This is a genomic window from Protofrankia sp. BMG5.30 (assembly GCF_001983005.1).
Classification (GTDB): domain Bacteria; phylum Actinomycetota; class Actinomycetes; order Frankiales; family Frankiaceae; genus Protofrankia; species Protofrankia coriariae.
The window spans coordinates 57,672-115,342 of sequence record NZ_MOME01000010.1 but is presented as its reverse complement, the minus strand read 5'-3'; the positions used below and the strand labels follow the sequence as shown (position 1 = coordinate 115,342).

Below are 57,671 nucleotides of genomic sequence, written 5' to 3'. Positions count from 1 at the left end.
CGGCCCCTTCGCGCCGGCCTGCCGGTAGCGCTCGGGGTCGCGCAGGAAGTCGATGATCTCCCTGACCTCCTGTTTCGCGCCCTCGTAGCCGGCCACGTCGGCGAACCGGGTGGTCGGGCGCTCCGCATCGATGATCTTCGTGCGGGACCGGCCGATGCCGCCGAGCCCGCCGGCCAGCGAACGCTGGGCCTGCCGGCCCGTCCACAGGAAGAACCCGACCAGCAGGAGCAGCGGCAGGAAGCTCAGCAGGACCGACAGGAAGGACGTCCCGGTCCGGGTGGCCTTCACCTCGACACCCTTCGCCTCCATGCGTTCGAGGACGCCCTGGGTGTCCAGCGCGGTCGGCAGCTGCGAGGTGAAGCTGGCGCCGTCCTTGAGCGTCCCGGTGACGYCGCCCTTGTCGTTGATGGTGACGGCCTGCACCGTGCCGGCGTCCACCTGCTGGGTGAACTGGGTGAAGCTGTACGAGGTGGTCTGCTTCGGGAACAGGCTGGGCGCGAACAGCAGGGCCGCTGTGATCACGAAGCCGATGGGCAGCAGCCAGCGACGCCACTTCGGCGGGGGTGTGGGCGCGGGCTTGGGCGGGGTCTCCCGGGGCGGCCCGGAGCGCGCCGAGGTCGACGGATGCCACCGGGCACCCTGGTGGAGGCCGGCTGTTGCGATCATCTATGGTTCTCCTGCCTGTGCTGACATCCGGGCGGGCACCAGCGAAGCCGGGCGCGTCCGATCGCGTGCGTCCGATCGCCGTGCCCGTGGTCGCGTCCGGCGCGGTGCTGTGTACCCCTTTTCAACGCATGAACGAGCCGCCAGGCTTCACAGGCGGCCGCGGCCGGCTCGTCCGGTCCCAGTCGGCCGCGGGGAGTTGCTGAAAGTTGCCGTGTGTTGCCGAACATGGCTGTAAGTGGCCGGGTAGCCGGGAATTGTTCCGTCGGGCGGTCGGCAGGCATGCTTGTACGGGCGGTGCGGCCTGGTGTGGCGCACACTGGGCTGGCATCCGGGGCTTGTCCCGACGACGGGAAGTGGACCAGTGCGGATCAGGCGGAAGAGCGACGCTGTTCTGATCACACGTGCGGTGCTGTCCCGCCCGGAGGAGATCCGGCGACGCCAGCGCCGATACGTGATCTCGATGATGTTCCGTACCGTCTGCCTGGTGCTCGCCGTGGTCGCGCTGCACGGCTGGCTGCGCTTCGGCGCCATCGTCATCGCCGTGGTCATGCCGTGGCTGGCGGTGGTCGTCGCCAACGGCGGCCCGCCGCTCAAGCGGGAGCACCCGTCCCTGTACGTCTCACCGGGCCGGTCCGCGGACGAGCCGCCACCGGCCCTCCAACCGGCCCACCACGAGGTCGTCGACGGTGAGGGCCAGGCCGTCGGTGAGGGCCAGCGCACCGATGACGAAGGCGGGGATGGCCGGGAGGCCGACGCCGCCGGGCACGTCGGGTCCGCGGCCCGGTCGCGAGGGTGACACAGGACCTCTGCGCGGATGGTGTGGATCATGCGGGTGGTGGGGGCCGCGTGGGTTGTGTGAGCTTCCTGACCGACTACGGGCTCGGTGACGGGTTCGTGGCGGCCTGCCACGGGGTGCTGCTGCGGCACGCGCCCGATGTGCGGATCATCGACATCAGCCATCTGGTGCCCGCCGGTGACGTGCGGCGGGGGTCGGTCGTGCTTGCCCAGACGGTCGGTCATCTGCCGCCCGCGGTGCATCTCGCGGTCGTCGACCCGGGGGTCGGCACCTCCCGGCGGGCGCTGGTCGTCTCCGCCCCGCGGGGTGTGCTCGTCGGCCCGGACAACGGGTTGCTGCCGCCCGCGGCCGACGTGCTCGGGGGAGTGCGCGCCGCGGTGGCGCTGGCCGTCCCGGACGGGGTGCCGGCGACCTTCCACGGGCGGGACGTGTTCGCCCCCGCCGCCGCCGCGGTCGCGGCCGGCCGGGATCCGGCCGCACTGGGTGAGCAGGTGGATCCAGGCGGGCTGGTGCGGCTCCCGCCGCCGGTCGCCCGCCTGGTCGTCGATGCCGATCCGGCCGCCGCGGCCGCCGCGGAAGCCGGTGTGAACGCCGCGGCGGCGGCGGTGGCGGTGGAGGCCGAGGCCGAGGTGGTCACCGTCGACACCTATGGCAACGTGCAGGTGGCCGCGGACGCGGCCCTGCTGGCCTCGGCCGGGATGCGCCCCGGCCACCTGCTCCGCGTCGCCGTGGGCGCCTCGGTGACCACGGCCGTGTTCGGGGTCACGTTCGCCTCGGTGGCTCCCGATGAGCTCGTCGTCTACGTCGATTCCGCGGGCCTGGTGGCGCTCGCGGTCAACCGGGGCAGTGCCGCGCGGCGCCTGGCGGTCACGGCCGGGGATCTCCTCCGACTGTCGGCAGGACGCCCCGCGCCGTCCTGAGCCCTCCCACGCTCGCCTCGCGGCGCCGCGCGGTTCCGTGCTGTCGACTGGTCAGCCGTCGCCGGGAAACGTGGACCARGCTGATTCCGCCGCGGGCACGTCGTCCCGCAGGACAGTTCCCTCGATTTTGCCGTACGGCCKGTCGGCCACCTGGAAGACGACGTTGGGGTTGTCCAGTCCGAAGGGCGTCAGGTCGACCGGGAAATGGTGCCTGTTCGGCATGGACAGTCGGATTTCGGCCACGTCGGCGTGGGCGGTGAGGACCTCCCGTCCCATGGTGTACAGGGTTTGCTGCAACGCGCTGCTGGGGACCTGGGCAAACGTCTCGAGCAGCGTCGCCCGGATACTCGGGAACAGCGTGTCGAATTCGACGGCGGTGCTCGTGTAGCGCCAGCGGGCGGTGATTTCGGTCGCCAGGACGCGGTCGTCCGTGTCGGCCAGCGTGGTGTAGTCGTCCCGGATGAATCCCCGGAATGCCGAACCGGTCGACTTCAGTACGATCAGGCCGGCTGTCCCGGAAACAACATGCGCGGTGTCCCGGTCGACGGTGACCGTCGTCGTCCGGTGTTCGCCGCCGCTGCGGAAGAACGCGTGGTCGTGCCCGGAGCCGTTCACCTCGATCCGCTGCCAGCCGTATTCCTCGATCTCCAGCCGCGCGCCGGTGACCCACGGGGTGGCGGTGGTGAAGTGCCGGGCGAGCCGCAGGCCGAACTGTTCGATCTCACCGACACCGCCCGTGCGGGCGAACGCGTGGACGGTGTTCTTCTGGGTGTCGGTCGCCAGGATGTGGCTGTTGTCCCCGTCGACGTGCGCGCTGGTGAAGTCGCCCCACAGCGCCGACGTGACGCTGATGTCCCGGATCCGGTGCACCGGCGTCGAGCGCTCGACGTGGACGAGCCTGATCTCCGCTTTTCCGTACCTGTTGGGACCGAGAACGACTGCCATCGCGCCTCCGTGGTCGGGGGCCGGACCCTTTTTCGGGCCGGGGTCTCTGCCGTGCCGAACTGATGCGGGCCGGACCGTTCCGTGTCGAGCTGTTCCGGGCCGGGCCGGGCCGCTGTGGGCCGGTCCGTCGGTCGGCCCGGCCGGTGCGCCTGCCCTGGGCGACGTTACCCGCGCCCCGTTCGGGTTACTGGTTGTGACTTCCTGGTACGGACGGGGCGCGTCCGTCCCGTTCCGCCAAATTGGTCGTCGAGCGGGCGCAACCTCTGAAAGCACTCAGGCGTCGGACGGGATGATGAGGGAGGGGATATGAAGCACTCGCGGAGAAGGCTACTCTCCGCATTCGCATGTTGTACCAATGGTTATCGTCGTCCGTTTGACACCGGCCATTTCAATGATCAATGCGTTGCCGGTCCGGCCGCTGGGTACGGTCCGGCTGTGAATGAGTGGGAGGCACTCAGGACGGGCCGGTCAATGGAGCGGGTTCGTATCCCGGTCTGCCACACCCCGGCTCGTCGTTCCGCGGCGACCTGTCGTTCCGCGGCCGGTGGGGTGGGGCCCGGTCCAGCAGGCGCCCGAACCCACGACAAGAGCTGTGGCCACACCTTCTTCGGGTGGGTGAACCGTTCGAGGCCTTACGGCGTGAGGAGGCCGCTCGGGGTGGGGGGAGCGCACGGCGCAAGGGGAGCGCGCCCGCGCGGCATATCCCCCTCGCAACGGTCACTCATATCGACTGTCGGTGCGGCGCTGCTCGCCTGTATCGCTCTGACCTCGTGCTCACCCCGGCCGGAGGGAGGAGGCTCGGCGTCCGCTCCCGGCAGCCTGACCGCGCCGACCGCGACGGCGCCGCAGATCACCATCACGCCCACGGACCGCTCCCAGGGCGTGGCGCTCACCAGCGCCGTGGTGGTACACAGCAACACCCCGCTACAGTCGGTGAAGGTGCTGCGGGGCGCGAGCAAGTCCCAGGACACCTCCGCCGGCGAACTGGCCGGCCAGCTCTCCGAGGACGGCAGGACCTGGACGTCCACCGGCGGGCTCTTCGCGGACACGCAGTACCAGGTGTCGGCGGCGACGTCCCCGGTGAACGGCATAGCGGGCACCACGACCATGGCGGCCACTTTCACCACGATTAATCCGGCCAAACCCTTCAAGGTGTCGTGGGGACCGGTCGCCGGGCAGACCGTCGGTATCGGTACACCCGTCACGCTGACCTTCAACGGGCCGGTTCCCGACCGGGCGGCCGTCCAGAAGCGTCTGGTGGTCACCACCGATCCGCCGGTCACCGGCGCCTGGAACTGGTCGTCGGACCGGACCGTGCGCTGGCGCCCGCAGCAGTACTGGAAGTCGGGGACCAAGGTGCACGTCGAGGCGAACCTCGCCGGTCTGGACCTCGGTGGCAACCGCTTCGGGGTGAAGGACCGGGCGATGGATTTCGTCATCGGCCCGGCGCAGATCAGTTATGTCGACGCCGCCACCCACACGATGAAGGTGTATCGCAACGGCGTCCTGCAAAAAACCATGGCGGTCAGCCTCGGCAAGCCCTCGTCACCGACCATGGACGGCCCGCACAACGTCCTTGGCACCGCCCAGACGGTGATTATGGACTCCGCGACCGTCGGTATTCCCAAGGGCGATCCGGACTACTACTACGAGACCGTCCAGTGGAACGTGCAGTTCACCAGTGGCGGTGAGTACGTCCACTCGGCGCCGTGGTCGGTCGGCGCTCAGGGGCAGAACAATGTCTCGCACGGCTGCGTGAACGCGTCGCCGGCGGACGCCGAATGGTTCTACCGGTTCAGCCGGTTGGGCGACATCATCGATGTGCGCAACACCGGTCGGCCGCCGGACACCTCCCAGCTCGGCAACGAGTGGTCGATCTCCTGGCAGCGGTGGGTTGCCGGCAGCGCCCTGCCGCTGACGGCCGCGACCACTGCGCCGCCGCCGGCGGACGCGGGCATCGTCGGCGCGGCGGCCAGTCCGCCACCGACGATCCGTTCCTGACAGCCGATCCGCTTCTGCCAGCCGCCGCCGGCCGCACCCACCGGCCGGCCGGCGGCGCGCAACACCGGCCGGCCGGTGGGTGCGGCCGGGAAGCGACGATCTCCCAGGATGGTTGGGCTGAAGGTTGCCCCGACCCGACCAGCCATCCCGGGAGATTCGCGCGAACAGCAACCCGTCCGACCACCACGGTGGCCCCGTGACGCCGGGCTCGACCGGCCAGTCGACCGGGCCGGCCCAGCCGACACCACCGACACCACCGGCCTGGCTGGTCCAGCCGGCACGGTCCGCGTCCGGACCGGGCTGGTTGCGTCGACTGGGCGGGTGCATCCTGCGCTACCGGCGCAACGCGGCCGTGGCCTCCGGCGCGGCGGTGCTGGCCACCGTGCTCGCCGTGATCACCCCGCTGATCGAGCGCGGGGTGGTCGACAACGTCGTGGTCGACCACCGGCATCCGCTCGCTCCCTACGTGATTGCGCTGCTCGTGGCCGGGGTGCTGCGTTTCGCCGCGAGCTACGTCCGCCGCACCACCGGCGGGCGTCTCTCCCTCGACGTCCAGTACGACCTGYGGGACGCGGTGTTCGCCGCGCTCGCGCGGTTCGACGGCGTCCGCCAGGACGGGATGCGCACCGGCCAGATCGTCAGCCGGGCCATCTCGGACGTCACCGCCATCCAGGGGCTGCTGTCGTACCTGCCGTGGCTGGGCGGCAACCTGCTGCTGCTCGTGCTCACCATTGCGATCATGGCGGTGCTCTCGCCGCTGCTGACCCTGCTCGCCCTCGCGGTCGGGCCACTGTTGCTGCTGATCGGGCTGCGGGCGCGGCGGACCGTCTTCCCGGCGACCTGGGCGGCCCAGCAGCAGGCCGGCGAGGTCGCCGGGGTGGTGGACGAGGCGGTCGCCGGCGTGCGGGTGGTCAAGGGCTTCGGGCAGGAGGAGCGGGAGCTGGCCGGGCTCACCGCGTCCGCCCGCGTTCTGTTCGCGCTGCGCATGCGTGCGGTGACCATCACCAGCCGGTATATGCCGGCACTGGCCGCGGTGCCGGCCGTCGGGCAGGTCGGGGTGCTGGCGCTGGGCGGCTGGCTGGCGTTGCGCGGCCACATCAGCCTGGGCACCTTCCTCGCCTTCAGCACCTACCTCGGTGAGCTCGTCGCGCCGACCCGTATGCTCGCGAACCTGCTGACGGTCGGGCAGCAGGCCCGGGCCAGCGMCATCCGGGTCTTCGAGCTCATCGACACCGCCCCGGTCGTGACCGAACGGGCCGGGGCGGTCAGCCTCGGGCGCGCCCGGGGGACGATCGAGTTCGACGACGTCACCTTCGGTTACACCCGGGACCGTCCGGTGCTCGACGGATTCCGGCTGCGGGTCGAGGCCGGTGAGACCCTCGCCCTGGTCGGGGCGTCCGGGTCGGGCAAGTCGACGGTGGCCGCGCTGCTCTCCCGCATCTACGACGTAGACGCCGGTTCTGGCGCCAGCCCTGGTACTGGCCCCGATTCTGGCCCTGGCGCCGGTGCTGGTGCCGTCCGGATCGACGGCCACGACGTCCGGGAGCTGGCCCTGGCGTCGTTGCGGGCCCAGATCGGGATGGTCTTCGAGGACAGTTTCCTGTTCTCCGACACGGTCCGCGCCAACATCGCCTACGGCCGGCCGGACGCCGGCGACGCCGAGATCGTCGCCGCGGCGCGGGCCGCCCGGGCGGACGGTTTCATCCGGGAGCTTCCCGRCGGCTACGACACGGTCGTGGGCGAACAGGGGCTGACGCTCTCGGGCGGCCAGCGCCAGCGGATCGCGCTGGCCCGTGCCCTGCTCGTCGACCCACCCGTCCTGGTCATGGACGACGCGACGTCCGCGGTCGACGTCCGGGTCGAGGCCGAGATCCACACCGCCCTGCGGCAGATCATGCGCGGGCGGACCACCCTGCTGATCGCGCACCGCCGCTCCACCCTGCACCTGGCCGACCGGATCGCGGTGCTCGACGCCGGCCGGGTGGTCGACGTCGGCACCCACGAGGAGCTGACCGTCCGCTGTCCGCTGTACACGATGCTGCTGTCCGGACCGAGTCTCGACCGGGCGGGCGCTGGCTCCGATCAGACGGGCAACGGCAGTCACCCGGCGAACCAGGCGAATCAGGTAAACAAGGTAAATCAGATAAATAAGGATGATGCAGGCAAGGGCCGGGCGAACGGTGGCCGGCCGGCGGCATTCGCAGGTGCGCTCACGCCCCGTATGCGTCCGGTTCCGGATACCTGGGTGGGCGCCGGCCTGGACGGCATGCGGCCGGCCCGCCCCGCGCGCGGCGGCCGGGCAGGCGGGTTCGGCGGCCGGGGGGCGGGGTTCGGTGGCGGCCCCTTCGCCGACACCCCGGCCACCCCCGAACTGCTCACCCAGGTGGCCCGGCTCCCGCCCGCGACCGAGCCGGTCCGGGTAAGCGAAACCGACGCCGCCGCGCCCGACCCGGCGTTCTCGCTGCGCCGCCTGCTGCGCGCGGTGCCCGGGCTGCTCGCCGTCGGCCTGCTGCTGGTCGCCCTGGACGCGGCCGCGAGCCTGGCCATGCCCGCGCTGGTGCGCCACGGGGTCGACGCGGGCGTGTCCACGGGCGCGTCGCCGGTGCTGTTCGCCACCTCCGCGGTGGCGCTGGCCGTGGTCCTGGCGGCCTGGGGCGGGCAGGTCGTCCAGGCCCGGGTGACCGGGCGGATGGGGGAGCGGCTGCTGTTCGTCCTGCGGGTGAAGACCTTCGCCCAGCTCCAACGGCTCGGCCTGGACTACTACGAACGCGAGCTCTCCGGCCGGATCATGACCCGGATGACCACGGACGTGGACGCCCTGTCGACGTTCCTGCAGACGGGCCTGACGACCGCGGTGGTGGCGCTGGCGTCGTTCGTCGGGATCGGGATCGCGCTGGTCGTGCTGAACGCGGAGCTGGCGCTGGTCGTGCTCCCGATGCTGCCGGTCGGGATCGCGGTCACGCTGGTGTTCCGGGCGAAGTCCTCGGCTGCCTACACCGAGTCGCGGGAGCGGGTCAGCGCGGTCAACGCCGCGCTGCAGGAGAACCTGGCTGGCATCCGGGTGGTGCAGGCCTTCCGCCGGCAGGAGCGCAACCAGGACGACTTCCGGGTGCTGGCCGAGCGGTACCGCGCCTCGCGGATGCGGTCGCAGCGGATGATCGCCCTTTACTTCCCGTTCATGGAGTTCTGCTCGGAGCTGGCCGCCGCGCTCGTCCTCGGCGCCGGTGCCGGGCTGGTCGCGTCCGGGTCGCTGACCACCGGCGGGCTGATCGCCTACCTGCTCTACATCAACCTGTTCTTCGCCCCGGTCCAGCAGCTCTCGCAGGTGTTCGACGGCTACCAGCAGGCGAAGGTGGGCCTTCGGCRCATCCGCGACCTGCTGCGCACACCCACCTCCACCCCGTCGGCCGCGGATCCGGTGCCGGTTGGCCGGCTTGCCGGCCGGATCACGCTCGAGGACGTCTCTTTCCGTTACGCCGGCACCAGCCGTCCCGCGTTGGACGGGGTGAGCCTGCGGGTGGCGGCCGGGGAGACCGTCGCCCTGGTGGGGGAGACCGGCGCGGGCAAGTCCACCGTGGTCAAACTGGTCGCGCGTTTCTACGATGCGACCGGCGGTGTGGTGCGGGTTGACGGCACCGACGTGACCCGGTTCGATCTCGCCGGCTACCGGCACCGGCTGGGCGTGGTCCCGCAGGAGGCGTTCCTGTTCTCCGGGACGGTGCGGGACGCCATCGCCTACGCCCGCCCGGAGGCGGAGGACACCGAGGTGGTGGCCGCCGCCAGCGCCGTCGGGGCGCACGAAATGATTATTCGGTTGCCCGGGGGCTACCACCATCCGGTCGGCGAGCGCGGCCGGGGGCTGTCGGCCGGGCAGCGCCAACTGCTGGCACTTGCCCGGGCGGCACTGGCCGACCCTGACATCCTGCTCCTCGACGAGGCCACCGCGTCTCTCGACCTGGCCACGGAGGCGGCGGTCACCGAGGCCACCGAGCACGTCGCGCGCCGGCGGACCACGCTGGTGGTGGCGCATCGGCTCACCACCGCCGCCCGTGCCGACCGGGTCGTGGTGATGGCCGCCGGCCGGGTCGTCGAGCAGGGCTCCCACGCCGAGCTGCTGCGGGCCGGCGGCCGGTACGCGCGGATGTGGGCGGAGTTCAACGGCGCCGACGGCCCGGCGTGCCCTGTCCAGGCCTCGGGCCTGGAGTGTGTACCGGAACGGTGACCCCGGATCAGGGATGGTGGGTGACATCCATGTCTTTGTGCGCGGGAAGACTTCGCGGCCAGACGGTGACACCGCGTCACCCGTCGCCGTCACGCGGACGACGACGCAGGTACCGGGTCTGCCCAGCTACGACCCGGCCCGGCTCCTGAGCGCCTGGTAGGAACCCGGTACCCGGCTCCGCCTCGCCAGAGCCGGGTACCCGCGGCGTCGGACGGGCAGGGCCGGACGGACCGGGGAGCGCCGGTGCGTTCCCGCCGCAGAATCCCGTCGATCGTTTTATGGTGGCCCGCCCACGGGCCTCCACGGCCGCCGGGTGGCGGGCAACAGCGGCCCCGGACCAGGCAGGCACTCTCCGCTACCTGATCCGGGCCACCCGTGTCACCCGGTGCCGTTCGTCGCTGTGTGTAATGTATTACTGTGTGTTGCTGTCGGCCGGGATCACAGGTCGGCGTACAGCGGCTCCTCAGCGATCAGAATCCGCTCCAGTACCCGTGGGAAGTCGCCGTAGTTGCGTACCGCGTAATGGACGGTGGCACGGTTGTCCCAGAACGCGACCGAACCGGGCCGCCAGGAGAACCGGACCTGGTGTTCCGGCTTCCGGTACTGGTCCAGAACGAGGGTCAGCAGCTCCCTGCTCTCCGACCTGTCAAGCCCGAGAATCGAGGGATGCTGGGTGAAGTTGACCCACAGAATCTTTTCGCCGGTTTCGCGGTGTACCCGGACCACGGGGTGGGACACGATCGGGTAGTCGTAACCCACGGCGTTCAGCGCGTCTCGGAAGTCGTGGGTGACGTGGCGGCCGGCGAGACGTTCTTTCACGTCGTCGGACAGCGCGTTGTAGGCGAGCCCGGCGTCCACCCAGATGGTGTCACCGCCGATATCAGGCAGGGTGACCGCGCGCAGCACCRCCCCCCAGGTCGGCACCAGCCGCCAGCTCGTGTCGGTGTGGTAGGCGTCCCAGTTCTCGTCGGCGTCCGCGGTGGCGCGGGCCCGCTCGTAGTCCTTGAAGTCCGCCGCGGCGATCCGGTGGATCGAGGTCGCCCTTCCGGCGCTGTCGTTGAGGGGTGCCTTCGGCCCGCTCGGGTGCGGATAGAGCGGCCCGAACCGCCGGGCGAACGCCTCGTGTTCCTCGCGGGTCAGCTCCTGGTCACGAAAGAAGACGACCTTGTATTTCAGGATTGTCGCCCGGATCTGGTCGCGGACCTCGTCGGTCAGCGGATACCGCAGGTCCACCCCACTGATCTCCGCGCCGATGGTCGGCTGCAGCGGCCGGACAGCCAGATCGCCGGCCAGCCGCGCGTCGAGATGGGTGACAGTGCTCACAGTTCGTCCCTTCACTTGTTCCTGACGTGTTTCTGATGGCCCTGGTTCTGGCTGCCCGTGCTTCTGGTGGTTCGCCCGAAGCGCTCGGTTCGCCCGAAGCGCTGCCCGCAGGACCGGGCGGCCACTGGGCACCGACGGAGGACGGCGTTCCACGGCGGGTACCGGAGTGCACGGAGCACCCGACGCGCGAAACGCATGGAAAAACGACCGGGCATGATTTTCCCGGCTGCTGGACGAACAACTGTCGGATGTTCGGATGCGTGGCCCGGGTGTCGGGAAATACCTCCCGGGTCACGGGTGGGACGGCTGGTCAACAAAAAGGACGCGTCCGGACCGGGTATTGTCGCGGTGGCACCGGCGGACTTCGTGGCACCTGTTCCGCCGACAGCGGAAAAGGACGGCTGATGAATGGTCGTGGACCGTGCCACGGGCCGTCCGGACCGGCCGAAGAATTCTTGACACCGGTGCCGGGAGCGGCACCGGTGTCAGCGACAGTTGGCGCTGGACACGCGCACCAGGTCCACGTAAAGCCGTGCCGTCAGGTCGGCTCCCTGATCCATGAACTGATTACAACATGTAAGGGAAGTCCGTGTCCACGGCTGGCGGAACCGGATTTCCGGAGGGTATCGGGGCCCGCCGGAACACGTCGGAGCGTGTTGGAACATATCGGAACACGCCGGCGAAAGGCGGCGGGCCGGACGGTCGGATCAGTGGCCGCGCACGATCCACTGGTCGTATTCGAGCGCCTCGGTGCCGATGGYGGTGTCGTCGCCGTGGCCGGTGTGCACCACCGTCTCCTGCGGCAGCGTCAGCAGCCGTCTTCTGATCGAGTTCAGCAGGGTCGGGAAGTCGGAGAACGACCGTCCGGTGGCACCCGGCCCACCGCGGAAGAGGGTGTCGCCGCTGAAGAGGACCGGTTCCCCGTTGATCACCCCGTACAGGCACACGCCGCCCGGGGAGTGCCCGGGGGTGTGCAGGACGTGCAGCCAGCCGCCGCCCGCGATCGGGATCTGCTGGCCGTCCGCGAGCTGGAGATCCGGCGGGCGGCCCGGGTAGACCATCTCCCACAGCATGAGATCGGCCTGGCACAGGGCGACCGGGGCCTGCACCCGCTCGGCGAGCTCCACGGCCGCGTTGATGTGGTCGTTGTGGCCGTGCGTCGCCACGATCATCGACACTCGGCGGCCCTCGATCGCGGCCATAATCACGGACGGGTCGTGCGCGGCGTCGATGACCAGTACCTCGCTGGCGTCCCCGACCAGCCAGATGTTGTTGTCGACGGTGAAGCGCTGGCCGTCGATCAGGAACTCGCCACGAGTGATGATCCGATCGACCCGCACTCCGTCGTGTCTGGCCACGCGTTCTCCGTTCCCGTCATCGTTGTCGTCCGGTGCTCCCGTGGTGGTCCACGGTCGTCCGCGTGTGTCGGGCCGGTCAACCCGGCCCATCCGGACCGAGCATGCCCGATCCGCCCAGACTGGTCGTCAGCGGATCCGGCCGGACCGCGGGCGCCGGCGCGGAGCCGACACGCACGGGTCGACCGCACGTGCCGGCGGCGGCCCGCGTGTGCCAGTCGTACCCGCGTATGCCGGTCCGGGCTCGCGATGCGCAGGTCCGCGGGGTGCTGTCCGGGGGGTGCTGTCCGGGGCGTGCCGGTCAGAGCCGGACGACGCTGCGCAGCACGCCGCCCTGCCGCATCCGGGTGAACGCCTCCTCGACGTCGCCGAGGCCCACGGTCTCGGTCACGAACCCGTCGAGGTCGAGCCGGCCCGCCCGGTAGAGGTCGATCAGGACGGGGAAGTCCCTGCTGGGCAGGCAGTCGCCGTACCAGGACGACTTCAGCGAACCGCCGCGGCTGAACACCTCGATCATCGGCAGCTCGAGGGTCATCGACGGGTCGGGGACCCCGACGAGGACGAGCCGCCCGGCGAGGTCCCGGGCGAAGAACGCCTGCCGGTAGGTCTCCGGGTGACCGACCGCCTCGATAACCAGGTCGGCGCCGTTACCGTCGGTGAGCGTCCTGATCGTCTCCACCGGGTCGAGGTCGCGGGCGTCGATGGTGTGGGTGGCGCCGAACCGGCGGGCCCAGATCAGTTTGCGCTGGTCGACGTCGACCGCGATGATCTTCCGGGCGCCCGCGAGGGAAGCCCCTGCGATGGCCGCGTCCCCCACGCCACCGCAGCCGAACACTGCGACCGTCTCACCGCGGGTGACCGCGCCGGTGTTGACCGCCGCGCCGAAACCAGCCATCACCCCGCAGCCGATCAGCCCGGCGGCCTCCGGACGGGCCGCCGGGTCGACCTTCACGCACTGGCCGGCCGCCACCAGGGTCGCCTCGGCGAATGCCCCGATGCCCAGCGCCGGTGACAGCTTCCGGCCGTCGGCCGCCAGCCGCATCGGCTGGCTGGCGTTGCGGGAGTCGAAGCAGTACCACGGCCGGCCGCGCAGGCAGGAACGACAGCTCCCGCAGGGCGCCCGCCAGGCGATCACCACGTAGTCGCCGGGCACCAGTGAGGTGACCCCGTCGCCGACAGCCTCGACGGTCCCGGCGGCCTCGTGGCCGAGGAGGAAGGGGTAGTCGTTGTTGATGGCGCCCTCGCGATAGTGCAGATCGGTGTGGCAGACGCCGCACGCCTGGACCTGTACCCGCGCCTCCCCCGGCCCCGGGGCGGGGACGACTATCTCCGTCAGGGTGACGGGGGCGCCCTTCTCCAGGGAAACCACGCCACGCACAGTCACCGCATCCGTTGTCGCGCCCATTGTCATGCTCCCGTCRTCGTCGACCGTCGGCGGCCCGGACACCCGGCTGCGCACCAAGCATGATCGTGCAGTTCCCGGCCGTCCAGACGGGCTTGCCCCGGCCGTCCGGACAGGTGCAGGCCAGGCTTCARCCAAGCTTCAGCCAGGCTTCAAGCCAAGCACCGTTCAYGGTGGGCCGGCAATTCCCGCCGGTGGAAATACGTCCCGGTATAGTTACCAACTGTTATTGAGAGCTGTCTGCCGCTATCGGTGGAACCCGTCGGGAGCGGACCGGAACAACGGGGACATCGGCTGCGCCGGGCCGCGGCTACCGACCCGGCGGGATGCGTCCGACCATCGGTCGGTACGCTCCTGTCGGTCCGCTTCTGCTCTCCGCGCACCGATCCGCAAGAAGGGAGCAGGTCCCTCGACATGACCGCCGATACTTCGCCGATGGCGGCCCCGGTACGCCCCCCGTACGGGCGGATGACCGTCGGGGAACCAGCGCTGCCCGATGACAGCCAGTTCGACGCCGCCGACATCCCCGCCGCCGATGGTGACGCCGGCGAGATCGGGCCCACCGGACGCCCGTTGCCCGTCTTTCCGGTACCGCCGCCGGTGTCGACACACGGGCCCGCCTGGGTGGTCGCCATGTGCAACCAGAAAGGCGGCGTCGGCAAGACGACGAGCACGATCAATCTCGGTGCCGCGCTCGCCGAATACGGCCGCCGCACCCTGCTGGTCGACTTCGACCCACAGGGTGCGCTCTCGGTCGGCCTCGGCATCAACCCGATGGTGCTCGAGCACACCGTGCACGATCTCCTGATCGGCACCGAGTCCGAGATCGGTGAGGTGCTGGTCCCCACCCAGGTCGACGGGCTGGACCTGCTGCCGAGCAACATCGACCTGTCGGCCGCGGAAATGCTGCTCGTCACGGAGGTCGGGCGGGAGCACACCCTGGCCCGCGCCCTGTCCCGGGTGCGTTCGGTCTACGACGTGATCCTCATCGACTGCCAGCCGTCCCTGGGCCTGCTGACCGTGAACGCGCTGACCGCCGCCGACGCCGTCATCGTCCCGCTGGAGTGCGAGTACTTCGCCCTGCGCGGCGTCGCCCTGCTGCTGGACACCATCGACAAGGTGCGCGACCGGCTGAACTCCAGCCTGGAGCTCGCCGGCATCCTGGCCACCATGTACGACGCACGCACCCTGCACGCCCGGGAGGTGCTGGCCAGGGTGGTGGAACGCTTCCCACACGAGGTCTTCCACACGGTGATCAACCGGACGGTACGCTTCCCGGAGACCACCGTGGCCGGCGAGCCGATCACCACCTACGCGCCCACGTCCGTGGGCGCGGACGGCTACCGGCGGCTGGCCCGCGAGCTGATGGCCCGGCACGCGACCCCGTCCGCGGCGGGGTGAGTGGCCGGGCGGCCGGCTGGTCGGCTGGTTGGTCGGTTGGTCGGCTGGTCGGCTGGTCGGTTGGTCGGCCCGGTGGGCGACGATGGGGATACGTACGTCCAGGAAGCGGGACGGATCCGGGACGGGATAAGGAACCTGTAGAGGCGTGCTGTTCTACCTGGCCGAACCCGCGGCGCTACTGGGGATCGCTCTCGCGCTCCTCATCGGGATCCACGCTCACGACGGCGCGCAGGTCCTCGTCGCGAGGCTGCTGCGGGACCCCAGYCCGCTGCGCAGCGGGCGCCTGACGGCGTCGCTGAAACACCGGGTCARCCCGTTCAGCGGGGTCGCCATGCTCATCTCCGGGGTCGRCTGGACCGAGCCGGTACCCATGAACGACGTGTGGCGCAAACGGCGGTTCCACGTGGCCACGGCGGTGCTGTCCGGTCCGCTGGCCTACCTGCTGCTCGCGTTCGCCGCGATCGTCGGGTTCAAGTTCGTCTCCGAACCGGTCCTGTTCGCCGAGGGTGACCGCGTCCTGGAGATCGACGGCGCGGGTAGCTTTCTCGCCCAACTGCTGCTGTGGATGGCGGGCACGTTCGGGTCGCTGTTCATCCTGAGCCTCATCCCCGTCCCGCCGGCGGACGGCGGGCGGGTGCTGTTCCTGCTCGGCCCGCAGTCGCCGAGCTGGCACCGGGCCAACTACCAGCTCCGCGAGAACAACATCGGCATCGTCATCCTGCTGGTGATCCTGTTGCTGCCGGTGCTGTTCGTGTCGTTTCCCTCGGTCATCGGCCAGCTCATCCTGCCGCTGCTGCGGGGGCTGGGCAGCATCGTCGGCGTCGACGTCGGTTGAGCGCCTGTCGCGGATTCGCCCGCCGGCCCGCACCGCCCGGTCGTCCCGCCGGCCCGGACGACCGGATCCGGCCGTGCCCGCTGGGCGGCCGGCTGCCGCAACCAGCACCGAGGACGGCCGGTTCGGCCTGCTCGCGTCCGGCGGGCGGCCGGCCACGCTCGAACGGACGTGCGGTGGCCCGGGACGGCTCGTGCCGCCGCGGCGGTAGCGTCGTGTCATGGCACGGACCGGGACATCTCCTCGGCCGAGCGTGACCACGCCGGCACTCGGTGCCACCACGCCCAGGAATGCCGCGCCGGGCGCCAGAGCGTCCAGGAAGGCGCCGCGCGACATCACCGCGGCACCGGAGGCCGGCACGGGCCCGGAGGCTGGAGTGCCCGGGACCACGGCACTCGAGGCTGGAGCGCCCGCAGCGGCGGTGCCGACCGGCCGCGGCAGGGCCGGCAGCTCCTTCGTGGTCGAGCTCGCCAACTTCAGCGGGCCGTTCGACCTGCTGCTGTCCCTGATCGCCAAACACAAGCTGGACGTCACCGAGGTCGCGCTCTCCCAGGTCACCGACGAGTTCGTGGCGCACATCCGCCGCCTCGGCCCCGGTTTCGACCTCGGGCAGGCCACCGAGTTCCTGGTGATCGCCGCGACCCTGCTCGACCTCAAGGCGGCCCGCCTGCTGCCGGGGGCGATCTCCGATGACGAGGCGGAGGACCTCGCCCTGCTGGAGGCCCGTGACCTGCTCTTCGCCCGGCTGCTGCAGTACAAGGCCTACAAGGAGGCGTCGCTGCTGTTCGTGGGCCTGATGGCGCTCGAGGCCCGCCACGTCCCCCGGGCCGTGCCGTTGGAACCGCGTTACGCGCAGGCTCTCCCCGAGGTGCAGATCGGTATCGGGCCGGCCGATCTCGCCCGGCTCGCGGCCCGGCTGCGGGAGCCTCCGCTGCCCCCGCAGGTTGCCACCGACCACGTCCACCTGCCGAGGATCAACATCCGCGAGCACATGCTCGCCGTGCTGGAGAAGCTGCGCGAGCTCGGCAGCGCGTCGTTCCAGGCGCTGTGCGCGGACTGCCGGCAGACGATCGAGGTGGTCGCGCGTTTCCTCGCCCTTCTCGAGCTCTTCCGGGAGGGCCGGGTCGCCTTCTCCCAGGAGGTTCCGCTGGGAGAGCTGACAGTACGGTGGATAGCCGACACCGACCCCGCGGACTCCAGGCGGCAACCGCGAGAGGCGACAGACGGCACGGACGGCACGGACGGCACGGACGACGTGGACGGTACGTACGGCGTACGCGGCATCGTCACCAGCGCCGTCGGGGATGCCGACGCTTCCGGGGATGTCGACGACGTCGGGCCGGCCGGGCCCGGCAGAAGCCGGAAACGAGGATCACGACGGCAGTGACGGGGGAACCAGGATGACGGGGGAAGCGGCTCCGCTCACCGGCGGCGAAACCGTGGCGGCCGACAGCCCGGACGAGCACGAACCGGACGAGCACGAACCGGGTCCGGACGAACGGCGCACGGGCGGATCGGGCACGGGCGGATCGGGCGCGGAGGATGACGCGCCGCGGCCGCCGTTGCCGGCCCTCGTCGAGGCGATCCTGATGGTGGCGGAGAACCCGGTGCCGGTCACCGAGATCGCGGTGAGCCTGGGCGTTCCCGCCACCGAGGTCGAGGGCGTCCTCGTCGAACTGGCCCTGGAGTACATCGCCGACGGCCGCGGCTTCAGCCTGCGGGACGTCGGCGGCGGCTGGCGTTTCTACACCAGCGAGGCGTGCGCCCCCTGGGTCGAGCGGTTCGTCCTCGCCGGGCAGAGCCCGAAACTGTCCCAGGCGGCGCTGGAGACCCTCGCGGTCGTCGCCTACCAGCAGCCGGTCAGCCGCGGGCGGATCTCGGCGGTGCGCGGGGTGTCCGCCGACGGGGTGATCCGTACCCTGACCGCCCGCCGGCTGGTCGAGGAGGCCGGGACCGACCCCGACACCGGTGCCATCCTGTACCGGACCACCGACTACTTTCTGGAACGGATGGGCCTGCGGCATCTCGACGAGCTGCCGCCGCTGGCCCCGCTGCTGCCCGGCATCGCCGACGTGGACGACATCGAGGGCCCGTGACCGGACATGAGCGGAGCCCGCGGACGGGCCGAGGCCCGATGACGGATCGAGGGCAGGGCCCATGACGGATCGAAGAGCTGTGACAGGCTCGCGGACAGGACGGAGGCCCATGACGGCCGGTGACGCGAACGCAGAGGGCGTTCGCCTGCAGAAGGTGCTCGCCGCGGCCGGGGTCGGTTCCCGCCGGCACAGCGAGGAGCTGATCGCCGCGGGCCGGGTGCGGGTGGACGGCCGGGTGGTCGAGACGCAGGGCATGCGGGTCGACCCGCAGACCGCGATCATCGAGGTGGACGGCGAACGGGTCGTCACCCGGGCGGGCCTGGTGCACCTGGCGTTGAACAAGCCCGTCGGGGTGCTCTCGGCGATGTCGGACGACCGCGGCCGGCCGACCGTCGCGGACCTGGTGACCGACGCCGGCCCGGGGCTGTTCCACGTCGGGCGGCTGGACGTCGACAGCGAGGGCCTGCTGCTGGTGACCAACGACGGGGAGCTGGCCCACCGGCTGTCGCATCCGTCCTTCGAGGTCGCCAAGACCTATCTGGTCGAGGTCGCGGGGCCGGTCGGCCGGGACGTCCCCCGGCGGTTGCGCGAGGGCGTCGAACTCGCCGACGGCCCGGTGCGCGCGGACGCCGTCCGGATCGTCGGTTCGGCCGGTTCACGGGTCATGCTCGAGATCACCCTGCACGAGGGGCGCAACCGGGTGGTACGCCGCCTGATGGAGGCAGTCGACCATCCGGTGCGCCGGCTGGTGCGGACCAGGATCGGCCCGGTGCACCTCGGCTCGCTGCGGGCGGGCCGGACCAGGCATCTCTCCCGGGGCGAGATCGGCGCCCTCTACCGCGAGGTCGGCCTGTAACGAAGCCGACAGATGGCTGGCAGGTGGCCGAAAGATGGCCGGCAGGTAGGGCGACGGGTGGGAGACGCCCCCGCGGCGCGGGCGGAGGGACGGGACACGGACGGCGGGGCAGGACGGGACAGAACAGGGCACGACAGGGGGAGACGGAAGGAAGGCCCGGAAAGGCACGGGCGGACACGGGGAACACGCCGGGCAACCAGTGGTCGACCCGTGGAAACACCCACGACCCGTCCGCGAACTATGGTGGCGCGGTGAGTGTCACATCCGGCGCATCCCGATCCTCCGGCCACGGGCCGCCGCCGCGGCGGGTGGGGATCGTCGGGTCCGGGCTGATCGGTACCAGCATCGGGCTGGCGCTGACCGGCCGCGGCGTCGACGTCATGCTCGCCGACATCGACACCGAACAGGTGAAGGTCGCCGAGGTCATGGGCGCCGGCCGGCCCTGGCACGGGGAGGCGGTCGAGCACGCGGTGGTCGCGGTCCCCCCGCACGCGGTCGCCGGGGAGCTGCGGCGGCTGCAGCGGGCCGGGATCGCCGAGACCGTCAGCGACGTCGCCAGCGTGAAGGCCAGGCCGATCGTCGAGGCCGTGCAGACGGGCTGCGACCTGTCGACGTGGTGCCCGGCGCATCCGATCGCCGGGCGGGAGCGCGGCGGCGCGGCCTCGGCCCGCGCCGACCTGTTCGCCGAGCGGACGTGGGTGGTCTGCCCGCTGCCGCACACCTCGCCGGCCGCGCTGGCGGCCACCGTCGCGATCGCCCACGCCTGCGGCGCCACGCCGGTGCGCACGACCGCGGACCGGCACGACCAGGCCATGGCCGCCCTGTCCCACCTGCCGCAGGTGGTCGCGAGCCTGCTCGCCGCGGCCACGCCCGATCTTGCCACCGGCGAGCTGGCGCTGGCCGGCCAGGGATTCCGGGACGTCACCCGGCTGGCGGACAGCGATCCCGGCCTGTGGTCGTCGATCCTGGAGGGCAACCGCGGCCCGGTCGCGGCCCGGGCACGCCTGCTGGCCGCGCGGCTCACCCAGCTCGCCGACGTCCTCGACCAGGGCAGCGAGCAGGAGGTCATGCTGGCCGTCCGCACGCTCATGGCCGGCGGCAACGCCGGTCGGGCGCTGCTGCCGCGCAAGGCCGGCGCGGTGTCCCGGCCGTGGGCGTGGGCCTGGGTGGGAGTGGTGCTCGCCGACCGGCCCGGCCAGCTGGGCGCCCTGTTCACCGCGATCGGCGACTGGCAGATCAACGTCGAGGACATTGCCGCGTTCGAGCACAATCTCGACGCCCCTGCCGGCATCGTGGAGCTTGCCGTCGCACCGGACATCGTCGACTCCCTGCTGGACAGGCTGGCCGCGGCCGGCTGGACCGCCTACCGCCGCTCGTGACCGCCGGCCGTCCTGACGAGAAGGCCGTCCTTCCCGGGCGCCTACCCGGGCGCGACGCCATCCTTCCCGGATGGACGGCCCCGGGTAGCCTGAGCCGGGTTGACCGCATCGGCGTCGGCTCGGGTGAGCATCCGGATCGGGCCGGTTTCACCACGTCGGTTGCCGACGGGTTTCTGGTGTAGACGGGTTTGTGGTTGTGGTGCAGATGTCGCGTCCGGACGGAGGAAACGGTGGAACACGACCGCGGTTGGCGTGAGCCGGTGGTTGCGTCGGCTACCGGCGCTCAGGAGGCGTCCGCAGATGGTGAGGGCCGCCGCGCCGAGTCCTGGCGGCCCGACGGGCCCGCGCCGGCCACGGCAGGTGTGACGGGTGTGACGGGTGTGACGTCGCCGCAGCGGCTGGTCCGCGACGGGCTCGTCATCGCGGTGGACGGGCCCGGCGGGTCGGGCAAGAGCACGGCCGCCCGGGAGATCGCCCGTCGGCTCGGCCTGCGGTATCTCGACACGGGCGCGATGTACCGGGCGGTGACCCAGCTCGCCCTGGAGAGCCGGATCGACATCGAGGACCACAATGCGGTCGCCGAGCTCGCGGAGCGGGCGGTGCTCACGATCGGTACCAGCCCGGACAATCCGACGATCGCCGTCAACGGCGAGCCCGTGGACGACCTGATCAGGACCAGGGCGGTGACCAACGCGGTGAGCGCGGTGGCCGCGGTGCCCGCCGTCCGCCGGCGCCTGGTCATCCGCCAGCAGCAGATCATCACCGAGGCGTCGCCGGTGGGCATCGTGGTGGAGGGCCGCGACATCGGCTCGGTCGTCGCCCCGAACGCCCCGGTCAAGGTGTTCCTGACCGCCTCGACCGAGGTCCGGGCGCTGCGCCGGTCGCACCAGCTGGGCGAGCGGGGCGTCGACGACGTGGCCCGCACCCTCGCCGAACTCGACCGCCGGGACGCCCTGGACAGCACCCGCGCCGCGGACCCGCTGGCCGTCCCCGACGACGCGATCGTGCTCGATTCGACCGCTCTGTCCGTCCAGGACGTCGTGGACGAGGTCCTACGGCACTGTGAACAGGCCTCGGCCCGAGCGTCATGACGACGATCGAAGACCCCCGGGACGGCGCGCCGCGAGCCAGCGTGGCCAGTGCGGCCGGCGTTCCCGCGACCAGTACTCCCGCAACCGGCGGCCCACGGGACGACGCTTCGCGGGGTGACGTTTCTGCGACCGGCGGTGTGCGGGGTGACGCTCCGAAGGGCGATGCCCCCGCCGGTGCGCAGGGCGGTGTCGCACCGGGTGGTGCTTCGAACGGCGATGTTTCCGAGACTGATGACGCGCAGGCTGACGTCCCACGGGGCGATGCTCCCGCGGCCGGCGCTGTGCGGGGTGACGCCGCGCGGGGCGTCGGTTCCGTGGCCGGTGTCCCGCGCGGCGGCGGAGGGCCGGGCGGCGGGCGGCCGTCCACGGCGGTGTCCCGGCGGGCCGCGGCGTCCCGGCCGTACAACGACATTCTGCACACGGTGCTCAAACCACCGTTCCGCCTGATCCTGAGCAGAGTCGTCATGCGCCTGACGGCCGAGGGGCTCGACCGGGTCCCGCCCACCGGACCGCTGATCTTCGCGGGTAACCACAGCAGCCTGCTCGACGGGCCCCTGGTCGTGATCGAGGCGCCGCGCACGGTCCGCTGCCTGGTGAAGTCCGAGCTGTACACCGGGATTCTCGGCCGGCTGCTGCTGCTGTCCGGGCAGATCCCCGTCAACCGGGGCCGGCCCGACCGGTTCGCGCTGCACACCGCACTCGACGAGCTCTCCCGCGGCGGCGCGATCGGGGTGTTCCCGGAGGGGACCAGGGGCAGCGGCGAGGTGGAAACCGTCCAGCACGGCATCGCCTACCTGGCTGTTCACGGCCGCTGTCCGATAGTGCCGGTTGCCTGTGTCGACACCGGGCAGGTCCTGCCGAGGGGGGCGTACTGGCCGCGGCGCTCCGTCCACGCCCGGATGGTCTTCGGGCATCCGTTCGAGGTGGAGATCCCGGCCAATCCACGGTCGCGGAAGGCGCTGGCCGAGGTGGCCGAGGGCATCCGGGTCCGGCTCGCCGACCATCTCGCCCAGGCCCGGCTGACACCCGCGTCCCTGCCCGCCCCGGCCGCGCCGCCCACCCGGCGGCCAGGGCCGGGCTGGGCGGCCAGGGCGAGCCGCCGGCCGCGGCGAGGCGGCCCCGGGCCGACCGGATCCGGCAGACGGTAGAGATCCGCAGAGATCCGGATCCGACAGAGCACAGAGAGCACAGAGACGAGGACGTTGTGGGTGTGGCTTCGCAGGCACCGCGGGACTCCGCCGCGGGCCGGTCCGGAATCGACGACCGCCAGCCGGTCCTGGCCGTTGTCGGACGCCCCAACGTCGGCAAGTCGACGCTGGTGAACCGGATACTCGGCCGGCGGGCCGCAGTCGTCGAGGACGTCCCCGGGGTGACCCGGGACCGCGTCGCCTACGACGCGACCTGGAACGGCCGCCGTTTCGTGGTGGTCGACACCGGCGGCTGGGAGCCGGACGCGCGGGGCCTGGCGGCCCGGGTCGCCGAGCAGGCACGCGCCGCCCTCGACACCGCCGACGCGGTGCTGTTCGTGGTCGACACCACCGTCGGGGCCACCGACGCGGACGAGGCCGTCGCCCGTGTGCTGCACCGCAGCGGGCTGCCGGTGGTCCTCGCGGCGAACAAGGTCGACGACTCCCGCGGCGAAGCCGACGCCGCCACGCTGTGGAGCCTCGGACTCGGTGAGCCGTACCCCGTCTCGTCCCTGCACGGCCGGGGCAGCGGGGACCTGCTCGACGCCATCCTCGAAGCCCTCCCACCGGCGCCCCGGGAACGTTTCGAGGAGATCGACGGCCCGCGGCGGGTCGCCCTGCTGGGCAAGCCGAACGTCGGCAAGTCCAGCCTGCTGAACAGGCTGGCCGGCACGCAGCGCTCGCTGGTGCACGACGTCGCCGGCACCACCCGCGACCCGGTCGACGAGCTGGTGACGGTCGGCGGGGAGACCTGGAAGTTCGTCGACACGGCGGGTCTGCGTCGGCGGGTGCGGGAGGCCAGCGGCGCGGAGTACTACTCGTCGTTGCGTACCGCCGCCGCGCTGGAGGCCGCGGAGGTCGCGATCGTCCTGTTGGAYGCCAGCGAGTCGCTCACCGAACAGGACCAGCGGGTGATCACCATGGTGGTCGAGGCGGGACGGGCCCTGGTGCTGGCGTTCAACAAGTGGGACCTGCTTGACGAGGACCGCCGGCTGACGCTGGAACGGGAGATCGTCCGGGATCTGGGTCGGGTGGCCTGGGCGCCGCGGGTGAACGTCTCGGCGGCGACCGGCCGCGCGGTCGACCGGCTGGCCCCGGCGTTGAGGACGTCGCTGGAGTCGTGGGGGACGCGCATCTCCACCGGCCGGCTCAACGCCTGGCTGGGGGAGGTCGTGGCGGCCACTCCGCCGCCGTCGCGCGGCGGCCGGCTGCCCCGGGTGCTGTTCGCGACCCAGGCCGGGGTGCGCCCACCGCGTTTCGTCATCTTCTCGACGGGTTTCCTGGAGCCCGCCTACCGCCGCTTCCTCGAACGCCGCCTGCGCGAGGATTTTGGTTTCGCCGGAACGCCGATCGAGATTTCGGTCCGGGTCCGTGAACGGGGCGAGAAACGCCACTGATCCGCCTGAACGAGACAAAGGAGCACCAACCATGAGATCGGTGACAGATCGATTCTCTTGATTGCCGGTATCCGTCTGGTTGAGCGGTCCGCTGCACAGTGCCATGCTCGGTGGCAATGGGTGCAGGGCCTGATTCGCCGGGATGGCAGGTCGGCAGCTCGGCAGGTCGCGGGCTTCGGCAATGCCGAGACGAGTATGGATGAGCGAAAGAAAGCCTTCACGAGACGGGGCTGACGTTCCCGCGGCAGTGGCCGGTATAGCGATGGCCGCGCTGGACGCTCGAGGCGTGCTCACCGCGTGGACGGCAGGAGCCGGTCGGCTGCTGGGCTATCGTCCGGACGAGGTGGTGGGACGCGCCGCGGCGGACCTTCTTGCCGTGGACCTTCCGGCGTCGGTGCTACCCGGCATCGAGCGGCGGGAGGAGTGCAACGGCCGAGTGATGCTGCGGCGCCGGGACGGCCGCGCCGTCGAGATTGACGTCCACGCGGCCCCGACGCACGGTACGCGGGGAAACAGCGGCTGGGTTGTGGTGGCTCTCGAGCCGGGCGAACCAGGTTCGCGCCATGACACGGCGGCGGCGCTCAGGAACTGGGCACTCGACCAGATGCCGATCGTCCTCGGGATCTACGACCGCGAGAAGCGCATGGTGGGAGGCAACGAGGAAGCGCAGCGCGTCATAGCCGCGCGGGAAGAGGCGGTACTCGGACTCCGTCCGGGGGAGATCTTCCCCAGCCTTATCGCCGACCAGGTCGAACAACTGATGACGCAGGTGATCCGCACGGGGGAACGGTCGACTCTGGAAATGGTCACCCCGCTGCCTGGCGAGAGCCATGCGCACGCCTGGTCGGTCTTCCTCTACCCGGTGAAGGACCCCGCAGGCACGGTGCGGGGGGTGTCGACAGCAGCCCTCGACACCACCACGCAGTACCGGGCCAGGCAGCGGCTGGCCGTCGTGAACGCGGCCAGCGTCCGCATCGGAAGCACGCTGGACACGGTGCGGACCGCCCAGGAGCTGGCAGACGTGGCCACCGAGCAGTTCGCCGACTTCGTCAGCGTCGACCTGCTCGACTCCGCCGTCGGTGACAACGAGGCGGATCCGCGCCGGGCCACCGCAGGCGTGCTCCTCCGCCGTGCCGCACAGCAGTCCGTGCTGGATGGCTGCCCGGAGTCCGCGGTCGAGCCGGGAAAGACAGAGCGCTACTCCGGGGACTCGCCTCTGGCCCGTGCCCTGGTCACCGGCAGGCCGTCGCGGTACGCGATCGACAACCCCGACATTCAGGCGTGGTTGGAGCATGACACGGCGCGTGCACGCAGTGCCCGCGCGTACGGGATCCATTCCCTCATCGTGGTACCGCTGCTCGCCCGCGGGACGACCCTCGGGCTCGCAGTGTTCCTGCGGCACCGCACCCCCGACCCGTTCGACACCGATGACCTGCTTCTCGCCGAGGAGATCACGGCCAGAGCGGCCCTGTGCATCGACAACGCCCGCCGCTACACCCACGAGCGCAACACCGTGCTGGCCCTGCAACGGAGCATGTTGCCGCAGCGCACGTCCCCGCATGTGGCGGTGGCGGTCGCCTCCCGCCATCCGTCGGCCGGCTCCGGCTCCGGGGCCGGTGTGGGCGGTGACTGGTTCGACGTCGTCCCGCTGTCCGGAGGCAGGGTTGCCCTCGTGGTGGGCGACGTGGTCGGGCACGGCATCCAGGCGTTGGCCACCATGGGACGCCTGCGCCTGGCGGTCCGCACCCTCGCCGACATGGACATGCCGCCCGACGAGCTGCTCACGCATCTCGACGACCTCGTCCTGCGTCTGGCCGACCGAGCCGACCGGGAAGAAGGCCCAGGAGCCGAGGAGATGCAGACAGCAGTGGCCGGGGAGATCGGCGCCACCTGCCTGTATGCGGTCTACGACCCGCTCTCCCGCCGCTACACGCTCGCTCGTGCCGGCCACCCCGTGTCCGCCGTCGTCGCCCCGGACGRCACGGTCGACTTCCCCGAACTGCCCGACGGTCCCCCGCTGGGCCTGGGCGGGCTGCCCTTCGAGTCCGTCGAGCTGGAGCTGCCCGACGGCAGCCTGATCGCCCTGTTCACCAACGGTCTGATCGAGTCCGGCGAATCCGGCGCCGACGCCGGATTCGACCGGCTGAGCCGTGCCCTGACCGCCAGCGGCGGCACGTCCTCCCTGGAGCAGATCTGCGACAACGTGCTGGACGCGCTGCTGYCCGGCGGTGTCCCCTCCGACGACGTCGCCGTACTCCTCGCCCGTACCCAGGGCATGGACGCCTCCCAGGTCGCCATCTGGGACCTGCCCGCGGACCCGGCGGTGGTGGCCAGGACCCGGAAGATGGCCATCGACCAGCTCGCCGCCTGGGGGCTGGAGGAGGCGTCCTTCGTCACCGAGCTCGTGGTCAGCGAACTGGTCACCAACGCCATCCGCCACGCCGTCGCGCCCATCCAGCTCCGGCTGATCCACGAGAGCAGTCTCATCTGCGAGGTCTCCGATGCCAGCAGCACCGCACCTCACCTGCGCCGCGCCCGCGTCTTCGACGAGGGCGGTCGCGGTCTGCTCCTCGTCGCCCAGCTCACCCAACGGTGGGGCACCCGCCACACCCCGCACGGCAAAATCATCTGGGCCGAGCAGTCACTCCCGACCGGCCACTGACCGCTCCCGACGGGCCGCCGCCGGTCGAGGAGGGACTGTCCGGCGCAGCAGGCTCGCAGGCGGTAATGCGCGCTCCGCCTCCACGGCGACGCACTGCTGTGGCTGACCGCCGACCACCACCAAGGCGTATGTCCAGGGTAGGGCTGACCGGCGATCGGTCCCCAGATGGTCCCAACGCCCGCCCGGGTTGATCGATTGACCTGGCACCATGGAGACGCGAAAAAGACTGTTGACCAGGACCTATAGCCCTGTTCAGCAGCCTCGCTCCAGCGTCGGGACGACAGGATTTGAACCTGCGACCCCCAGACCCCCAGTCTGGTGCGCTACCAAGCTGCRCCACGTCCCGTACGTCGACCACGTTACCTTATGATCCCGCCGGCGTGGCAGGTGCCCCGGCTGGTTGTAGCAGCTGCCCCGGCTGGTCGTCCGCTATGTCGAGGACGAATGGGCCGTCAGTCTCGCCACCGGCGATGGGCTGCCGGGAGGTCCCGTGGCGAGAGGTTGGAACGGGGCACCAGGGAGGAGGTGATCCGGGTGGATGCGGCGAAGGTCGGCGGCGGCATCCACCCGGATCGGCCGGTCTGGGCACGCTGGGTATACGCCAGGGACGGTTGGGTATAACGCCAGGCGGTTCAGCGTGCCCAGACCTCCTGGTCACCGCGTCGCGTGGCTCCTGCGGCGAGCGGCGAGGCCGGCACCGAGCACCGCGACACCGAGTCCGGCGCCGGCGACGGGAGCGATCGGGAACGACGGCGCCATACCGCCGCCACCCGCATGTACGCCACCCTGCGGGACCGGCTCGGAGGACGGCTTCTGGGTGGCTGACTGGCCCGGCCACTGCCCGGAGGGCTGGCCCTGCTGGCCACCTTGCTGGCCCTGCTGGCCACCTTGCTGGCCCTGCTGGCCACCTTGCTGGCCCTGCTGGCCACCTTGCTGGCCCTGCTGGCCACCTTGCTGGCCCTGCTGACCACCTTGCTGGCCTTGCTGGCCCTGTTGGCCCTGCTGGCCCTGCTGCTGCCCGGACTGCCCCGGCCACTGGCCCCCGCCCGGCGCCGCGCCCTGGCCGCCGGACCCGCCCGATGACTGGGACGGGTTCGAGCCGGACCAGCCGCCGCCTCCGGACTGCGCGGACTGCGCGGACTGGCCGTTCTCCCCCTGCTCGGGAGGCTGCGGGATCGGCAGCTGGATGGGCAGCTGGGGCCATCCGTTCGCCCCGTCGCCGCTCCAGGACTGCCCACCATTCTGCTGCTGGGTGGCCGCGGGGGATATCGTCGAAGCGCCGGAATCCGACGGCCCGTCCGCGAATGCGGCTGTGGGGCCGAACCCCACGAAGAGCCCGGTGACGGCTGACATGGCCAGCATCACCACGCCCCGGCCGATTTTGTGCGTCATGACCTTTCCTCTTCTCTCGTACTGCGGCGGTATTGTTACCGCGGGCTACACCATAGCCATCTGATGTCCAGGGGAAGGCGTGGAACGCGATATGGCCACGACGGGACCGAAGATTGTCCGGCCGGCGCGATGGTTGGTTCTGGTCGGAATTCTCCTGATCGGGGTGAGCGGTCAGAAGTTTGTTTCGTCCGAATATGGGAAACTGGTCGGGGCGCCCGATGTGACAGCCACTACGGGGACCGGCGCGGGGCCGGCGCCGGCGCCGGCGGTTGCGGTACCGCAGGATCCGGCTGACGGCGGGCGGCGGCAGAACAGCCCGCCGACTTTTCTGCGTATTCCGGAAGTGGGCGTGTCCGCGCCGGTCGGGTCGGTCGGTCTCAACGCGGACGGGACCCTCGAAGTGCCGACATCCTGGACCGACGTCGGTTGGTACGAATATGGGCCGCGGCCCGGCGACATCGGCGCGTCCGTACTTGTCGGACATTATGACTCGACGACCGGGCCGGCGGTCTTCTACCATCTCGACAAGCTCAGGAAATCGGACACGGTAGAGGTGAACCGCACGGACGGGACGGTCGTACGATTCACGGTCGACCGTATTCAGGAGGTTGCCAAGGATGATTTTCCGGTAGCGGAGGTGTATGGCCGGGTCGATCGTCCGGAACTACGGCTGATCACTTGTGGCGGTGCTTTCGACAAGAAAACCCGCCACTATCTGAAGAATGTGATCGTGTACGCGCACGCCGTCGCCGACCCGGCATGAGTACGGCCGCTGTTCAGCGGCTCGGGAGATGCGGCGGGCACGAAAACGGGTCCGCCGGCCGCCGCCGCGGCGGCCGAGGCGCGGGAGCGGGGCGCGGGAGCGGGGCGCGGGAGCCCAGGGCTGGATGGCCGAGCGACGTGTACATGACACCGGCGTATACACTGCGTGAAGAGATGTATGCCATAGCGGGCGTTACCCTTCGCTGAGACAGGCGATCCCGGGGAGGGGCCATGAACGTCTCGGTGCCACCGGTTGTCCGCGCGGCTGCCGTACTCCGTGCGCTCGGTGTGATCGGCGTGACCAGTGCGGACGGGGTGCCCGGGCGCGCGTTCCCGCGCCGAACCGGGCGGGGCGCCGGGAAGAGCCCGTCCTCCCCACGGAACGGGGCCCGCGGCCCGCGGCGTCGCGGGCGCGAGCGCGGACACGGACGTGGGCTGACGTCACATGACGATCGGCGACGGGCGGCCGTTCGTCCGCGGGGCCACGGGCGTGAGCCGGCGTCCCCGGCATCCCGGACGTCCTCGACGCCGCTGGCGGGTCTGYCGGCGGCGATGCTTGTGGCGGCCCTGCTGGCGCTGGCGGCCCTCACCGGATGCGCGGGCACGGACGCGGGGGCAGGGATCACGCAGGTGTCACCTTCCGCGGGAGCATCCGTCGGAGAAGTCGGCGGCCAGCCCGGGACGACGAACCAGCCAGGCAGCGGGCAGCCGGGTACCGGGCAGTCCGGCACCGGCCAGGGGGCGGCGACACCGGGTGCCGCCGCGGGCGCGGCGGACTTCCCGTACCAGCCGTTGTGGCCCTTCGCCAGCGCCGCTGACGCGCGGGCGTGGCATCTCGACCCGGCGTCCACCGCGCTGTCCTTCGTCCGGGACTTCCTCGGCTTCACCGACATCGACCGGACACTGACCAGCACCGTGACCGGGGAGCACGCCCGGGTGCAGGTCGGCTACGCCACCGAGGGTGAGCATACCGGCGTCGCGGCCGTCGTCCATCTCGTCCGGTTCGGTTCCGGCAGCGACGCGCCGTGGGAGGTCGTCGGTACCGACGACACCACCTTCTCGCTCACCCAGCCGGCCTACGGGGCGACCGTGACGGCGTCGCTGACGGCCGGCGGGCGGATCACCGGTGTCGACGAGAGCATCCGCGTGCAGGTGCGGCCGGCGGGAGGTCCCAACGGCGGCCAGGTCGCCGGGGAGCGCTGCTGCCTGCCCGCGGGCGGGCAGAACTCACCCTGGCGGACGACGGTGACGATCGACGCCCAGCCGGGCCAGGGCCTGGTCGTGGTCGCCTCCACGGGTGGCCATCTGCGCGGGGTGGAACGTTTCACCGTCACCGGCGTCCGTTACAAGGGCAAGGATTAGCGCCGGCAGAGGAACCGGCGCCGGCAGGGAAGCAGCGCCGGCAGGGGAGCAGCGGCGGCAGGGAGCAGCGGCGACCCCGGCCGGCGGCGGTCAGCCGGCGAGGACGACGTCGACCGCCAGCTCGCCGGCGCCCCGGTCGAAGGTCAGCGCCGTGATGCTGCCGGCGCTGCGCAGGTCGGCCGCGACAGCCTCGACCAGGCCGACCAGGTCGGCGTCCCCGCTGACCCGCGCGGAGGCCACCGCCGCCTTCATCGACACCTTCGCCTCCGACTTGGCCCGCCGGATCGCCGTGAGCGCCGTGCTGACCGCCTCGAGCAGACGCGGGTCACCACTGTCAGCGATCTTGCGCAGCTCACCGGCCTCCGGCCAGYGGGAACGGTGCACCGACCCGGGCTTCCACCACGACCAGACCTCCTCGGTGACGAAGGGCAGGAACGGCGCGAACAGCGCGAGCACCGTGGACAGGGCGACGGCCAGGGTGGCCCGCGCGGACGCCGCGCCCGGCTCGCCGAACGAGCCGTACGCGCGTCCCTTGACCAGCTCGACGTAGTCGTCGCAGAACCGCCAGAAGAACGACTCGGTCAGCTCGAGCGCGCGGGTGTAGTCGTAGTTGTCCAGCGCGGTGGACGCGGAGTCCACCACCTCCGCCAGCGTCGCCAGCAGCGCCCGGTCGAGCGGCTCGCCGACGGTGCCGGCGTCCTCGACCGCGCCGAGGCCGAGAGCGAACCGGCTCGCGTTGAGCAGCTTGATGGCCAGCCGGCGTCCGATCTTCATCTGGCCGACGTCGAAGGTGGTGTCGGTGCCCGGCCGGCCGGAGGCGGCCCAGTAGCGCACCGCGTCCGACCCGTGCTGTTCGAGCAGGTCCAGCGGGGTGACGACGTTGCCCTTGGACTTCGACATCTTCTTGCGGTCCGGGTCGAGGATCCACCCGGAGATGGCAGTGTTCGTCCACGGCAGCGTGCCGAACTCGGCGTGGCTGCGCAGCACGGTGGAGAACAGCCAGGTCCGGATGATCTCGTGTGCCTGGGGGCGCAGATCCATCGGGAACACCCGGGCGAACAGGTCGTCGTCRCTGCCCCAGCCGGCGGCGATCTGCGGGGTCAGCGAGGACGTCGCCCAGGTGTCCATCACGTCCGGGTCGGCGGCGAAACCACCGGGAACCCCGCGCTGGTCCTCGCTGAAGCCGGGCGCGGTGTCACTGGACGGGTCGACCGGCAGCGCCGCGTGGTCGGGGACGATCGGCCGGTCGTAACGGGGCACGCCGGCGTCGTCCAGCGGATACCAGACCGGGAACGGCACGCCGAAGAAACGCTGCCGGCTGATCAGCCAGTCCCCGGTCAGGCCGTCCACCCAGTTCTCGTACCGGACCCGCATGTGCGGGGGATACCAGTGCAGTTCACTGCCACGAGCCCGCAGCTGCGCCCGCAGGGCCTCATCCCGGCCGCCGTTGCGGATGTACCACTGGCGGGTCGTGACGATCTCCAGCGGCCGGTCGCCCTTCTCGTAGAACTTCACCGGATGGCTGATCGGCCGCGGGTCGCCCAGCAGCGCCCCGGCCTCGCGCAGCAGCTCCACGATCCGCTCGCGGGCGGCGTGCACGGTGCGCCCGGCCAGCTCGGCGTAGCGCGCCCGGCCCGCCGCCGAGACGATCGCCTCGGGCGGGTCGGRCAGCAGCCGGCCGTCCCGACCGATCACCGCGCGGGTGGGCAGTCGCAGCTCACGCCACCAGGTGACGTCGGTGAGGTCACCGAAAGTACAGATCATCGCGATGCCGGACCCCTTCTCGGGGTCGGCCAGCCGGTGCGCCCGCACCGGCACCTCGACGTCGAACAGGGGAGTGCGCACCGTGGAGCCGAACAGCGGCTGGTAACGCTCGTCGTCGGGATGGGCGACCAGGGCCACGCAGGCGGCCAGCAGCTCCGGCCGGGTCGTCTCGACGACGACGTCCCCGCCGCCGTCGGCGCGGGCGAACGCCAGCGAGTGGTAGGCGCCCGGACGCTCCCGGTCCTCCAGCTCGGCCTGCGCCACCGCGGTCCGGAAGGACACGTCCCACAGGGTGGGCGCTTCCGCCAGGTACGCCTCGCCGCGCTCCAGGTTGCGCAGGAAGGCCCGCTGTGCCACCGCCCGGGAACGGGCGTCGATGGTCGCGTAGGTCATCGACCAGTCCACGGACAGGCCGAGGCGGCGCCACAGCTGCTCGTAGACCTTCTCGTCCTCGATCGTCAGCCGCTCGCACAGCTCCACGAAGTTGCGGCGGCTGACCGGGACCTGCTCCTTGCCGGGCTTGGCCGGCGGGGTGAGATCCGGGTCGTAGGGCAGCGACGGGTCACAGCGGATGCCGAAGTAGTTCTGCACCCGGCGCTCGGTCGGCAGGCCGTTGTCGTCGAACCCCATCGGGTAGAAGACCTCACGGCCGCGCATCCGCTGGTAGCGGGCGATGACGTCGGTGTGCGTGTAGGAGAAGACATGGCCTACGTGCAGGGAGCCGGAGACGGTCGGGGGCGGGGTGTCGATCGCGTACACCCGGGCCCGGTCGGCGCTCCGGTCGAACCGGTAGGTCTCCTGCTCCTGCCACACGGCCGACCACCGTGCCTCGACGCCGTCGAGGGTGGGCCGCTGGGGAACGGAGCGTCCAGGGACGGACCGGTCGGCGACGGGCTGCTCACGGCCGTCCGAGTCGTGCTGGTTCCTGCCTTCTTCTGTCACCACAGGTAACGATCCTACGGGTCGAACAATGTGAGCTCGGACACGGGCTTCACCAGGCCCCCTGCCTGATCCCTCTCGTCCTTCTCGGGTTCGTGCCCCCACCGATCCTCGTCCCGGCGCGGCGTCGGCGTGTCCCGTCCAGCGCCGGCGTCCGGCCCGGAGGCACCCCTTTCCGGCGGGTTTCCGGCGGGCTCGTGCCCGGACCTCCCCGTGGACGGTGGGCGCGCGCCGCCGCCTCCTGCCGGCGGCGGGGCCGGCCGCGCGGCCGGTCCGGCAGGGCCTTACCGCCCTGGGCCACCGGCTGGCGCTTCCCCGGCGCTCCCGGGTGTCCCTCGACCAGAACGAAAGCGTTCCCTGATCAGGACGAGAAACGAAAGCGGTCGGTGGGAGCCGCGGGCTTTCCCGGCGCTTCCGGTGTCTCACTGCCCACCTGCGGTGGTGGATCGCGTTGGCAGACGGCAGACGGCAGACGGCAGACGGTGGCGGTGGCGGGCGAGCTGGGCCTGGGTTGGCGGGGCGTATGGGTTGGCAGGATGTATCCCGTGCATGACACCGGCGAGGACACCGCCCCCACCGCATCGTCCGCATCGTCCGCCCCCACCGCGTCCGCCGTCGCGACCTCCGCTGCGGTACCCGACCACGCCCCGGCGAACCGCGCCCCGGCGGCCGGGCGGCCGCGGCCGGCGGACCTGCTCGCGCTGGCRCTCGACGTCGCCCACGAGGCCGGCGACCTGCTGCTGCGGGGCCGCAGCGGTGATGTCGTGGCCGAGACGACCAAGACGTCCCCCACCGACGTCGTCACCGCGCTCGACCGGGCCTCCGAGGAACTGGTCGCGAGCCGGCTGCGCGAGGCACGTCCAGGTGACGGCCTGCTGGGCGAGGAGGGCGCCGACGACCCGGGCACCAGCGGGGTGCGCTGGATCGTCGACCCGCTGGACGGCACCGTGAACTTCCTCTACAACCTGCCGAACTGGGCGGTGTCGATCGCGGCCGAGGTCGACGGGCAGGTGGTGGCGGGTGTCGTGCACGCGCCCGCCCTGGGCGTCACCTACACCGCGGCGCTCGGGGACGGCTCGGCCCGCAACGGCGTGCCACTGGCCGGCTCGGCCGTCACAGACCTGGCGCACGCGCTCGTCGCGACCGGGTTCGGCTACACGGTGCAACGGCGGATCGCCCAGGTGACGGTGCTGACCCGGGTCGTCCCCCAGGTGCGTGACATCCGGCGGATGGGCGCGGCGTCGCTGGACCTCGGCGCCGCCGCGGCCGGCCTGGTCGACGCCTACTACGAGCGTGGCCTGCACCCCTGGGACCACGCCGCCGGGGCGCTGGTAGCGACCGAGGCCGGCCTGCGGGTCGGCGGTCTGCACGGCCGGCCGATCTCCAATGACCTCGTCATAGCCGCCCCACCCGCCCTGTTCGACGCCCTCCACGACATCCTCGCCACCGACCCACCCGCCGACCGCGACTGACGGACGGGCTCCACCTACGGCACCAAGGAGGCCCGCCGTCGACCGGCCGGCCACCAGCGATTTTCCCTCGCCCCACATGGCCGGCCCACACCGGCCCCGAGCACTGACGGGCCCTGCCGAGCCCGCGCCGCGCCGACCGGGCAGATCGCCTTTCCTTCCTGGAGCGCCGATCAGGTAGCCATGCGTATCCCCCCGCACGGTGGCACGCTTCGATGGACGGCGGCCACCGGAGAAGATCGGCGTAATTTTGTCGTTGTGTACGCTTTTGCGGCCAAAAAGCGTACACAACGACAAAGTCGCCTGGATCATGGCCTGTGCGGGTGGCTGTGGCTGGGATCCGCGCTACCTGACCGGCGCTCCAGCCGATGCGGCTTCCCTCTGGTCGATCTAGTCGAGGCGGCGGAGTTCCTCGCGGTAGCGCTTGCCGTTCGCGGTGTACATCGCGGCCCCGGCCGCGAAGGCGTTCTCCGCCACCGCGTCCGGACGGATCTTCGCGGGGACGCCGACGGCCAGCGCCCGCGGCGGCACCTGTACGTTGTTGCCGACCAGCGCCTGCGCCCCGACCAGCGCCCCCCGGCCGACCACGGCCCGGTGCAGCACGATCGAGCCGGAGCCGACCAGCGACCCGTCCTCGACGGTGCAGCCCTCCAGGTGCGCGATGTGCCCGATGACGCAGTCGTCGCCGATGATCGTGGGGAGTTCGGCGGTCGCGTGCACGACCGTGCCGTCCTGCACGGACGTGCGGGCGCCGATGTGGATCTCGCCGTAGTCGGCCCGCAGCACCGCGCCCGGCCAGATCGTCGACTCGGGGCCGATGGTCACCTTGCCGATCACGGTCGCGTCCGGGTGGACGTAGGCGGACGGGTCGATCTCGGGCACCCGGTCACCGAGCGCGTAGACAGCCACGGACATCTCCTTCGGGTCCTTCGGACGGCGTCACGTCCCGTGGGACGGCACGCGGCAACCGGCCTCGGTGCGTCTGCCTTGGTGCGTCTCCCCGAGCGCGTCTCCCGACGGTCGCCATCTTCCCCGATGGCCGCCATCTCGGCCCACGGATCGCCGGCGGCCGTGACTTTTCAGTCGGACGTGGCCCGTGCCGACCAGAGTTCCCGCGGCTGCGGCGGGGTGGGCTGTGCTTGTGCCTGCTGTGCTTGCGACTGCTGTGTTTGGGCCCGCTGGTGGGGGCTGCGGCAGGTGCGGCCGCTGCCCCGGCGGCTTGCGGGGTACGGCCGTGGACTATTGGCTACTCCAGCTCGCGGCTACTCCAGCTCGCGGATGCCGGGCGGCAGCGATCCGGTCGCCTCCAGCCATCTGCGGGCGGCCAGCCGCTCGGCGGTGAGCTTGCCGATGCCGACCGCCACCCCGGAGGCCGCCGCCCAGCTGATCGCGTCCACCCAGGCCGTGTCGGGATGCACCGGGCTGAGTGGCGGGTCCGACTTGCGGATCTTTTTGTAGGCCAGGGTGACGGCCTTGCTCGCCACCGATCCGGCGACCGCTCCCGCCACACCTCCGACGATCTTCCAGCCGATCTTCGCTACCGATTGAGACACTGTCGTACCCCCGTCCGTGAAGACGCCCCGGCGGCCTGCGCCGAGGGGATCATGGTTGTTCCTCCGTCGGAGGTCCAAGGTCCGCTGGAGGCCGTCCGGCCGACGGCATCCGCTGCCGACAGCCATCCGTTACTGGCGATCGTTCACTACTGACAGCCACCCCGCTGCCAGTTACCCCGGCCGGCCGCTGTCGGCGCCGGTCAGCGGGTGGCCGCGGACACCCGTCGCCGCCACGAACCTGTCAGGGTGCCGGCACGAGAGCACCCACACCTCGCCGGCCGTGCGTATCCACACGCCGGTGCGAATCCACGGCCTGGTCACGGCATACGTTCCCGGCGCCAGCGCCGTGCGGATGTCGGAGCATGCCGCGACATCGCGCACACCGTCCCGGGGAAGCACTCGGCCGGCCGCGGCCACCGTCTGGTCGGTCACGGCCAGCCGCGCCCGACCGAGAGCCCACAGCCCGGCCTCCATCCCGACGAACATGCCGACGTAGACGGCGGCCCGAATCCACCCGGAGCCCGTGTACACGGTGAAGTAGCTTCCGAAGACGCCGGCGCAGAGCGCGGCCCAGACATGCCACAGCCGGGGCACGGCCAGCCGTTCCTCGTAGCGCATGTCGGTCAGTATCCACCGCGGCGGCCATCACTCGCGCCCGTCCGTCACCGGTCGGCCGTCGGTACCCGTCTTTTCCCGCCCGCGGGTGCCCGCCTTTCCCGCGGGGCCGCCAGCTTCGCCGGTCCGCAGCCACGCGGACGCGCCCGCGCCGATCCGCCTTCTCCCGCCGCGCTGGCGTACCGCGCTGCCTGTAGCGGTATGTGTGCTCGTACCGGTGYGCTGATGTATCTGCTCCGCCGTGGCCGCGCGGCGAGCCGTTCGGGCTGCGGGCAGTGTCGAGTGCTGCCGGGTGGTGCCGGACGGGGTCGGACGGGGCGGCGCGGCGGCAGCCTCCGCCGTGGTCTCGCGCGGACAGTCATGATCGCGCGCTTTCCGGCCGGCTAGTCTTCGATGTGTCGTTACTTCGGCGTCCCGCCGCGCTCCGGCGCGTCGCCGGTGGCGGCCCGCATCCGCCAGACCACGAGGGGCTCATGACCGCGACGGACAACCTCACCACGCCTCACACCGGGGGACCTCACACCGGGGGGCCTCACACTGGGGGATCTCAGCCCGAAGGGCCTCACACCGAAGGGCTCCGCAGCGGGGCGCCGCACGCGGGGTCCCGCACCGAGGCCGGAGCCGGCCTGCTGGAGGTGCTGGTACACCGGCTCGACCCGGATCTCCCGCTGCCGGCCTACGCCCATGCCGGCGACGCCGGTGCGGACCTTGTCACGACGCGGGACGTCACGCTCCCCCCAGGGGAGCGCGCCCTGGTGGGGACCGGGGTCGCCATCGCCCTCCCCGAGGGGTACGCGGCGTTCGTGCACCCGCGCAGCGGCCTGGCGGCACGCCACGGGGTGTCCATCGTGAACGCGCCGGGTACGGTCGACGCCGGTTACCGTGGTGAGATCAAAGTCGTGCTCGTCAACACCGATCCGCGCGAGACGGTGGTGCTGCGCCGTGGTGACAGGATCGCCCAGCTCGTCATCCAGCGGGTGGAGCGGGCAGCGTTCCAGGAGGTCGCCGAGCTGCCGTCGACGGTGCGTGGCGTGGGCGGCTTCGGGTCGACCGGCGGTTTCGCCTGACCCTGGCCCTGACCCCGGCCCGGGATCCGCTCGCGGATCCGCAGCCGGCTCCCTCCGGCCTGGGACGGCGCCGTCGGTGCCGCCCGATCCCGCCGGGGGACACCCGGCCATCACACGCGTGAGGAGCCGATCGTGACGACAGGAAAGCTGATCGTGAGAACAGGAAGTGGCCGCGGTGTTCCGGCGAGGTCGTAGGCGTGCCGGTCGCGGCTGGCAGGATCCGCAGGAGTATCGGGACGACCGTGACGAGACCGGGTACGACTCGGTAGCGGTCGATCATGACGGTCCCTACGACGCCGACGAGGCCCCGGACGACCACGTCCGCCGGCTCGATCTGGGGTCACTGCGGATTCCGATGATCGACGGGGTCCAGGTGCAGTTCCAGGTCGACCAGGCCTCCGGGCAGTTGCTCACGGTGACGCTGACGGACGGGCAGAGCGGGATGGAACTGTCGGCGTTCGCCGCGGCGAAGAGCGCCGGCCTGTGGGACGAGGTGCGCGCCGAGATCGTCGACTCCCTTCGCGCCGCCGCGGGGACGGCCGAGGAGACCGACGGGTTCTACGGCAGGGAGCTGCGCCTGCAACTGCCGACCGGCACACCGGGGGAGCTCGTACCCGGCCGCATGGTGGGGATCGACGGCCCGCGCTGGTTCCTGCGGGTCGTGTTCACCGGTTATGCCGCGCTCGACCCGACCGCCGCCCCGCCGCTGGTCGAGGCGCTACGCCGACTGGTGGTGGTACGTGGCGACCAGGCGATGCCGCTGCGTGACCCGCTGCCGCTGAAACTGCCCCGGGAGATCACCGACCCGCACGGCTCGGACGGCCAGAGCGGCCCGTCCGAACCGGGTCCGGATCCGCGCGAGGTCGTCGGCGGTGTCGCGACGACGACGGGCCGGATGCCGACCCCGGGCGTGCGGATCGCGGAAGTCGGTTGAGGATCCGCTGATGTTCACCGATGTCTGTCGAGGCCGGTTGCGGTCACCCGCGGGCAGGTCGAGGGCGCCGGAGCGTGGACGGGCGAGAGCGGACGGGCCCATGGTGGCGCGGTCGTGTTTTCCCGATTTTCCCGCGCCCGGCTCCTGGGAACACCGCAGAGTGGACCCGGGCCCGGGTCCACTGGCTCCCGGTGGGCTACCAGTGGGACGCGGGCACACGGGGCCGGGCTGATTCGTTTCCCGGATGTCACACCGGCGTATGTTGCGCCGGTTGCGGACGGCACACGCCGGGGGATGACGCACATCAGCGGATGACACGCCAGATGACACGTACCAGTGGATGGCATACCAGTGGATGACACACATCAGTGAAGGCGGTTGCCATGACGAGTTCCGACAGTCGCCCCGCGACCGCGGACCCGCGACACGCGCTGTCGCCCAGGCCGCCCACCGCCGCGTGAGCGCGCCCAGTCGCGACCGGCGTCCGTCGGCGCGTCAGCCACCGGTGTCGCTGGCCGAGGCTGTGGGCGGTGTCCGGGGGGTGGTCGACGGAGCCGTTCCCACCGCCGCCTTCGTCGCTGTCAACTCCCAGGCGGGGCTGACCGCGGGCATCGTGGTCGCGATCGCCGTCGCTCTCGCCCTCGTGGTGCTGCGGCTGGTCCGGCGGGAGCCGGTCCAGCAGGCGTTCTCCGGTCTGTTCGCGGTCGGTGTGGCCGCTTTCGTCGCGTCCCGCACGCACAGCGCCGAAGGGTTCTTCCTGCCCAGCATCGCCAAGAACGCCGTGTTCGCGGCCGTCGGCCTGCTGTCGCTGCTGGTACGCCGTCCGCTCGCCGGCTATGTGATGGCGGCGTTGGATCCCCGCTACGCCAACTGGCGCCGGCATGCCGACACCCGGCGCGCCGCGGTATGGGCGACGGGCGTCTGGATCGCGGTCTTCGCCGTCCGTTTCGCCGTCCAGGGTCTGCTCTACCTCGCCGGTGAGTCCGGCTGGCTCGGCGCGGCCAACATCGCTCTGGGCCTGCCCCTGTTCGGCGTGGCGATCCTCGCGACCTTCGCCATCGTGCGACGGCTGGCGCCGCGCCAGCCCGCCGCGGACGACGACCCCGTGGCCGGCGACGGGCCGGTCGTCGAGGGAACGGTCCTCGACGGCCCCGGGAGATGATCGAAATCGGGGGTGCGGCCGAGGACGTGATCGAGCTCGAGATCGGGCCGGTGGCACACGGCGGGAGCTGTGTGGCCCGTGACAACGGCCGGGTGGTCTTCGTCCGCCATGCCCTGCCGGGCGAGCGGGTACGGGCCAGGCTGACCGACACCTCACACGACAGGTACTGGCGGGCGGACGCCGTCGAGGTGCTGCGCGCCGCGCCGGAGCGTGTCGTCCCACCGTGCCCGCACGCCGGGGCCGGGAAGTGCGGGGGATGCGACTGGCAGCACGCCTCCCTCGCCGCGCAGCGGCGGCTGAAGGCGGCGGTGGTCCGCGAGCAGCTGCGCCGGCTGGCCGGGCTGGACCGTCCCGTCGAGGTCGAGGCGGTGAACGCCTTACCACCCGCACCATCCGCGCCAACGCCGTCCACGCCAGCACCATCCGCGTTGCCGCCGGACGCGTTGCCGCCGGACGCGTTGCCACTGGACGCGCTGCCGCCGGACACGCGGTCGCCGGGTGAGGGCGAGGGCCTGGGCTGGCGGACCAGGATGCGGTACGCGCTGACCGGGCAGGGCGAGGTCGGACTGCGCGGTCACCGCTCGCACGAGATCGTTCCCGCCGCGGACTGCCTGATCGCCCACCCGCTGGTGCGCGCGGCGGTCGCCGGCCGAATCCTCCCGCCGCGCGCCGCCAGCGCCGCCGGTGACGCCAGCGCTGGCGGTGACGCCGGTGACTCAGACACGGCCGCCGGCAGAGCCGGCCCTCGTGCCAATCCGCGTGCCAACCCCCGCGTTGAACCCCGTACCGGTATCGAAGTTCAGGCCGAGTCCGTGGGTGAGATCTCCGTGGGTGAGATCGAGGTCGCCGCGAGTGTGTCGAGCGGCGCCGTCGTCATCACCAGGCTTCCGGGCACGTCCGCCGGTGCCGGAGCCGGTCCCGCCTCCGGCGTTCCGTCCGCCGCCGGCATCCCGTCCGCCGCTGGTGTCCCAGCCGCTGTCGGCGCTGACTCCGTTTCCGGCTCCGCCGCTGGTGTTTCCGGCTTCGATGCTGGCGTTCCGTCCGGTCCAGGAGCTGGTTCCGAAGCCGAGAGCGAGATCGTCGAGGTGGTGCGTGAGCGTCGGTTCCGGCTTGGCCCGGGGGTGTTCTGGCAGGTGCATCCCGGCGCGCCCGAGACGCTGGTGGACGCGGTGCTCACCGGCCTGGCACCTCGCGCCGGGGAGAGAGCGCTCGACCTGTACGCCGGCGCGGGCCTGTTCGCCGCCGCGCTCGCGGAAGCCGTCGGCCCGGACGGCACGGTCGTGGCGATGGAGTCGGATCCGGCGGCGGTGGCGTCGGCCGCGCGCAGCCTCGGCGACCTGCCGCAGGTGTCGCTGCGCGGCGTCCGGGTCTCGCCGGGCTCCCTGCGCGGGCTGGCCGGCACCGGCGCCGACATCGTGGTCCTCGACCCGCCCCGGGCGGGCGCCGGGYGGGCCGTGATGCTGGCGCTGCTGGCCCTGCGCCCGCGGGCTGTCGCGTACGTGTCCTGTGATCCGGCGTCCCTTGCGCGCGACCTTGCGGTGGCAGTTGCACAGGGCTATTCACTCGTCACGTTACGGGCTTTTGATCTCTTCCCGATGACCGCCCACGTGGAGTGTGTGGCGATCATGGTCGCCCCGGGTCACGGGAGCCGGTGACGGACGCGCCCGGGATGACGGCGAGCGGACACCCGGGTAACGGGTCCGTCAGCACCGGGACACGCCGGGGAAAAACAGGGCGTGCACGCTCCGGCGTAGCCGCGGATCAGGGTAAACGACGCATCGTAAGCGCTCGCTGCCCTGGTTGGGGCCCGTTTGGAACGTGCTCACATGTCCGCTCCGTGACCGTGAATGATCCCCTGACCTGCGTAGACTGAGCGCGTCCCGGGCCGGATCCCCTCACAAAGGGGGGAGGGAGTGCACGGAGAGGAAGTGCCAGTGTCGCTTCTGTCGACCGTTCGCAATCCGCACGATCTGAAAAAACTTGCAGCCGAGGATCTTCCCGCTCTGGCGGCGGAGATCCGCGACTTTCTCATCCACGCGGTGGCCCGTACCGGCGGTCATCTCGGGCCCAACCTCGGGGCCGTCGAGCTGACGCTGGCCATCCACCGGGTGTTCGACTCGCCGCACGACCGGATCCTGTGGGACACCGGCCACCAGTCGTACGTCCACAAGATCCTCACAGGCCGCGCGGACGACTTCGTGAACCTGCGTCAGCGCGGTGGCCTGTCCGGGTACCCCAGCCAGGCGGAGTCGCCGCACGACATCATCGAGAACTCCCACGCGTCCACGGCGCTGTCCTATGCCGACGGGCTGGCGCGGGCGTACGCGCTGCGCGGGGAGTCCCGCTCGGTCGTGGCGGTCGTCGGTGACGGCGCGCTGACCGGCGGCATGTGCTGGGAGGCATTGAACAACATCGCCGCGGCAGACCGTCCGGTGATCGTTGTTGTCAACGACAACGGGCGCTCCTACGCCCCGACGATCGGCGGGCTGGCCGACCATCTGGCCTCGCTGCGGCTGGCCCCCGAGTACGAGCAGGTCCTCGACGTCGTCAAGCAGGTCCTGGGCCGCACCCCGCTGGTCGGCCCGCCGCTGTACGACGCCCTGCACGGCATCAAGCGGGGCATCAAGGACGTCGTCCAGCCGCAGGGCATGTTCGAGGACCTCGGCCTGAAGTACGTCGGGCCGGTGGACGGGCACGACGTCCACGCGGTGGAGACCGCGCTGCGGCGCGCCCGCGACTTCGGCGGGCCCGTCATCGTCCACTGCGTCACCCGCAAGGGCTTCGGCTACCCGGCCGCCGAACAGGACGACGCCGACTGCTTCCACGCCGTCGGAGTGATCGACCCGAGTACCGGCAAGCCCACCGCGGCCGGCGGTGGCACCAGCTGGACGAGCGTCTTCGCCGACGAGATCGTCCAGATCGGCCACGAGCGGCCGGACGTGGTCACGCTCACCGCCGCCATGCTGCAGCCGGTCGGCCTGAAGAAGTTCGCCACCACCTTCCCGGACCGGGTGTTCGACGTGGGCATCGCCGAGCAGCACGCGGTGACCTCGGCCGCGGGCCTGGCCCTCGGCGGCATCAAGCCGGTGGTGTGCGTCTACGCGACGTTCCTCAACCGCGCGTTCGACCAGGTGCTGATGGACGTCGCCCTGCACCGGCTGCCGGTGACCTTCGTCCTGGACCGCGCCGGTGTCACCGGCGAGGACGGGCCGTCCCACAACGGCATGTGGGACATGTCCTTCCTCCAGCTCGTGCCCGGGCTGTCGCTGGCCGCGCCACGGGACGCCGCCACGCTGCGCGCCCATCTGCGGGAGGCGGTGGCGATCACCGACGGGCCGTCGGTGGTGCGGTTCTCCAAGGGCAAGATCAACGCGGACATCCCCGCGATCGACCGGGTCGGGACGGTCGACGTCCTCTACCGCTCGCCGGAGGTCACACCGACCCGGGAGGTGCTGCTGGTGGCCGTCGGCGCGATGGCGGCGACCTGCCTGCAGGTCGCCGAACGGGTCGCCAGCCACGGCATCGGGATCACCGTCGTCGACCCGCGGTGGGTCAAGCCGCTCGACCCGGTGCTCGTCGACCTGGCCCGGGCGCACTCGCTGGTGGTCACGGTCGAGGACAACGGCCGGGTCGGCGGGGTCGGCTCGACGCTCGCGCAGCTGCTGCGCGACGCCGACGTGGACGTTCCGCTGCGGGACTTCGGTATCCCACAGACCTTCCTCGACCAGGGCAAGCGTGACCAGGTCATGGCCGACATCGGCCTGTCCGCCCAGGAGCTCGCCCGTCGGATCGTCGAGCTGGCCGCCAGCCGCGCACCGGCCCTCACCACCGGCGAGGCCGAAGAGGAAACCCCCGCCGGCCAGCGCTGACCCCGGTCAACGGAAGCCGTAGGTGGAAACCGCTGTCGTGACAACGGTTTCCACCTACAACAGCGGAAGCTGTAGGTGAAAAGTGCTGTTGTAAGGACGGTTTTCACCTACAGCCTCGGCTGAATCCGGCGGGTCGGAGCCCCGATGGTGGCTGGCGGGGCCGACCACCACAACCAGCCACCACCCTCCCGCTGGCACCCGCCGGTCGGCGTGCCCGTCGGTGGCGGGTCGCGGCTCTTACCGGCAGGTCACCCTTGTCGTGTCGACGCCTGATGCGTCCCAGGAGATTTCGGCTGCCGGTAACCGTCGTTGCACCCGAAGAGCCTTGTTCACAGGTTCTGGTTTTGGGGCGACAACAGCACAGCCCGAGGTAACCGGCCTGAGTTCCGCTGGCCGGGATGGCGATGTTGTGAACAAGGCGCTGTAAGCTGAATGATCAGCATCAAAAAATGGTAGTCGTTTCCTGCCTTCTCGCGGATGCGGTGCGCTGTCCAGCCTCCCAGTAGTGGAGGACATGTCGCATTCGACTAACGAGAAGGCAGACGCGCGACCGAGAAGGCAGAGGCGCGGCCTGCTCGTGGAACGCACCCATAGTCACCCGGCTCACCTGGGCTCCCAGTAGATGGTGTTTGACGGGACCTTCCCCGCCGATGTGTCTACGTATTCGTAGACGGTGGTGTCCGGGACGTCGTAGCGGACGTCGTTGCACGTGGCGGAGCCGTTCGCGTCCGTTCGAGCTGTACAGGGCTCGCTGAAGACGTGTCCGTTGGCGAAGGGGTAGACCTCGTAGGTGGTGTTCGGCTGAAAACCGGTCATCGTCGCGTTGATCCAGGAGCAGTTCGGTTTTTCACATTTTGAACTGCTGGTGTCCGAGCCCCTGCTGATCACGATTGTTGGCGACGGTGGCATGCTGGAGGTCTCGGGCGCTGGAGCATCGGTGGGTGTTTGGCCGCTGGTGGTTGCGGCGGCAGCGGGAACGGTGTTCTTTTGTCCCGGTTTCGCGGTTGCGGTCGTGGGTGGAGAAGGCGGTGTTGACGTGGGGGTGGATTGTGGCGAGGGGGTCGGTGTTGGTATAGGAGCAGGTGCTGGCATGGGAACTGGCGTCGGGGGGACGGCATCCCTCCCGCGAAAATACTTCCACAGTATAACCGTCAAAAAAATCAAGCTGATCAATATCGCGATTGAAAAGATGAAAAAAGCGACCTTCTCGCGCCTCTAGGAATCCATTTATTGCGGAACCTTGGATTCTTGCCGGGCTTTTTGTGATAGTCGAATTGGTGTTATTGGTGGAATATTTCTGGATCCCTCTGTCAGGCGGTGGTGTCGGCTCCGGCGGCTTGGGTGGCTGTTCTTCGTCGGTCTTCTCGCCGGGGAAACTCACCGGCTGGCGTAGCGCCCGCCCGTTCGGGGGGAAAATCGGCTTGTCTTCTGGTTTCGCCCGGCCTCCACACACGGCATGCTGGGCCGCCTTCAACAGGACGGTCTGCGCTGCCGGCTCGTCTAGGGCGAACAGGTCGACCCCGGTCACCGTGTCCAACAATCCCGGCCGCTCACAGTCCTCCACCCGGACGGGCAGCAGTCGGCGCTGCTGCCCGTCCGGATCCGTTTTCCACGCGTACAGCCATTCGGCCCCATGCGCCGAGTGGCTGTACGCCGCGGAGAGCACCACGATCATCCGTCTGGCCCGGGCCACCCCGTCGTTCATCGCGGCGACCCAGTTCGACCCCGGGGGGGAGTCCCACGCCTGGACTAGCACCTGATAGTCCGCCTCTTCCAACGTCCAGGCGATCCACGCCGCCCACGCCAGGTCCGCCTGAGTGTGCGAGACGAAGAAATCCAAGCTGGCCGCCATGCCACCAGTCCCACCGGTCACCGGCCCGGCATTCCACTGTCACTCAGCGCGCCATCAAACAGGCAATTCGATCAGGCTGGGGCTGCCCGCCTGGGAAGTGGCGTAACGGAGGGGCGTTCAGGCGATTGCGCAGCTCGCGGCCTGTCTTCGGCGGATTACCTATGAAGATCGCTGGATATTCCAGAGGGGTTCCGTAGGGAGAACAAGGGGCTTTCGGTCAGATCTATGACACTGGATTGATGTTCCGGTGGGCTGGAAGTGGCGTGATCATGGTTCTTGTGTGCCGTTGGGAGGCGTGCGGGGCAGGGCTCTAGGCTGGGGTGATGCGGTGGATGCGGCCTGTCGACGTCCGCGGCCGTGGGACGGCGGGCCGCCTTCCCACGGAGCCGGGCCAGCAGCCGAGGCCGGGCCCTCATCCGGAGCCGGGCCGTCCCGCGGAGCTGGGATGTCCCACTGAGGCGGGGCTGCCCGCGGAGCCGCGCTGTCCCACTGAGGCGGGGCTGCCCGCGGAGCCGGGCCGTCTTGCTGGGGAGGGACAGCCCTCGGATGCTGGTCGGGGGCGGGACGTGCGGCGGCGGCTGGTGYGGGTGGCGCTGCTGGTGGCGGCGGGGTTGCTTGTCGTCGCTCTGGTCAGCCAGTGGAACGAGGTCCGCGCGTCGTTCGGGGAGCTGACCGCGTTCGGGCTGGTCGCCTCGGGGCTCACCACGGTGTTGGCGGTCGGGACGACCGTGTTGTCGTGGCGGGCGCTGCTGGCATCGCTCGGCGTGGGGCTGCCGCTGCGGGCCGCACTGCGGATCTTCTTCGTCGGGCAGGTCGGCAAGTACATCCCCGGCAGCGTGTGGCCGGTGCTGGCCCAGATGGAGCTGTCCCGGGACCACGGGGTACCCCGGCCGAAGGCCGCGTCCGCCAGTCTGATCGTGCTGGCGCTGGCGGTTCCCTGCGGCGGGGTGGCCGCCGCGGTGACCCTGCCGTTCGTGTCGGCGGGCGCGCTGCGTCACTATGGGCTGGTGCTGCTGGCCGTCCCGGTGTTCGCGGCTGTGCTGTATCCGCCGGTGCTCTCCGCGTTGCTGGCGTTCGCGTTCCGGCTGCTGCGCCGCCCACCGTTGGAACAGCAGCCCAGCGGACGCCATGTGCTGGCCGCCGCAGGCTGGCTGCTGGCGGGTTTCGTGCTCTTCGGCGTGGCGACCTGGTTGCTCGCCCGCGACCTCACGCCGTCGGTGCACGGCGTGCGTCTGCTGCTGCTGTCGGTGGGCGGATATTCCTTCGCCTGGACAGCCGGTTTTCTCGTGCTGGTGCTGCCGGCCGGTGCGGGTGTGCGCGAGGCGGTGCTCGTCCTCACCCTGGCGCCGGCGCTCGCGGCCGGGCCGGCGACCGTCCTCGCGCTGATCATCCGTCTGTTCGCGACCGTGGCCGACCTGGTGTGGGCGGGCGTCGGCATGGCTCTGCGCCCCGCCCCCACCGGCACGCCCACCGAGCGGAGCGCGCAGGCCGCACAGGCGGACGCGATACTCTCACCCCCCGCGCCGAGCCATACATCCTCGGTCAGGTAGTCGACGTCGAAAAGCCGACCGGCATCTGCCGCACCCGTCTCCGTCACTGTTTCCGCCAGCCCTACCAGCCCTACCAGCCCTGCCAGCGACCGGGGTGACCGAAGAACGTCCGACGGTGTTTTTCACGCCGGGCTCCGACGGGCGGGCACGTTTCCCCGCCCCCACGGCTTTCCCCGCCCCACGGCCGGATCGTCCATACGGCGTCGGACGCGGTTTTACTGTGAGAATCTTGTTTCACTGTGAGCGTTCTACTGTGAGAACAGTCCGGCCAGCCGCTCGAGGGACTTCTCGATACCTGCCCTGTTCTTCCGGAGGAAGGGGCTGACATCGATGAGCCACGGGATGCGCGCGGTGGACCAGTCGAAGGTTTCGGTGACCTCCGTGCGCCCGTCGGGCAGCGGCGTCAGCAGCCAGCGCCAGCGGTGCCCGAAGAAGTGCCGCCAGGTGATCAGGCGGTTCTCCTCGAACTCCACCACCGTGTTCTCGATCCGGTAGGGCACACCCATTCTCATGTCCATCCCGAACTTCGACCCGAGCGTCAGCCGCCTCGCGCCTCCGGGACGCACCGCACGTACCGTTCCCGAGCCGTCGATCACGGGATGCTGGGCCGGGTCGGCGAGAAGCCCGAAGATCTGCTCCGCGGTGGCGGGGATCGTCCTCGTCGCCGCAATCTCGCGTACCGCCATGCGCGCCACCTCCACAACCTCCGGTCGCAGGCTTCTCCGTGTCCGACGGACGGATGGTTTCCATGTACTGGACGCCCGGGCACGGCGGCAACAGCGATCGACAGTCGGACGACGACTCTCCGCAGCGTCGACGTTCACCGGTCACCGACGGCTACCGAACGCCCGGCTCGGCCCATGATGGACGAAAACCGGCCGATCGGCCCCGAGTTCCCAGACCGTTACTTACGGGTCGTCCGCGTGGGTGGGCCGCCCTCCCGCCAGAAGTCGATGACGAGCTCCTCGTCGCCGACGCCGATCGTCGCGAGTTCGGTGACGTCGACCCTGAACAGGGCGAACGGCTCCGGTACGGGGATCTCCGCGGACGCGGCCCAGGCCGCCCGGTAGGCGTCGAGGCTTTCCTGATCGGTCACCGCCAGCGCCCGGCCGGTGATTTTCGCGTCGCCGTCGGCGACGTTCTTGTCCGTTGTCGCGTTGTGCAGGGCGCATCGCGGATCCCGCGACAGGTCGATCGCCTTGCGTGAGTCGGGCATCATGCCCAGCCACAGCTCGCCGAGGGCGAACAGCGGTTCGATCCCGCTCACCCGGGGCGAGCCGTCGCGCCGGAGAGTCGCGAGGATCGCCAGCCCGTACGCCTCGAACCGCCCCCGGACCGCCACTGCCAGCCGCGGGGCCGCGGCCTCCACCTCACTCCAGTTCGCCATGCCGGCCATGCTCCCAGCCACCACCGACAGTTCCACCCGGCCTACGGTTCCCGCGATTGCGTTACGCCTTCAGCGGATCTACCCATCGGACGCCGGGGAAGCGGGCGAAGTCGGCGTCACTGGAGCACAGTTGCGCACCGTGCTCGATGGCGAGGGCCGCGAGGTGCGCGTCAGACGTGAGGTTCCCGGCTGTTCCCAGCGGCTCGAGAAGCTGGCGGAGTACCGCCGCATGGCGTTCGGTGGGATGCACCACCACGGCACACGGCCTGCTGAGCCAGCCGTCGACGATGTCGAGAATCTCCTCCGGGCGGAACGGATTACGAAAGATCGTGGCGCGTGTCGTCAACCGGATGACCCCGAGAAGCACCGGCCAGGCGAACGCCACGGTCTCGGTGCCGGACAGTATGTCCTCAAGCCAGGCCTGTGACGGCTTGTGTCTCGGTGAGGTGTCGTCCAGCGCATATATCAGCAGGTTGACGTCGGGTAGCTTCACTTGCGTAGTTCAAGCTTACTGATGATCTCGGCGTCCTCGAGTTCGGAACTGAGTCGCAGGGCCTTGTCGAGGTCGACGTCGGGCCGTAGCCCGAGCGATCGACTGGGTACTCGGTAAGGAGGCACATCCTGGCGCCGGCCTGCTGCCAGGCCGGCGCGTACAAGTGTGTTCAGCGCTTCTTTGAACGACAGCCCTCGTTCACGGACGATTTTCTGAAGGGCTACTGCCACATCCGGGTCGAGAGTCACCGTCGTCCGCACTGAAGCATCATAGCATCAGGCGCTTGCTGTCATGATGACAGAAGGCCGGGGCGGGTCAGGGCCGKGGCGAAGGGGTCAGGACAGGGTGGCCACGCCGGGTGGGGTGAAGCGGCGGCCGGTGATCTTCTCGCTGATGCCGGTGCGGTCCAGGTAGGGGGTGATGCCGCCGAGGTGGAACGGCCAGCCCGCGCCGAKCAGCAGGCACAGGTCGACATCGGCGGCCTCGGCGACCACGCCCTCGTCGAGCAGGGCGCGGATCTCCTCGGCGAGTGCGGCCAGAGACGCCTCCCGCACCTGTTCGCCGGTCAGCACCGGGGTGTCACCGCTGGCCGCGGACCTGATGAGCTCGGCGGCCTCGGGGTCGACCTGCTGGCCGTCGGGGCCCCACGTGTAGACGCTGGTCTTGCCGGCGGCCACCAGCCGGCCCAGGCCCTCGGTGCCGGGGAAGCGCTCCGGGTAGGCGGCGTGCAGGATCTCGGCGACGTGCAGGGCGACGGCGGGGCCGACCAGCCCGAGCAGCACCAGCGGTGACATGGGCAGGCCCAGCGGCTCGAGGGCCTGGTCGGCATCCTCCACCGGGGTGCCGTTGTCGATGGCAGCCAGCACCTCGCCCATGAACCGGGTGAGCAGGCGGTTGACGACGAACGCGGGCGTGTCCGCGGTGAGCACCGCGTTCTTCCGCAGCTTCTTCGCGACCGCGAGCGTCGTCGCGATCGCCGCGTCGTCGGTCTGCCGGCCACGCACCGCCTCGACCAGCGGCATGATCGCCACCGGGTTGAAGAAGTGCAGCCCCGCGACCCGCTGCGGATGCCTCAGCACGGACGCCATGTCGCTGACCGACAGCGCCGAGGTGTTGGTCAGCAGCAGGGTGTCGGGGGAGACGACCGCCTCCAGTTCGGTGAACACCCGCTGTTTGACCGCCAGATCCTCGAAGACGGCCTCGATGACCAGGTCGGCGTCGGCGTAAACGTCCTTGGTCAGCGAGCCGGTCACGGCGCCGTGCAGCCGGGACGCCTTGTCCGGGGAGATCCGCTTCCTGGTCAGCAGGTTGTCGATCTCCTGGTGGACGGTGGCGAGGCCGGCGTCGAGGCGGGCCTGGTCGATGTCGGTCAGCACCACCGGCACCTCCAGGCGCTGCGCGAACAGCAGCGCGAGCTGGCTGGCCATCAGCCCGGCACCGACCACGCCGACCTTGGTCACCGGCCGGGCCAGGGACGCGTCCGGCCCGCCGGCCGGGCGTTTCGCCCGCTTCTGCACCAGGTCGAAGGCGTAGAGGCTGGCGGCCAGCTCCTCGCTGACGGCGAGGTCGGCCAGCGCCTCGGTCTCGGCCGCGTAGCCGGTGTCCCGGTCGGCGGTCTCGGCGAGCGCGAGCAGGTCCAGTGCCCGGTAGGCGGCCGGGGCGGCGCCGTGCAGCTTGGCGTCGGCCAGCGCCCGGCCGCGGGCGACCGCGTCCGCCCAGACCTGGCCGCGCCGCACCGGCGCCCGTGCCGCCGCCGGGTCGATCTCGCCGCGGATGACGCGGGCGGCCCAGCGCAGCGCCTCCTCGAGGAAGTCCGCCGGCTCGAGCAGCACGTCCGCGAGGCCGAGGGCGAACGCCTGCGCGGCGCGCAGCATCCTGTTCTGGTTCAGCGGGTTCTCGATGGCGATGGTGACCGCGCGGTCCGCACCGACGAGGTTGGGCAGCAGCTGGGTCCCGCCCCAGCCGGGCACCAGGCCGAGGAAGACCTCTGGCAGCGCCAGCGCTGTGACGTCCGATGACAACGCACGGTAGTCACAGTGCAGCGCCACTTCCAGGCCGCCGCCCATGGCCGCGCCGTTGACCAGCGCGAACGTGGGGACCTTGCGGCCGCCAAAGCGTCCCTCACCGATCCGTCGCAACGCCGCGTGGCCGAGTTCGCCGATCGCGTGGATGCCGGCCCGGGCCGCCTCCGGGTCGCGCAGCGACGACCGGAAGGCCAGGTCGGCGCCGACGCTGAAGATGAACGGCTTGCCGGTGACGGCGATCGCCGACACGGCCGGGGTGTGCGCCTCGATCTCGTCGGCGGCGGCGAGCAGGCTGCGCAGGCCGGCCGGCCCAAAGGTCGACGGGCGGGTGTGGTCCAGGCCGTTGTCCAGGGTGACCAACGCGAGCGGCCCGGCCACGCCCGGCAGGGCCACGTAGCGGACGTGGGCCTGGGTCACCACCTCGCCGGGGAAGTCGAGGGCGGTGGCCGGGGTCCCGCTCATCGGGCTCCTCCTGTCCGTCCGGGCGTCCGCGCGGCGGTGCTGGCGGCGTTGGCGGCAGCGCTGGCGGCGTTGGCGCTGCTCCTGCCGTTGGTAGCGCCGGCGTCACCGGTGAAGTGCGGGTTCTCCCAGATGGTGGTCGCGCCCATGCCGAAGCCCACGCACATGGCGGTCAGTCCGTAGCGGACGTCGGGACGGTCGGCGAACTGGCGCGCGAGCTGGGTCATCAGCCGGACGCCGCTGGAGGCCAGCGGGTGCCCCAGCGCGATCGCCCCGCCGAAGGGGTTCACCCGCGGGTCGTCGTCGGCGATCCCGAAGTGGTCGAGGAAGGCGAGCACCTGGACGGCGAACGCCTCGTTGAGCTCGAACAGCCCGATGTCGTCGATGGACAGGCCGGTGCGGGCCAGCGCCTTCTCGGTGGAGGGGATCGGGCCGAGGCCCATCACGTGCGGCTCGACGCCGGCGAAACCGAACCCGGCCAGCCGCATCTTCGCGGTGAGCCCGAGTTCTTCGACGACATCCCCGGCGGCGAGGATGCAGCCGGTGGCGCCGTCGTTGATGCCGGCGGCGTTGCCCGCGGTCACCCGGCCGTGCGGCCGGAACGGCGTCTTCAGGCCGGCCAGCCCTGCCAGGGTGGTGTCGGGGCGGGGCGGTTCGTCGGTGGTGACGAGTTCCCAGCCGCTTTCGGTGTGGCGGGCGGCGACCGGGGCGAGGTCGGGCTGGATCAGCCCGTCGGCGTACGCCTTGGCGACCTTCCGCTGGGAAGCCAGCGCGTAGGCGTCCGCCCGCTCCTTGGTGATCGTCGGATAGCGGTCGTGCACGTTCTCCGCGGTCTGGCCCATGACCAGCGCGGAGGTGTCGATGAGCTTCTCGGAGACGAAGCGCGGGTTGGGGTCGGCGCCCTCGCCCATGGGGTGGCGGCCCATGTGCTCCACGCCGCCGGCGATCGCGACGTCGTAGGCTCCGACGGCGATCGCGGACGCGGTGGTGGTGACGGCGGTGACCGCGCCGGCGCACATCCGGTCGATGGCGTAGCCGGGCACGGACTGCGGCAGCCCGGCGAGGATGCCCGCCACCCGGCCGATGGTCAGGCCCTGGTCGCCGGTCTGGGTGGTCGCGGCGATCGCCACGTCGTCGATCCGTTCCGCCGGCAGAGCCGGGTTGCGCCGCAGCAGCTCACGGATGACCTTGACGATCAGGTCGTCCGCTCGTGTCTCGGAGTAGACCCCCTTGGCCTTGCCGAAGGGGGTTCGGACGCCGTCGACGAACACGACGTCGCGGACGGAGTCCCTGGCAGATTGGAACACTGTGCCTCCTGACCGGGGAGACCCGGCAGGTCGCTATCGAAACCGGTCCGGTCACGTTCGCGGAGCGCATGTGACGGACGGCGATCTACCGGGAGGACGGTACCGGTGCCGGCGTGACCGCCGACACGGTCAGCCTACGGCAGAAGGTTACCCATGGGTAACCCCATTCGGCCTCGATCCCGGTTCGACACCGACGCCGGCCTGGCACCAGCCCCGGCCTGGCGCCGATCATGATTCGACACCGGCCCTGACCAGGCCGGCGACGGCGATGGCTCGACGGCGATGGCTCGACAGAGCAGCCCGACAGAGCAGCCCGACAGCGACGGCCCGGACGGCTACGCGCTTCCGTCCGGGCCGTTCGTCGGTTCGGCTGCCGGCTCCGCCGCTGGCCTGGCCGCTGGTTCCGCCACCGGCTCGGCTGCCGCCACCGGCTCGGCTGCCGCCACCGGTTCTGCCGCCGCCGGTTCTGCCGGCGGCTCGGCCAGGGCGTCCGCGATCGGCCCGGCGGTGAGCGTCACCTGCCAGGGCCGGGCGCCGCCGGCCCGCAGCATCCCGGCCACCAGCTCGGCGGTCACACGCCGGTCGTCGACCGGCTGCTCGTTGGCCGGCTGGTCGTCGGCCTCCGGACGCGGTGGTGACCAGGCGAGCCGGCGGGCGAGCGCCGGTTCCAGCAGGTTCTCCACCGGCATGGTCCGCTCGGCGGCGATCGCGGTGAGACGGGCGCGCACCCGGGTCAGCCGGGCGGCGGCGGCCGGGTCGCGGTCGGCCCACCGGTTCGGTGGCGGTAGGGTGTCGGCGTTCGCCGAGGCGGGCGCGGGCAGGGCGTCATCGGGCAGCCCGGTGGCCTCCCGCAGGGCGGTGAACCAGGTCCGCGCGGTGCGGCGCAGGCGCGGGCCGGAGAAGACCGGCAACCGGGTCAGGGCCTCGATGTCCGCGGGAGCGGCCAGCACCGCTTCGATGATCGCGCTGTCCGGGAGCACCCGGCCGGGCGCGATGTCGCGTTCGCGGGCGATCCGGTCCCGGGTTGTCCACATCGAGCGGACCGCAGCGAGCTGGCGTCGGTTGCGGACCCGGTGGATCCCGCTGGTGCGCCGCCACAGGTCCGGCCGTGGCTCCCGTGGGAGAGCGGCCGCGATCGCGGCGAACTCCTCCCGGGCGAAGGCCAGCTTGCCCTGCGTCTCCAACTCGGTTTCCAGGGCGTCGCGCAGTTCGACGAGCAGTTCGACGTCGAGCGCGGCGTAGCGCAGCCATGGTTCGGGTAATGGCCGGGTGGACCAGTCGGCGGCGGAGTGTCCCTTCTCCAGGGTGAAGCCCAGCACCTTCTCGACCATGATCCCGAGGCCGACCCGCTCGTAGCCCAGCAGCCGGCCGGCCAGTTCGGTGTCGAAGAGCCGGCTCGGACGCAGGCCGACCTCGGCCAGGCAGGGCAGGTCCTGGTTGGCCGCGTGCAGAACCCATTCGGCGTCGCCGACGGCGTCCTGCACGCAGGTGAGGTCGGCGAGCGCGACCGGGTCCAGAAGGTGGGTGCCCGAGTCACGGCGGCGTATCTGGACGAGGTAGGCCCGCTGGCTGTAGCGGTAGCCTGAGGCCCGTTCGGCGTCGAAGGCGACCGGGCCCGTGCCGGCGGCCAGCCGTGTCGCCGCCGCGAGCAGCGCCGTTCGGTCGACGATCACGGCAGGTATGCCCTCGGCGGGTTCCAGCAACGGGCGGGCCGCTCCCGCGCTGTTGTCCGGCCCTTGGCCGAGTTGGTGGGATGAGTCCGGAACCGTCGACGTCACGATCGGCGATGGTACGTCGCGAACAGCGTCCAAGCGTGCTGGTCGGGCCCAGGGAAGCCGACCGGATCGACCAGGGACGGCGGTTTGTCCCGGATCGGGGGCCTCCTTTCACTCTGGWAAGTCATTTCGTCGCTCAATGTGTCGAGATGGTGTGGAGTCGAGATGGTGTGGAGCCGGGGTGGTGTGGAGCCGGGGTGGACGGGGCCGGCACCGGGACGGCGTCGAGCCGGGGTCAGCACGGATGGCGGGACGGCAGGGGCACCACTCCGCGTACCCGCGGCGGCAGGCCCACCATGGCCGCCAGCAGGTCGACGAAGGAGTGGAGCTGGGCCGCAGCCTCGGCGGGCCGCCACACGCGGTGATCGCAACCGTTGGCCGTCCAGGGCCATTCCGGTGACCAGGAGCAGCGCAGTTCCACATCCGAGCTGTCGCCGTCCGCCGCCAGCACGCCGAACCGTTTCGAGTTCGTGATGGTCACCGTGCCGCCGATCGCCCGGTAGCCGGCCTGGTTGGCCTCCATCGCGTCCCGCAGCCACGACCAGACGACCTCGGGCAGCAGTGGGTCGGTGGCGATCTCGGGGTCGACCGCCGCGCGGGCATAGCAGACGAACCGCGCCGTGCCCTCCCATGCGCTGTGCCCGGCCGGGTCGAACAGGAGGATCAGCCGGCCCGAGGCTGCCTCGTCACCGTCCCGCGAGAGTCCGCCGGCGACCGCGAACGCGTACGGCGCGAGTCGCGCCGGCGCCTGGATCTCGTGTACCGCGACCTCCGGGCGGACCCGGCCCATCGCGTCCCGCAGCGCCGCCGTGGCCGCGACGAAGACAGCTGGGCCGCCGTCCGGAGACAGCGGCGCACCCATGGACGTCACGGTAGGACGTCCTGACCGTGGGCGCGCGACGGAGCGTGGACGCGCGAAGCGGCGCGGGCGGCGGTATGGACGAGCGGGGCGCGGACCAACCGGCAGGAAACCCACCGACAGGCGGCGGTCGACCGATCGGGCGACATGCGGTCGGGCGACATGCGGTCAGGCGACATGCGGTCAGGCGACACGGCGCAGCCGCTGCTGGTGTGCTGATCCACCAGACGGTTCCGGCTCCCGCGCGGATACCCGGGCGGCGGGGGAGTCCGGCTGCCCGGGGTTGAGGAACACGGCCGTTCCGCAGTCGACGCAGGCACGGTCGGGGCAGTCCGCGCCGTGCCCGTCGGAACACGGGGGCTGCTCGAAACCGCGCTCGTCACCGCACTGCGGGCAGATCAGAAAGGTCAGCTCGTCACCGCCCACAAGGACCTGTTCCATCCGGACACCACTCCCCAGGGCACGCTCACGACACAGAGGGCGCGCGTGGACATCACGGACCCTCTCGTCCCATCCCGACTTCCCTGACGGTGGCACGGACAGGCCCCATCTTCGCGTATTCGGAGTCGGCGTGTCGTGCACGTGCATGATGCCCGGTACGCAAGTCATCGCGGTAACGGTTATGTTGCGCGGCCATTGGGGTGTTCGTGCCGTTTCGTGGTGCCATGGTGGCCGTCACGGCGGGTTCGCCCCTGCCGGGACGGCCCGCGGTCATCTCCCAGGGCTGCCCCGGGAGGTGACCGCGGCGGTTCGAGGCCTGGCTTCAGGACGCGGGTTCGGATGCCGACGTGGCGGGGGCGCCCGGTCCGGTGTGGGCGGCATCGGCGGTGCGGTCGGACGCCAATGGCCGCAGCCAGCGGCGTTCGACGAAATAGGGGGCAACCGGCAGGACGGACGCGCCGAGCGCCAGCAGCGTCCGCCGCGTCGCCCAGTGATGTGCCGTGGCGACGGCGACGATGACCGCGCAGTAGGCGAGAAAGAGYACGCCGTGGATCGGCCCGAGCACCCTGACCCCGCCGGGGTGATCGGCCGTATGTTTGATCACGGTCGCCACCAGCAGGAGCAGGAAGGACGTCGCCTCGGCAATCGAGATCAGCCGGGCGGCAGCGAGCAGTTGGTCGCCACTGTCGGACCGTCGGTGGTCACCGTCGGCTGGCATGTTCGGCCTCCATGGTCATGACGCGTGAGTCGTCACGCGTGGTCGGTCATCGCACATGATCGGCTCGTCACGCGTGGTCGGGTCAGTGGGTGTGGTCGGCTCGGCAGGCTCGGCAGGCATGGCAGGCTCGGTCGTCGCGGTGGCGGCATGGTCGCGCCGCCTTCGGCCGACCGCCGGTGGGAGGGCTTGCGAATCCGGTGGCCGGTCTGTTCTACGTGCTGTCGAAGATAAACCGTTCCCGGGGCGGCCTGTCGAGCCTCCGGGGATGCCCGGAGGCGGTGGCGCGTCGCGCCGTTCCGTGCCCCCGTGCTCGCGAGTCCGGGGTGTTCGTCGAAAAAACCGAGTATTTCGCCTTGCCCGCCCTTGCCCGCCCCTGCCCGCCCCTGCCCGCCGTCGTCATCGTCGCCGTGCCCGCGTCCCCGTGCCCGGCGGGCCTGGGCGCCCGCTGCGGTGAGGTCTGTCCCACCCGCCTGCCCGTGCCATGTCCGAGTGCGGCAGCGGGCGTGACGGAGGTCGCGACCGGGCTGCTCTCCCTGTCGGGAGCATCCATCGCGATGAACGTGCAACCATCAGGGTCATGTGTGCGGCAGCAGTGGATCCAGCGGCGGATCCGACAGAACCGAGCGGAACGTCCGGGGCGGGTGGGGCATCCGGGGCACGTCCCGAGTTGCGCGACGCGCCGTTCCTGCGTGCCTGCAGGGGCGAGCCAGCCGAGCATGTTCCGGTGTGGTTCATGCGCCAGGCGGGCCGCGCGCTGCCCGAGTACCGCAAGCTGCGCGCGGGCACGGCGATGCTCGACTCCTGCCGTGATCCGGATATGGTGACGGAAATCACGCTACAGCCGATACGCCGCTTCCGTACGGACGCCGCGATCCTGTTCTCCGACATCGTGCTGCCCCTGGTCGCCATCGGGGTGGACATCGACATCGTCGCCGGGGTGGGCCCGGTCGTCGCGGAACCGATCCGGGACGGCGYCGCGCTGGCCCGGCTGCGGCCGCTCGCCGGCGACGACGTCCCGTACGTGACCGAAGCCGTCCACACGCTCGTACGCGAGCTGGGGCCGACCCCGCTGATCGGATTCGCCGGGGCTCCGTTCACCCTGGCCAGTTACCTCGTCGAGGGCGGGCCGAGCCGGACGCACGCCCGCACCAAGCAACTGATGTACAGCGCGCCGCGGGTGTGGCACGAGCTGGCCGACCGGCTCGCCGACATCACCATCGGTTACCTGCGGGTCCAGGTGGACGCGGGGGTGAGCGCGCTGCAGCTGTTCGACTCGTGGGCCGGGGCGTTGGACGAGGCCGACTACCGCCGCTACGTCCTGCCCCACAGCCGGCGGGTCCTCGAGGCGTTCGCCGGTGACGGCGTCCCCCGCATCCATTTCGGGGTG

General features: G+C 71.3%; 49 protein-coding genes and 1 tRNA gene (2 of these 50 cut by a window edge). 27 read left to right on the top strand and 23 right to left on the bottom strand.

The features are described from left to right. On the bottom strand, positions 1–666 hold the beginning of the coding sequence (gene ftsH / locus BL254_RS05855; RefSeq protein ID WP_076842727.1) for an ATP-dependent zinc metalloprotease FtsH. It extends 1,356 nt beyond the left edge of the window; 666 of the gene's 2,022 nt are visible here — the first part of the coding sequence; the start codon lies at positions 664–666; the stop codon falls past the left edge of the window. A 361-nt stretch (positions 667–1,027) separates the two neighbouring features. Between ftsH and BL254_RS05850 the strand changes: the two genes are divergently transcribed. Beyond that, on the top strand, positions 1,028–1,462 hold the full coding sequence (locus BL254_RS05850) for a DUF3099 domain-containing protein (RefSeq protein WP_076842726.1): 435 nt from the start codon (positions 1,028–1,030) through the stop codon (positions 1,460–1,462). A gap of 50 nt (positions 1,463–1,512) precedes the next feature. Beyond that, positions 1,513–2,382: an S-adenosyl-l-methionine hydroxide adenosyltransferase family protein gene (locus BL254_RS05845; protein WP_076842725.1), complete on the top strand. Its 870-nt coding sequence runs from the start codon at positions 1,513–1,515 to the stop codon at positions 2,380–2,382. A gap of 51 nt (positions 2,383–2,433) precedes the next feature. Here BL254_RS05845 and pucL read toward each other — a convergent pair whose 3' ends face one another. Beyond that, a complete protein-coding gene (gene pucL, locus BL254_RS05840) occupies positions 2,434–3,327 on the bottom strand; it encodes a factor-independent urate hydroxylase (RefSeq protein ID WP_047222635.1) in 894 nt (297 codons plus the stop codon). Between the two features lie 657 nt (positions 3,328–3,984). Here pucL and BL254_RS05835 point away from each other — a divergent pair. Together BL254_RS05835 and BL254_RS05830 are read left to right on the top strand one after the other, a co-directional pair. Then, entirely contained in the window at positions 3,985–5,328 is a 1,344-nt protein-coding gene (locus tag BL254_RS05835; RefSeq protein ID WP_047222634.1) for an Ig-like domain-containing protein, read from the top strand. 265 nt (positions 5,329–5,593) lie between these two features. After that, positions 5,594–9,550 (top strand): ABC transporter ATP-binding protein, encoded by a 3,957-nt coding sequence (locus BL254_RS05830; RefSeq protein ID WP_371390119.1) that lies wholly within the window; start codon positions 5,594–5,596, stop codon positions 9,548–9,550. A 438-nt stretch (positions 9,551–9,988) separates the two neighbouring features. Here the strand turns inward: BL254_RS05830 and BL254_RS05825 are convergent, their stop codons facing one another. The 4 genes from BL254_RS05825 to BL254_RS05815 form a co-directional block, all read right to left on the bottom strand. Beyond that, complete coding sequence (locus tag BL254_RS05825; RefSeq protein WP_076842723.1) at positions 9,989–10,873, bottom strand: TauD/TfdA family dioxygenase; 885 nt, start codon at positions 10,871–10,873, stop codon at positions 9,989–9,991. Positions 10,874–11,358: 485 nt separating this feature from the next. After that, positions 11,359–11,433: a putative leader peptide gene (locus tag BL254_RS29280; RefSeq protein WP_371390116.1), complete on the bottom strand. Its 75-nt coding sequence runs from the start codon at positions 11,431–11,433 to the stop codon at positions 11,359–11,361. Positions 11,434–11,580: 147 nt separating this feature from the next. Then, positions 11,581–12,231 (bottom strand): MBL fold metallo-hydrolase, encoded by a 651-nt coding sequence (locus tag BL254_RS05820; protein ID WP_076842813.1) that lies wholly within the window; start codon positions 12,229–12,231, stop codon positions 11,581–11,583. 298 nt (positions 12,232–12,529) lie between these two features. Then, on the bottom strand, positions 12,530–13,633 hold the full coding sequence (locus BL254_RS05815; RefSeq protein ID WP_076842812.1) for an S-(hydroxymethyl)mycothiol dehydrogenase: 1,104 nt from the start codon (positions 13,631–13,633) through the stop codon (positions 12,530–12,532). A gap of 411 nt (positions 13,634–14,044) precedes the next feature. On the opposite strand from BL254_RS05815, the gene BL254_RS05810 reads away from it, so the two are divergent. The 11 genes from BL254_RS05810 to BL254_RS05760 all read left to right on the top strand — a co-directional run bounded on the left by BL254_RS05810 (position 14,045) and on the right by BL254_RS05760 (position 26,531). Then, on the top strand, positions 14,045–15,031 hold the full coding sequence (locus BL254_RS05810; RefSeq protein ID WP_076842722.1) for a ParA family protein: 987 nt from the start codon (positions 14,045–14,047) through the stop codon (positions 15,029–15,031). 145 nt (positions 15,032–15,176) lie between these two features. After that, positions 15,177–15,866, top strand: coding sequence for a M50 family metallopeptidase (locus BL254_RS05805; RefSeq protein WP_076842721.1), 690 nt, complete (start codon positions 15,177–15,179; stop codon positions 15,864–15,866). A 73-nt stretch (positions 15,867–15,939) separates the two neighbouring features. Further along, positions 15,940–16,074 carry a hypothetical protein gene (locus BL254_RS28945; RefSeq protein ID WP_256386230.1) on the top strand — a complete coding sequence of 45 codons (135 nt, stop codon included), beginning with the start codon at positions 15,940–15,942 and terminating at the stop codon, positions 16,072–16,074. Between the two features lie 165 nt (positions 16,075–16,239). Beyond that, on the top strand, positions 16,240–17,250 hold the full coding sequence (locus BL254_RS05800; protein ID WP_047222661.1) for a ScpA family protein: 1,011 nt from the start codon (positions 16,240–16,242) through the stop codon (positions 17,248–17,250). Positions 17,251–17,263: 13 nt separating this feature from the next. Next, positions 17,264–17,959, top strand: a complete 696-nt coding sequence (scpB, locus tag BL254_RS05795) for an SMC-Scp complex subunit ScpB (RefSeq protein WP_047222631.1) — start codon at positions 17,264–17,266, stop codon at positions 17,957–17,959. A gap of 109 nt (positions 17,960–18,068) precedes the next feature. Continuing rightward, entirely contained in the window at positions 18,069–18,815 is a 747-nt protein-coding gene (locus tag BL254_RS05790; RefSeq protein WP_047222630.1) for a pseudouridine synthase, read from the top strand. Positions 18,816–19,066: 251 nt separating this feature from the next. After that, a complete protein-coding gene (locus BL254_RS05785) occupies positions 19,067–20,194 on the top strand; it encodes a prephenate dehydrogenase (RefSeq protein ID WP_047222629.1) in 1,128 nt (375 codons plus the stop codon). A gap of 371 nt (positions 20,195–20,565) precedes the next feature. After that, positions 20,566–21,285, top strand: a complete 720-nt coding sequence (cmk, locus tag BL254_RS05775; RefSeq protein ID WP_235433440.1) for a (d)CMP kinase — start codon at positions 20,566–20,568, stop codon at positions 21,283–21,285. Next, positions 21,282–22,433, top strand: a complete 1,152-nt coding sequence (locus tag BL254_RS29275) for a lysophospholipid acyltransferase family protein (RefSeq protein ID WP_083730870.1) — start codon at positions 21,282–21,284, stop codon at positions 22,431–22,433. The genes cmk and BL254_RS29275 overlap by 4 nt, the downstream gene beginning before the upstream one ends. A 62-nt stretch (positions 22,434–22,495) precedes the next feature. Then, positions 22,496–23,869, top strand: coding sequence for a ribosome biogenesis GTPase Der (der, locus tag BL254_RS05765; protein ID WP_047222627.1), 1,374 nt, complete (start codon positions 22,496–22,498; stop codon positions 23,867–23,869). Between the two features lie 199 nt (positions 23,870–24,068). Further along, on the top strand, positions 24,069–26,531 hold the full coding sequence (locus BL254_RS05760; RefSeq protein WP_217699236.1) for a SpoIIE family protein phosphatase: 2,463 nt from the start codon (positions 24,069–24,071) through the stop codon (positions 26,529–26,531). 272 nt (positions 26,532–26,803) lie between these two features. Here the strand turns inward: BL254_RS05760 and BL254_RS05755 are convergent. After that, positions 26,804–26,877: transfer RNA gene (locus BL254_RS05755), tRNA-Pro, on the bottom strand. Positions 26,878–27,197: 320 nt separating this feature from the next. Between BL254_RS05755 and BL254_RS26860 the strand changes: the two genes are divergently transcribed. From BL254_RS26860 to BL254_RS05740, 4 genes are all read left to right on the top strand, one after another. Further along, positions 27,198–27,356 (top strand): hypothetical protein, encoded by a 159-nt coding sequence (locus BL254_RS26860; protein WP_175648298.1) that lies wholly within the window; start codon positions 27,198–27,200, stop codon positions 27,354–27,356. 42 nt (positions 27,357–27,398) lie between these two features. Next, positions 27,399–27,614: a hypothetical protein gene (locus BL254_RS26855; RefSeq protein ID WP_076842719.1), complete on the top strand. Its 216-nt coding sequence runs from the start codon at positions 27,399–27,401 to the stop codon at positions 27,612–27,614. A gap of 400 nt (positions 27,615–28,014) precedes the next feature. Continuing rightward, a complete protein-coding gene (locus BL254_RS28940) occupies positions 28,015–28,686 on the top strand; it encodes a class F sortase (protein WP_047222624.1) in 672 nt (223 codons plus the stop codon). A 551-nt stretch (positions 28,687–29,237) separates the two neighbouring features. After that, positions 29,238–30,047 carry a hypothetical protein gene (locus tag BL254_RS05740; RefSeq protein ID WP_052914500.1) on the top strand — a complete coding sequence of 270 codons (810 nt, stop codon included), beginning with the start codon at positions 29,238–29,240 and terminating at the stop codon, positions 30,045–30,047. A 90-nt stretch (positions 30,048–30,137) separates the two neighbouring features. Here the strand turns inward: BL254_RS05740 and valS are convergent, their stop codons facing one another. After that, a complete protein-coding gene (valS, locus tag BL254_RS05735) occupies positions 30,138–32,756 on the bottom strand; it encodes a valine--tRNA ligase (protein WP_076842718.1) in 2,619 nt (872 codons plus the stop codon). Between the two features lie 686 nt (positions 32,757–33,442). On the opposite strand from valS, the gene BL254_RS05730 reads away from it, so the two are divergent. Further along, entirely contained in the window at positions 33,443–34,222 is a 780-nt protein-coding gene (locus BL254_RS05730; RefSeq protein ID WP_047222657.1) for an inositol monophosphatase family protein, read from the top strand. Positions 34,223–34,609: 387 nt separating this feature from the next. On the opposite strand, the gene BL254_RS05725 is transcribed toward BL254_RS05730, so the two are convergent. From BL254_RS05725 to BL254_RS05715, 3 genes are all read right to left on the bottom strand, one after another. Beyond that, complete coding sequence (locus BL254_RS05725) at positions 34,610–35,134, bottom strand: gamma carbonic anhydrase family protein (RefSeq protein ID WP_047222622.1); 525 nt, start codon at positions 35,132–35,134, stop codon at positions 34,610–34,612. 347 nt (positions 35,135–35,481) lie between these two features. Further along, the gene (locus BL254_RS05720) at positions 35,482–35,772 is read right to left on the bottom strand and encodes a DUF4235 domain-containing protein (protein WP_013873203.1); all 291 of its coding nucleotides are present in this window, start codon (positions 35,770–35,772) and stop codon (positions 35,482–35,484) included. Positions 35,773–35,943: 171 nt separating this feature from the next. Continuing rightward, positions 35,944–36,390, bottom strand: a complete 447-nt coding sequence (locus BL254_RS05715; protein ID WP_047222621.1) for a DUF3093 domain-containing protein — start codon at positions 36,388–36,390, stop codon at positions 35,944–35,946. Between the two features lie 626 nt (positions 36,391–37,016). Between BL254_RS05715 and dut the strand changes: the two genes are divergently transcribed. From dut to dxs, 5 genes are all read left to right on the top strand, one after another. Then, positions 37,017–37,454, top strand: coding sequence for a dUTP diphosphatase (gene dut / locus BL254_RS05710; protein ID WP_047222655.1), 438 nt, complete (start codon positions 37,017–37,019; stop codon positions 37,452–37,454). A gap of 175 nt (positions 37,455–37,629) precedes the next feature. Continuing rightward, positions 37,630–38,388 carry a DUF3710 domain-containing protein gene (locus BL254_RS05705; protein WP_047222654.1) on the top strand — a complete coding sequence of 253 codons (759 nt, stop codon included), beginning with the start codon at positions 37,630–37,632 and terminating at the stop codon, positions 38,386–38,388. Positions 38,389–38,728: 340 nt separating this feature from the next. Continuing rightward, positions 38,729–39,550 carry a DUF3159 domain-containing protein gene (locus BL254_RS05700; protein WP_083730869.1) on the top strand — a complete coding sequence of 274 codons (822 nt, stop codon included), beginning with the start codon at positions 38,729–38,731 and terminating at the stop codon, positions 39,548–39,550. After that, positions 39,547–41,205 (top strand): class I SAM-dependent RNA methyltransferase, encoded by a 1,659-nt coding sequence (locus BL254_RS05695; protein WP_076842717.1) that lies wholly within the window; start codon positions 39,547–39,549, stop codon positions 41,203–41,205. Before BL254_RS05700 ends, BL254_RS05695 begins: the two co-directional genes overlap by 4 nt. 279 nt (positions 41,206–41,484) lie before the next feature. Then, complete coding sequence (dxs, locus tag BL254_RS05690) at positions 41,485–43,419, top strand: 1-deoxy-D-xylulose-5-phosphate synthase (RefSeq protein ID WP_047222619.1); 1,935 nt, start codon at positions 41,485–41,487, stop codon at positions 43,417–43,419. Positions 43,420–44,022: 603 nt separating this feature from the next. On the opposite strand, the gene BL254_RS26850 is transcribed toward dxs, so the two are convergent. Then, positions 44,023–44,235, bottom strand: a complete 213-nt coding sequence (locus BL254_RS26850) for a hypothetical protein (protein WP_047222618.1) — start codon at positions 44,233–44,235, stop codon at positions 44,023–44,025. A 31-nt stretch (positions 44,236–44,266) separates the two neighbouring features. After that, positions 44,267–45,271 carry a toll/interleukin-1 receptor domain-containing protein gene (locus BL254_RS27600; protein WP_076842716.1) on the bottom strand — a complete coding sequence of 335 codons (1,005 nt, stop codon included), beginning with the start codon at positions 45,269–45,271 and terminating at the stop codon, positions 44,267–44,269. A 587-nt stretch (positions 45,272–45,858) separates the two neighbouring features. Here BL254_RS27600 and BL254_RS05675 point away from each other — a divergent pair. Beyond that, the gene (locus tag BL254_RS05675; RefSeq protein WP_052914504.1) at positions 45,859–46,821 is read left to right on the top strand and encodes a lysylphosphatidylglycerol synthase domain-containing protein; all 963 of its coding nucleotides are present in this window, start codon (positions 45,859–45,861) and stop codon (positions 46,819–46,821) included. Between the two features lie 248 nt (positions 46,822–47,069). Here BL254_RS05675 and BL254_RS05670 read toward each other — a convergent pair whose 3' ends face one another. The 10 genes from BL254_RS05670 to BL254_RS05625 form a co-directional block, all read right to left on the bottom strand. Beyond that, positions 47,070–47,507, bottom strand: a complete 438-nt coding sequence (locus tag BL254_RS05670) for an SRPBCC family protein (RefSeq protein WP_047222652.1) — start codon at positions 47,505–47,507, stop codon at positions 47,070–47,072. A gap of 218 nt (positions 47,508–47,725) precedes the next feature. Further along, on the bottom strand, positions 47,726–48,208 hold the full coding sequence (locus BL254_RS05665; protein ID WP_086055343.1) for a pyridoxamine 5'-phosphate oxidase family protein: 483 nt from the start codon (positions 48,206–48,208) through the stop codon (positions 47,726–47,728). A 61-nt stretch (positions 48,209–48,269) separates the two neighbouring features. Further along, complete coding sequence (locus BL254_RS05660) at positions 48,270–48,701, bottom strand: type II toxin-antitoxin system VapC family toxin (protein WP_047222616.1); 432 nt, start codon at positions 48,699–48,701, stop codon at positions 48,270–48,272. Next, positions 48,698–48,949 (bottom strand): hypothetical protein, encoded by a 252-nt coding sequence (locus BL254_RS25755; RefSeq protein ID WP_217699235.1) that lies wholly within the window; start codon positions 48,947–48,949, stop codon positions 48,698–48,700. The genes BL254_RS05660 and BL254_RS25755 overlap by 4 nt, the downstream gene beginning before the upstream one ends. 87 nt (positions 48,950–49,036) lie before the next feature. Continuing rightward, positions 49,037–51,187 (bottom strand): 3-hydroxyacyl-CoA dehydrogenase NAD-binding domain-containing protein, encoded by a 2,151-nt coding sequence (locus tag BL254_RS05650; protein ID WP_076842714.1) that lies wholly within the window; start codon positions 51,185–51,187, stop codon positions 49,037–49,039. Continuing rightward, entirely contained in the window at positions 51,184–52,491 is a 1,308-nt protein-coding gene (locus BL254_RS05645) for a thiolase family protein (RefSeq protein WP_047222614.1), read from the bottom strand. The genes BL254_RS05650 and BL254_RS05645 overlap by 4 nt, the downstream gene beginning before the upstream one ends. 335 nt (positions 52,492–52,826) lie before the next feature. Next, positions 52,827–54,269 (bottom strand): HRDC domain-containing protein, encoded by a 1,443-nt coding sequence (locus tag BL254_RS05640; protein WP_076842810.1) that lies wholly within the window; start codon positions 54,267–54,269, stop codon positions 52,827–52,829. A 232-nt stretch (positions 54,270–54,501) separates the two neighbouring features. Then, positions 54,502–55,128 carry a DUF3000 domain-containing protein gene (locus BL254_RS05635; protein ID WP_052914499.1) on the bottom strand — a complete coding sequence of 209 codons (627 nt, stop codon included), beginning with the start codon at positions 55,126–55,128 and terminating at the stop codon, positions 54,502–54,504. Between the two features lie 180 nt (positions 55,129–55,308). Further along, positions 55,309–55,566: a hypothetical protein gene (locus BL254_RS05630; protein WP_047222613.1), complete on the bottom strand. Its 258-nt coding sequence runs from the start codon at positions 55,564–55,566 to the stop codon at positions 55,309–55,311. A 322-nt stretch (positions 55,567–55,888) separates the two neighbouring features. Next, positions 55,889–56,284: a DUF3817 domain-containing protein gene (locus BL254_RS05625; RefSeq protein WP_047222612.1), complete on the bottom strand. Its 396-nt coding sequence runs from the start codon at positions 56,282–56,284 to the stop codon at positions 55,889–55,891. A gap of 577 nt (positions 56,285–56,861) precedes the next feature. On the opposite strand from BL254_RS05625, the gene hemE reads away from it, so the two are divergent. After that, positions 56,862–57,671: the 5' portion of a uroporphyrinogen decarboxylase gene (gene hemE / locus BL254_RS05620; protein ID WP_139342197.1), read on the top strand. 297 nt of this gene lie beyond the right edge of the window; 810 of the gene's 1,107 nt are visible here — the first part of the coding sequence; its start codon is at positions 56,862–56,864; its stop codon lies off the right edge, out of view.

Excerpts from the sequence above, each read along its gene's own strand:
- BL254_RS05725 (WP_047222622.1), bottom strand. The coding sequence starts at position 35,134 with ATGTCCGTGGCTGTCTACGCGCTCGGTGACCGGGTGCCCGAGATCGAC.
- BL254_RS05665 (WP_086055343.1), bottom strand. The coding sequence starts at position 48,208 with ATGGCGAACTGGAGTGAGGTGGAGGCCGCGGCCCCGCGGCTGGCAGTG.
- BL254_RS05790 (WP_047222630.1), top strand. The coding sequence starts at position 18,069 with ATGACGGCCGGTGACGCGAACGCAGAGGGCGTTCGCCTGCAGAAGGTG.
- BL254_RS29275 (WP_083730870.1), top strand. The coding sequence starts at position 21,282 with ATGACGACGATCGAAGACCCCCGGGACGGCGCGCCGCGAGCCAGCGTG.
- BL254_RS05815 (WP_076842812.1), bottom strand. The coding sequence starts at position 13,633 with ATGGGCGCGACAACGGATGCGGTGACTGTGCGTGGCGTGGTTTCCCTG.
- BL254_RS28940 (WP_047222624.1), top strand. The coding sequence starts at position 28,015 with ATGGCCACGACGGGACCGAAGATTGTCCGGCCGGCGCGATGGTTGGTT.
- BL254_RS05635 (WP_052914499.1), bottom strand. The coding sequence starts at position 55,128 with ATGGGTGCGCCGCTGTCTCCGGACGGCGGCCCAGCTGTCTTCGTCGCG.
- BL254_RS05700 (WP_083730869.1), top strand. The coding sequence starts at position 38,729 with ATGGCATACCAGTGGATGACACACATCAGTGAAGGCGGTTGCCATGAC.
- BL254_RS05810 (WP_076842722.1), top strand. The coding sequence starts at position 14,045 with ATGACCGCCGATACTTCGCCGATGGCGGCCCCGGTACGCCCCCCGTAC.
- BL254_RS26850 (WP_047222618.1), bottom strand. The coding sequence starts at position 44,235 with ATGACCGGTTTTCAGCCGAACACCACCTACGAGGTCTACCCCTTCGCC.
- BL254_RS05630 (WP_047222613.1), bottom strand. The coding sequence starts at position 55,566 with ATGGAACAGGTCCTTGTGGGCGGTGACGAGCTGACCTTTCTGATCTGC.
- scpB (WP_047222631.1), top strand. The coding sequence starts at position 17,264 with ATGACGGGGGAAGCGGCTCCGCTCACCGGCGGCGAAACCGTGGCGGCC.
- BL254_RS05740 (WP_052914500.1), top strand. The coding sequence starts at position 29,238 with ATGCTTGTGGCGGCCCTGCTGGCGCTGGCGGCCCTCACCGGATGCGCG.
- BL254_RS05670 (WP_047222652.1), bottom strand. The coding sequence starts at position 47,507 with ATGGCGGTACGCGAGATTGCGGCGACGAGGACGATCCCCGCCACCGCG.
- BL254_RS27600 (WP_076842716.1), bottom strand. The coding sequence starts at position 45,271 with ATGGCGGCCAGCTTGGATTTCTTCGTCTCGCACACTCAGGCGGACCTG.
- BL254_RS05715 (WP_047222621.1), bottom strand. The coding sequence starts at position 36,390 with ATGCGCTACGAGGAACGGCTGGCCGTGCCCCGGCTGTGGCATGTCTGG.